The sequence below is a fragment of the Algoriphagus sp. Y33 genome (genome assembly GCF_014838715.1).
GTDB lineage: Bacteria > Bacteroidota > Bacteroidia > Cytophagales > Cyclobacteriaceae > Algoriphagus.
Genome location: NZ_CP061947.1, coordinates 1095052 through 1152722, shown reverse-complemented (window position 1 = coordinate 1152722; position 57671 = coordinate 1095052). Strand labels below are relative to the sequence as shown.

The window sequence follows — 57671 nt, the reverse complement described above, 5'->3', positions numbered from 1 at the left end:
GCATCATAAACCGTGTAGGTCAGTCCGCCAGCGGCATTCGAGATCTCAAAGGTCACATCGCTGCCTGTTCCGCATACCCCGATCTCATCGGCTACAAACTCAGGCGCATCCAGGCTGTTGGTGATCGATACGCTGACAGATTTACCTGTTTCGTTCTCACAGAATCCATCCCCGGATACAGTCACAAAATATTCTGTCGTGGAACTGGCCGCCAGACCACTGATAGTCAGCGAACCGTCGGTTCCCAACGTATAAGTCACCCCGGATACCGTCCCTTCAGCTATCGGTGAAGCCTTGGCGGCATCGAGGTACCAGGTGAATATCGGGTTGGTAATGGTGGTGGTAGGTGCAAGAACCACGTCCTCACCTTCACACTGGGTCACCGTATTGTTGATGTTGATATCGGCATCATCCGCATTTTGATCCACCGTCACCGTGATCGTTGCCTCGTCTCCGGCAGCATTCACACATACACCGTCACTTGTTACGGTCACGTAGTAAGTAGTCGTTACTGTAGGACTTACGGTAAGATCCGTGATCTCGTTGTCCAGTGCTGCATCGCTGTAGAATCTGAACACAGGGTTCGCAATGCCCGCAGAGGTGGCCACAAGTATCGTGCTCTCGCCTTCGCAGATGCTCACATCTGTTGTAGCTATATCCGCAGCCGTTGCTCTTGGGATTACAGTCACCAGTACTTCCGCAGCTTGACCCGCAGCGTTCTCGCAGACGTTGTCACCGCTCACCGTCACGTAATAGATCGTGGTGGATCCCGGGTTTACAGTCAGGTCAAAAATCTCCACCGTCAGATCCTCGTCCTCAAAGAATCTGAATTCAGGGTTGCTCACCGTGCCGCTTGTCGCGCTCAGTTCAAAAGTATCCCCGGCACAGATGGTTCCGCCGTCCGCCTGGATGTCCGCCGCAGTCGCGCCCGGATTCACCGTCACATCAACAGGAATCCTTACCGGATCCTCGCAGCCGTCCCTCAATACCGCTATGTAATAAGTCACCGTGCCAGGCACATTGAGCGCAGGGGTCGTGTAACTGTTTCCTTCCATCAGCAGGATGCCTCCAGTAGGGGCATCGTACCATCTCAGGCTGGTGCCCGCAGCGGGGGTGGTCTCAAGTGTCGCCGCTGTTCCCTGGCATACCACCTCATCTTCAGTGATGGCTGTAGGGGCCGCGAAGTTGATACTGGCCTCATAGATGTCAAGGCTGGTCACCAAGGTCAACAATCCTGTCAATCTCACTCTCACCCTGTCAAATGATCCGGTCGCCGGTACTCCGGCCTGTTGCACGCTGCCTCCTCCCAATACGGTCAGGTTGACCAGATTCTCGTTCAGATTGAACTGCGCAACCTGAGAAGCGCCGTTAAACAGTGTTATTTCTATTCTTGAAAGCAAACCTACATCTGCCAGACCGCCAGGGATTCCCAGATCAACCTTCACCGAGTCTCCTGCTGCCCCCATGGTCGGGAAATAAAGGGTCTGGGAGATTGATGACACAATGCCCAATGGCACTGTCAACCTTCCAAATGTGTTCGGGTTACCGTCAACTGCCAGCTCTGGGGATGTAGCAGAGCAAGCCACACAAAGAAGACCGGACTCAACCGTCTGCGCATTCGCCACCGTACAGTCCGAATCATCAGTTAAGGGAACTACCGTTACCGTTACCGCCGTCGTTCCTATGGAAAGACAGCCAGTATCCATGTTTCTTGTACCCGCATAATAAGTATATACTCCCGCGGAAAGTACCCCCGTGTTATAGGAGTCTCCCGTTCCGACCTCGACCATGCCTTCATTGTACCATACGATCTCAACGTCAGCCGGCTGTGGATCTACCGTGGCCGTCAACACCGTACCGAAGCCTTCAGAAATGGTAACATCAGAACTGGTAGATGGTACTGCCGGAAGTTCGTTTACTGTAATGGAAGTAGTAGCCGCAGGAGTACTGAAGCAATATCCTTCAGCTGACACAGTCACATAGTAAATGGTAGTCGCAGTAGGCGATACCGTAATTTCCGAACCTTCTTCGAAGGATCCGGTCAAGTCCTCATTGGTGTACCATCTAAATATCGGATCAGCAATCGAAACACCCGTCAATGAAGCAGTAAGCACTGCACTTTCTCCTTCACAAATAGCATCTTGGTCTGCATCCAGCTCAATGTTGCCGGCATCAAGTACTGTACAATCCGTAAGCATGGTATGCTGCGCTGTTTCAGACGCACTGTCTCCTGCCTCATCCGTATAGAATGCCTCGGCATTGTTTATAATCGGATCCGAACCTGTCACAGCATCCACTTCAACAGTGAATGTAAATTCTTCTTCGGCACCGACTGCCAGTGATGAGATATCAAAAGTCAATGTACCTACCCCGGCAGTTCCACCACCATTATCCACTACTGTGGTATTTGCCGGAATCTGATCTACCACTGAGATATCAGTAAGTGCTTTGTTCCCGGTATTGGTAACTGTCAATGTATAGGTGATAATATCTCCAACTATGGCTTTTCCATCACTCTCTGCATTATTGCTCAATCCAATTTTGGCAAAATCAATTGCATGGACAGGAGTCACATCTACTACCGTTCCAGGCTCAGCGGATGTATCAGGTTCAGTTGGATTGGTATTATCCACAGGAGGATAAGATTCAATTCCTGTAGGCAAATCAGAGGAAGTAAGGATCGCAATATTTCTGATCTCATCTATTCCTGTCAGATCAGAGTCTACGGTAGCTGTAAAAGTACCTGCAGACAAAGTCTCTCCAGCAGCCACAGCGGCTACGGAGAAGGTTACCGTATTACCGGCCAAAGTTCCGCCTGAAACGTAGCTTACACCCAGTGGAAGCTCATCACTTATTGTGAGATCAGTCAGATCTTGATTTCCTGTATTTCTTACAAAAATAGTATAGACTAAAGTCTCTCCACCACTTACAGTAGTCAATGATGCATCTCCGTCAACTGTAACTGATTTCCATATCTCTGCTGAGAAAATAGGATCTACCGGAATATCAGTTCCCGTATCACCACTTTCGTCAGGATCTGTAGGGTTTTCATTATCCAATGGGGGGTAAGTCTCTGTTCCCGGATCTTCAGGAAGAGATTTAACTAAGGCTACATTGGAAATAAATTCTACATCTGTTAGGTTTCCGTCAACCAACACACTGAAGCTGACCGTCTCGGTGGCTCCCGGAGCGATGTCAAGGTTGTCAAAAGTAACTACACCGGCATCGAACACCCCTCCACTTCCATCTACATACGCAGTATGTGCAGGAATGGCATCCGTGATTAGGTAATCGGTCATCGGAACAGTTCCGGTATTTCTCACATGGATAGTGTACTGAACAGTCTCGCCACCTGATACCGAAGTCAACACAGGATCCCCATCGATGACGTAGCTTTTCCAGCTTTGGAAAGTAGGTGTTTCGCAATCCTGCAGGATATAAAACAATCTAATAGAAGGATTCACTGAAACACCTGCCAATGACCTATAGCGAATAGCTACTTCATCTACCGCTACACCAAATGAAACTCTGATTTCATTATCGGCACCGTTGTTAAATAGATCAAACAAATTGATATTTCCGGCAACTGCATTTTCCAATGTCTCATCATAGACTTCCTCTCCATCCAAGTACCCAACTACATCTATTCTACCAAAGACACCTACATCCAACACACCTGAACCAATGCCAAGTTTGATTTTGAATGATCCATCTGCAGGAATTGTCTGTCTGAACTGAACGTTTTGCTGGATAGAACCCACAACGCTTAGCGCTCCAAGACTTATTTCCGAATAATCATCATTGTTATTATCATCAAGGACTCTTTCAGGGTTTGTTACACCATAGTTCCCTATTGAACCAAGACCAACAGTCAATCCCGATCCGTCAAAAGAAGTGGTAAATCCTGTAGCACAGGCCTCTGCTCCAGTATCGTAGCACAAGCCATAGATGTTGATGCTATTATTTTGACCAAATAAGCCTCCTGCGGTATGGTCTTCAACTCTTATACTATTGTAATCAGCATTTGGAGTGATGGCTAAGTAATATCGGCCTTGCGCATCCTGAACAATTTTCACCTGATCATTAAGTCCATTGAAAGAATTGGAGCTACTAGCGGTGAAAAGTTCGTTGCCACCTGCATCAATTGCTTTGACATCAAAGTAGTGATTTCCAAGAACAACCGTATTTAGCAGGTCACTTAAAACTCCTCCTATACTACCGCCCAAGAGCGCATTTAACAAGCCATCTTCAGCGTCTATTCTCATGTAGGAAGTAGTCCCGGCCGGCACTATTACCCCATCACCGTAACCAAGATTAACATGACCTGAGAAAGCACCTATTCCAGTTCCAAGTGCCCCACCACTTGAATTGATGGTCGCAAAGCTGTTAAAGTTACCGTCAAAAAGATTTTGAAGATTATCAACATTCTGGACACTGATCAATTCCTCAGCACATACAGGGGCCAAATAAGGAGGTTCGGCAAAATCTGGATCCGGACAATCTTCAGATATTCTGCTGATACCGTATAGCCTGATCGGAGCACTGGTATTAATCGAAACTAGGGACTGAAGCCCAAAGCTAACCCGGTCATATACCACTCCCGGCTCAATAGTCAATTCTAGAATCTCTCCTAAATTAAGCAGACCGAGCAAATCAATATTATTGATCAGCGCGTTCTGTAGCGTTTCATTATACACTTCCTGATTTCCGTTGTAAAGAATCACACGGTAGGAACCGACCAGATCCAGATTCAATATACCCGGCTGGTCCAGTTGCACGCGGATACGAAGGGCATCAGAAGTCAGCGATTTGGTTTTGAAATAAATATTCTGATAGACAGAAGCTCCCACTCCTGCTACTCCTAGGTTGATGGTAGAATAGTTTGAAGAGTTTTCGTCTATTGCATTCTGTGGGTTAAATACTCCGCCTTGGGTGATATCCACAAGATCAAGAGCTATACCGGAGCCATCAAAATCAGTAAAAGTAGCCTGCTCGCAAAGGTCAAAATCTGTTTCTCTACACATGCTGTACACCTGCATGGTAGCCGTATTTCCTAATCCAAGCAATGCTGACAAGTAATGGTCAATCCTTACAGACTGGTAAGGCTGATCAGCAGTGAAAGCAATATAGAATCTACCGGCAGCATCCTGTACTACACGTACATCCTGGCCTGCAAAACCATTTTGACTACTGGCTTCGTAAAGGTCAGTTCCACCCGCTGTCTTTGGCGTGACAGTGAAATAATGGTCTCCCAATGCCACTGTCCCCAATAGATCTGCCAAATCAGATCCCAAGCTTCCGCCAAGCAAGGCATTTAGTTGATCATCTTCGAATTCTATACGTACATAGGAAGTTTCACCGGCAGCCACTGGATCTGCATATTTCAATTCTATATGGCTGTTGTATCCCGTCCCTGCTATAAGGCCTGTACTTGCATATAAAGTGGCATACGTATCGTTATGTCCGTCAATAACATTCAATGGGAAATTGGTATTTTCCCAGCTTACTACTTCCCCGGCACAATCGGAAACATTAAACGGAGGATCCGTTTCCGCTGGAGTATCCAATTCCGGATCAGGGCAAGCTGCACTGAAGCGCTCTATACTAAATACACTTACAGGATTATCATCAAAGACATTCACACTCACAAGTGATTCAATTCCAACCGCAACTCTATCAAAAGCAAGTCCGGTCCCAAATGGTAGATTCAATGTGCCACCGCTTTGAAGCAAGCCCAGTAAGTCCAGACCGGAGATCAATCCATCCCTGAGTTCTTGGGAGAAGACTTCCGTATCTCCATTAAATGCTTTGATCACTATACTGCCAAGCACTTCGGCAGTCAGCGTATTATCTGCTTCCATTGCCAGTTTCACCCGGAAGTGATCTGCTGGTGCTGAAAGCGAATGGAAATCCACAAATTGATAGATGCTGGATCCCAGTCCTGCTGCACCAATACTAATTTGGGATGCAGTGGCAGGGTTGCCGTCAATCGCAAATCCTGCATCTTTTACTCCTGCTTCTCCAAGTTCTAGAATATCGAGGCTAATGCCTTCAGACTCAGAATAAGTTAAAAATGCCTGTTCGCATTCCTCAAAACCTGTCGAACTACACACATGATAGACATTCATGCTACGAACTTCCCCTAATCCAAGTAATCCATTGAGTGATTCTGTAATACGGATACTGGTATAAGGACTTTCAGGAGTTATTGCTACATAGTAATGGTTGTTCTTATCCTGTACAATTTTAACAGGCTGGTTGAAAAAGCCATTGTTGCTGGAACTTTCAAATACCTGTGCCCCATTGTTTTTTACCTCAACAGTAAAATAATGACTACCAAAAAGAACATTATTAACCACTCCTCCTAACAATTCTCCGACTGTGCCATCAATTAACCCCAACAATACTTCCTCGTCAAAATCAATCCTCACATACGATGTGGTACCTGCACTTCTAGCATCAAATCCCAATTCCACAAAACCATCATAATCCCCTATCCCTAAAGCAGTTCCAGAGCTGGCGCTAAGAGTTGTGAAAGTATCGTTATTTCCATCCACTGTATTGAATGGGAAATTTGCATTTTCAAAGTCGATTAGAGTTGCATCACAATCCCTATTGCTGAGCATTGGATCGGTTGGATCCGGTGTCGGCAGAGGATCAGGATCAGGGCAATTTTCTCCATAGCGCTGAACGTCATACAACCTAATCGGTGAGTTGGATAATGCACTAAGCGAAATCAATGAATTGTATCCAACAGTAATTCTATCAAAGGAAACACCGGGACCAAATGGTATAGTGACCGCTTGCCCACTTTGTAGTAATCCCAACAGATCAAGTCCTGTTATTAACCCTCCATCCAACTTGTTGATATATACCAAATCGGCACCATTATAAGCTCTCACTTCAATTCCGCCAATTAGATCGGCAGTTAAAGCGCCCCCATTGGCCACAGACAATTTTACTTTAAAGTAATCCTGAGGAGCTGAAGGCGATTTAAAATAAATGGATTGGTACATGGAAGTCCCTATTCCCAATGTGCCTATGCTGATTTCGGAGTAAGAGTCCAGATCCGCATCGATTGCGTTTTCAGCATCACTGACACCAGAACCCGCTAAATCAAGAGAAATCCCCTCTCCGTCAAAAGAAGCAAACCTATACTCACCGCAAGGATCATCTCCATCCAGATAAAAAGCATTATACACATCCAAATTAAATTCTACTCCTGCTCCTAAGAGGGAGAAGATAGACGTATTGGTGATCCGAAGACGATCATACTCTGCATTAGGTCTGATCGCCAGATAATAATTCCCGCTGCCGTCCACCTTCAATCTTACCCGGTCCGTGTCAAACCCTTGGCTGCTGGTTCGTGACAATACCGAAGTCGCACCGTTTTTAGCTTCAATTCCGATCACCTGATGGCCACCAACCACCGTTCCTAGCACATTGATAAGCAACTCACCTAAACTACCTCCCAACAATGCGTCCAAAAGTCCTGCATCACCGTCCAACCTTACATAAGACCAAGTGTCAGCCGGAAGTGCGGAAGGAAACTTCAATTCAATCACACCATCGTAATCACCAATTGTAGCCGCTGTCCCAGGGCTTGCCAATAGTCGGGCAAAGTTTTCATCATCTGTTAAGGCGTTATTTGGGTTAACTACCGTGGGCTGACATGGTCCCAATATCCCTCCACAAAGAGTTGTTTTATTCCCGCTGGTGAAGGTAATCTCATTGGCAAGGATTTTCGTCTGCCCATAGGATTCCATTCCTATGCCGGCCACCAACAGTAATAGAAAAAGCCTTTTAAAAAACCGGCTTTTCGAAGTAAGTAAACTTTTCATCATCATATAATTATGAGGCAAAATTGATAATCACGAATACTGCTTTAAAAACCCAAAGACTAACAGAAAGGGAATTCATACCCAATCAATCTTAGAATTTAAAAAGACATAAAATAAAATACCTAAAACCCAGTAATACCCTTTTGATCATTACTGCAAAATGGACAATACACTCCTATGTCAGATTAAGTCAACAAATAAAAAGGCCCCTCCCCAACCCTCAAAAATCAAAGTTCAAAGCCCCTTTTATTCCTTCTTTAAAATGCCCGTTAGAGCTGCTTAAAAATGTCCCGAAAACAAAAATAACGCATTATGCCAGCATAAAATATGAATAGCATACGTCTGTAATTGAATAGCAAAGTGGTGTTATCGAATGAAGCTTAGGTGTTATCCAAAATAAACTAGAAACTCAATATTAAAAACAACAAAGCTGTTAAGATCTCTATTGAAAAATCCTAATTTCGAGGAATACAAGAAAAGGAGAGAAAAAAACTCATAGCCAAGTTCTGGGCAGCGTGAAAATTCCATACCAAATCAATTAGAGTACTTGCCAAAATCGATCTGTTAGAATAAAGAAAATTGTTTAATGTAAATAAAATTAAGTATTTGCTATCTTAGCGTGAGAAAATATCTGTGACCAAACACTCAAAAATGAAAACAAAAATACTACTGATTGAAGACAATCATAACCTGTCAGAAAATGTGGAAGAAGTACTGGAAATGCACGGATATGAATTAATCGCAATCTTAACTGAAGCAGAATCAGCAATGCAGGTAATTAAAGAAAGTAGACCGGATTTGATCCTTGTTGATATAAAGCTAAAAGGAGAAAAAGATGGGATTGAACTATCTGAAGATATCAGAAAATCCACCTCTATACCCATAGTATTTCTGACTTCTTCAGCTGGAAAAGATATAATAAACAAAGTAGAACATATTAATCCTGAGGGATTTATAACAAAACCATTTACAATGGAAGGGTTAATTACAAGTATAGAACTGGCTCTTTCAAATTCCAAAAACAACGCAAAAACCCAACTAAATAAAATAGGTAAACCGGCCCTCCTAAAGCCGATATTATATATTAGGGAAAGTGGCTGTTTGAGGAAAATCGTAATTGACGAAATAGATTGGATTAAAGCAGAAGGAACGTATACCCATCTCTATGTAGATGGTAAACAATACACCTTGAGAAACACCGTCAAGGAATTAATCAAAAACTTGCCTGAGGGGCAATTTGCCCGTGTACACAAATCTTACATTGTAAACTTAAACAATGTGGACGCAATCAACGCTACTGCATTAAAAATAAACGACAAAGAAATCCCTGTAGGTAAAAAATATTACCATGATTTCCTTAAAAATATCAATAAAACCTCAAACTAATACAGTTAATCTATTAGAAAAACACAACCCCAATTAATTTTTCAATGTTTCAATACCTATATTTCAATATGCTTTTTTTAATGGTAGAATTGATTGAAAAAGAGTCTGATCAGCCGTAATAATTCCCTTACTCCTAATTTATTAGCCTATCGGATTGGTTGACAGAAGTCTCCTCCCATCTAACCTTTGACATCCTCCATGTTAGCCTACCTGAATAGTTATATAAAATCAAATAATCATTCAAAACAAACTCTACAACACAACACTCAAGTTAATTTAAATTTTTAATTAATAGATTCAAAAAACATAAAATTATCCTGAAAGACAATTAAGAATAGTCTTAAAAAAGCATGGATATCGGCACTTTCTCCGGAATTTCAAATCCATAGCTGAAGAAGATGCAAAGCCTAAAAGAAAAATATCTATCAAGCCCTCCCAATCCTTTTATTTCATTCCTAAAAGAACACCTGCAAGAAGAACTGTCAAGAAACTGAAAATCAATAAAATTTATTTTATACCCAATTTAATTAATTTCATAACTAATAAAATGTACTTCAATTAAACATTTGCACTTATACACATGTATACAAACAACACTAATTACAAATTGAAATACGTATTTTATTATTTTAACAACAAAATAGACTCAAATAATCAAATTCGACTTTAAGACTTCATTTTCAGTATGCTTTCTTGAGGTGCTCAATTAAACTTCCATCTATCAGACTCAGTTTTTTGAGAAAACAGTAGTTGTCCTGAAGCAAACAACGCTTCTACTTTAACGAACCGTTTTGCTTAATGACCCTGAAGGACTTATTCCCATTAAGCGTTTTCAATCTGAGGACATAAACACCTGCCGGCAAATCCCCCAGATCCCGAAACTCAATTAGTTCACCTCTAGACAGACTATCCATAGTTTGCGACAGGATTGCAGTCCCCTGAGTGCTAAGTAAGGATACTGATAGACTACCTTGCAGTTCTATGGTAGATTTGACAGCAAAATTCTCAGTAAAGGGATTTGGAAATACTTCAACTGCAGGCATCTGCAGTTCATTGATTTCAGCCATTCTCACCTCGCTGTAAAAAGTGGAACTCCCCGACTCTTTAACAATACTAAGTCTATAGTAATTACGTCCCGATAAAGGATTATAATCCGTAAACTTCATACGGATTCGCTCCCTGCCGGGAACGATAGGCAAGCTGGCCAGTACTGCAAACTCAAGACTGGCCGAAGCCCGTTGGATTGTGACAGTCCCCTGCTGCTGTTCATTACTCAGCTCCCAATCCAAATCCACCTGTCCACTTTCTCTTGAACGGGCGTTGAACGTATAAACTACAGAAGGCAGGATGATAAAACTTTCCAGAGAAAATTGCTTTATTGTTTTACAGCCGGAAGATGTTTCATAGCCGAGAAATATTTCCTGCTCCAAGGCGGGCTCATTAGTATTGCTAATAGTCAGCTCTTCATTTTCCACAGTAAAGGTGGCACCCGCAATCTCCAACCCGTCTAAATCATCCCCTTCTTCATTACTATACCATTCAAATGATCCTGACGGAAGTAGAGAATTATCAGGAGTCAGGACAACATTCACTCCTACAGGATAAATAATCTTATTACCCAATTCCAAAACGCCCCCCTGAGAATCAATAATAATATCTTCTTCATAAGGGTGGGGGTTAACTGTTACGCTAAATATAGCCGGTAAACCTTCTCCACTACAGCTTTGGTATTCTGATCGAACATAAAAATCATAATCTCCCGGAGGAAGGTCTTGCAAGGCATATTGATCAGCTTGGCCAATGAAATCCTCGCCTTCATAGTCACTATACCAATTCAGCACTCTTCCTGACTCATTCAAAGGCACAATAACCTGTTCATCTCCCTGACAGATGGTATATAAACCGGTTTCATGTTCAGGCTCAAATTCGGGCGGTGATGGCACTACAGTAACAGCCCCAATCTGAAGTCCGCCCGCAAGCAATCCCGCATCCGCTAAAGAGGATACCCTAATCCCGATTTGGTCAATTTCCGCACTTTCGTGGTTGAGTGGAAACTGAAGAAAGCTATCGGTATCTAAAAGACCAAGCAAGTCAAGCTCCACTAATGAAGAAGCAGCCACACTTTCTACTTCTGCGCCGTTTGAGTACGCTACTAAATAAACGTTATTCAACAAACCCAAATCCACTAGTGATGCGGATGTGGCCAAACTAACCAAAATATCATTTCCCGGCTGAACCGGGGAAGTGAAATAAATAAACTGCTCAGTAGTCGCTGCCACTCCCAGTACACCTAATGAAATTTGCGAATAAGTGGCAGGATCATTGTCAATAGCATGAAAAGGGTTAAGAACGAGGTCATTGAGATTCAGTAAGTCCAAAGATACTCCAGCCCCATCATAACTGGTAAAAGTTGGCATAAGTCCACATGGATCGACACCAGAATAGTAAAAAGCATTGTAAACATCCAGTGTATATTCAGTTCCTAATCCAACTAAAGTAATTGATCTATTGATCAGTCTTACCCGATCATAACTTACTGAAGGTTTGATTGCTAAAAAATAATTCCCGGATCCATCTTGCACTAACTTAACCCCATCTGTATCAAACCCCTGAGTACTTGTCCTGGATTCCACAATAACATTGGAAGAATTTCTAGCCTGGATTTCTATTTCCTGATTACCTAATAAAACGGATCCAAGTACATCACCAAGCAATTCCCCCAAGCTCCCTCCCAGCAAAGCCTGTAGGAGGCTTTCATCAGCACCTATTCTTACATAGGACCAAGTTTCAGGCGGGACAGTGGACGGAAACTGAAGTTCCAATTCTCCATCATAAGAACCCAGTGTGGCAAGCAAACCCGGGCTTGCCAAAAGTCGGGCATATTCCCCGTCATCGATCAACGCATTGCCGGGATTTTCAACTGTGGGATTATAGCAAGGATTTAAACCTAATCCTCCACACCCCAACAAAGAAACCATCTTGTCAGCCGGACTAATAAAGGTGACCGCATCTGCCAGCATCCTTGTTGTCTGCCCCAAGACCTGACCAAAAGTATCTATAAACAATAATAGGCACAGCAAAAAGATTCTCACCGAAGAAGATTTGCCCTTGGCCTTACAAAAAAACATAAACAGGAATCCATCAAGATAACCAAGGCATGGTTTGGCTCCATATTTCCTCCCTCTGTTCAGCATAGTGGCCCGTTCTTTTGTTTCGATCAGGATTTATTGGATCATTTTGATCAAGTAAGCATAGGAATATTACACAATTGTAGCTATCCAATAAGACATTATTTCGAGGCTCTGTCACACACTCAAACATGCAATATATAAATCAAAATCATGTATTCAAAAACCATAATACTATATTTGTATTGACACAATCAAGCAGATTAAAATAATTGAATAACATAAAAAACAATTACCATAACATAATCATTGTTCTTAATTACATAATTGTCATTTTCAATAAGAACACAAGCTATATATCCAATCATCAGCTCTTCAACACTGGCAGGAAAGTTTGAACAGACCTCTGAAAAGAGCTATTAAAGGTCGAAGGTTAAGGGTTAGAACAGGTGTCTGATATTAGCTCCTGAGTATGCACCTGATTACAAATCATAATCGGCTTGCGGCTTATCTTCTTGGATCTAGAATCTTGCTGCTACTTGAAGGCTGTCAGGGTTGCTTTGAGAGATGGAGGTAAAGGTTAATAGGTTAAACATTCACCTGTAAGTTTATGATGAGAATTTAAATGGTAAAAAAAACCTCCATGCCTATCAATTGACATGGAGGTTAATGTGATCAAAAAAGAGAATTCAGAATTTTACCAGGGAATGGTAGTTCCCTGATACAACCAGGATCTGGACCATTGGCTGTCCTTTCCAAATCCACCGGAGTAATCTGTCAATTCCAATCTGTCCAATGCACCGGTAATGTTTTCCGCATTATTGTTGTACTCGTCATCACCATACTGGAACCTCAAAGCAACTCTTGGCTGCGGAGACTGGGGACCTGTTTCCAACCTAGGAAATCCGGTACGTCTGTAGTCTGCAAAAGCCTCTGCAGCCGCAGTCCAGCTTGCCACCCATTTTTGCTCCATCACCTGCTCCATGGTATTGTCAAAAGCGATTCCCTCTTCAGCTATAAAGCGCTCATAATCGTCAGCTTTGCCCCATACTATCAGTGACTTCTCTATACCGTTATAATAATGCTCCTCTGCGGATCCTGTGTTCCAACCTTTCAACGCAGCTTCAGCCAGAATAAAGCTCACTTCTGAGGAAGAGATCAACCTGGCCTTAAGGATATCCCCCGCAGCTCCTGCCGACTGGTAGATGTCCGCCAACTGTGAAACATGTTGATTTTGGGTACCTTGCCCCGGCGATGGGTTTCCATTATAGGATTCAGGAACCATCAGTGAGGGAGGTAATCCTACATATTCAGCATCATTATAGCTCACCATATCAGGATTATATCTTCTGGTAAAGTTCTCTCCTGCATAGTTGTTTACAAAATCATCAAATGGATAAGTAACTACTCCCAAAGGCTCTCCCTCCTTCCTGATAAAGCCTTCAGCAGCAACATCCAGAGATTCATCAGCCACCCACTGCACTCTCACGGGCGCAAACCAGACCGGAAGCCTGGGATCATTCGTCCCCATCAATTGGCTGATGAATGTCTGACAGGCCTGATATCTCTGGAAATCATCCGGATTCAAGGCAATATGGCGGGTGATCCAGATGTCACTGGCTCCGCCGGTGTAATCTAATACAGCATCTTGGGAGGTGCTTTGAATGTAATCCCCGGAAGCATAAATCGCTTCAATCCCTGCTTTAGCCACATCGGGCTTTTGGGAAGATATTCTCAGATAGTAGCGAAGCAAAAGGGAATTTGCAAATCTCTTCCAAGCAGCTGCATCTCCTCCAAAATACAGGTCATTGGCAGCAGTCACTCCGCCGGTATTCGCCGAATTAAACAGTGTGGCGGCAGTTTGAAGATCTGCAATGATTCCGTCATAGATTACCTCCTGACTGTCGAATTTCGGAAATTGAAACTCTGTGGCCAACTCGTTCCCTTTTAGAGCATCAGTATAAGGCGCATCGCCCCAAAGGTCTGTAATATTCCCAAAAACAAAAGACTTCATAGTCAAAGACACCGCTTGAAAAAAGTCATTTTCCATCTCCACAGCTCTATTATGCAGTAGATCATTATTTCTTAGTATAGCATACCATCCTGCCCAACTCTCACTTTCCCAGCTATAATTGTTATGAGGGCCATACCAGCCATTTTTCTGTGTATGCTGCACTGCTCCTGCCATATTGTTGACGCCCAAATCCGTATAGCTTTGTGCAGCTGATGCCAAAATTGTAGGCATCAATAAGTTGGGATTTACTTCCGCAGGGTCAATTCCGTACGGATTGATGTTCATATCATCAAGCTTATCATCACAGCCTGTGAATCCCACGCAGCAAATTAAAGCCATCAAAAATCCCCGATATAATTTTGTGATATTCATGATTCGTTGATTTGAGATTAAAGATTAAAGTTCAATTTGAAACCTACAGGAAAACTCCACGGCATCACATTCTGACGCTCGATTCCCTGGCGAAACTGTGAGGAGGTATTCCCTTGTGTTCCGCTGTTTGCCCAGAAAGCGCGTTCCGGATCGATTCCTATATCTGCTTTGGTCCAGATCATCAGGTTTCTAGTATAGATAGAAAAGGTTGCATTTCTGAATCTGCCAAAAGAGGGAACTCTATAACCTATGCTCAATTCTCTCAATTTGATAAAAGAGGCATCAAAGGTCACCTGCTCATTGTAATCCCAAGGGTAGGTATTGGTAATTGGGTAAATATTGGTACCCTCTCCGCCTAGGTGCTCTACGTACACATCATCACTAAAATCATCCGGAGTATCTGCACCAGCTGTTTGGATTACTCCCGGCACAAAGGCTCCGTCGCTTCCATTTTCATCCACATAATAACCTCCTGTTGCCGCTGTATGCCCCCCTACCCGAGGGTAGTTGCCCAGGCCCGGAATAATGTATTGCTCCGGATTAGCTTTCATCATCGCGATCAACTCATCGGTTGCATATAGGCTGCCCGGGATTAAATTATCCAATTGTCTTTGAGACTTCCAGTCCGACTCACCATATCTGTAGGTAAAGGACATAAACTCTCCCCCTTGTCTCCAGTCAAAACTGGCCCCGACCACAAACCTCTTGATATTCAAAGTGGTCTGTAATCCCATTTGAAAATCAGGATTGAAATTGCCCACTTTCTTAAGATTTTCGGTACCGGATAGTTCCTGCCATTCTCCCGCACCGGAAAGAACCGGCCACTTGTAATACGGTGAATTAGGATCTTTTACCTCAGCATAGCTACTGCTGTACATGTTTCCAATCTGCTCTCCCACAAAGGTGATTGCCCCTCCACCATTCTCAGACCAAAGGGTGATTCTATCCAAGCCTTCTGTAAGCTCTACCACCGTGGTCCGGTTTCTACTCCAGTTCAAGTCTACATCCCAAGAAATATCCTTCTTTCTCAAGACTGTTCCGCCAAGGGAAAGTTCCACGCCCCGGCTTTGGATCAGACCGGCATTGATCAGACGTCCCGAGTAGCCTGAAGAAGAGGGGAGATTTACTGAGAAAATCTGATTTCTATTATCGATTTGATAAATTGTCCCTCCAAATCGAAGCCTGTTGCTGAACATGTTCAGGTCTATCCCGCCTTCATACGAAGTGGCTTGCTCAGGTTTTAGATCCGGATTTAACAAACCGGAAGGCATACTGGCAGTATTGATGGAATTGTAGAGTCCAGTAGACAGGTTTGGGAGGAGATTGTATGGCCCTGTATCATTTCCTACCTGTGCCCATCCAAACCTCAGTTTTAACAAGTCAATCTTATCGGACATGTCCAGGGTATAGTTTGCCAACCAGCTCAGGGAAGCTGATGGGTAGAAATAGGATCTGTTTTCACGTGGCAAAGTAGAAGACCAATCATTTCTGGCGGTCAAATCCAGATAAAGCTGATCTGCATAGCCAAAGGAAGCCAATCCGTAGATAGAATAAATCCCTCTTTCAGAGAATCCATTTGTCATGGATCTGTTATCAGCAGGAATATTCTGAACATTGTAGATTCCAGGAATAACCAATCCGTTGTTTCGATCTCCTCCTACACCCACATCCGTGCTTCTACCGAAACGATTCATGATATTCCCTCCAACGGAAGCGTTGATATCCAATTTCCCAAAATCATCATTCCATGAGGCCAAAAAATCTATGTTGGATTCCTGACTCAAAATATCTGACGTGTAGTATCCTCCACGGGCCATTCTGCTGTAGCTGTAAGGTATTTTGGTTTCCTGATTCTCATCGGATCTATCAAGGGAATACCTTACGCGTATATTGAAGGATTCAGAAAATTTATAGTCCAGCGACACATTTCCATAAATTCTGTCCCGTACAAATGAATTCTGCATTCCATAAGCAATAAAATAAGGATTATCACCTGCAGCGGTTCTGACTTGCTGAATACCTTCCTGTCCCGGCACCCAGATATCCCTCATCAAATTATAATCTACATAAGGGGAAGAATAAACTGCTTCCAAAGGGTTAGCTCTTCTATCCCCAGTACTAGGACGGTCGTTGGATTGGCTATTTGTATAGTTGAAATTGGAAGTAAACATCAGCTTCTCTGTAATCTTATGGCTTAGAGAAGTAGAGTAGCTATGTCTAAACAGGTCAGAGTTGGGGATCATGCCCCTATGCAGCATATTGGAATAGGAAATCCTATAAGTAGTCTGCTCACTGCCCCCGTCCACAGCAATATTGTTGGTAGAAGTGATTCCTGTCTGCATAAAATCTTTCATTGCATTCGGATAAGCAATTAATTCTGTTGGGATAGGATCTCCATTGGCATCCAACGGGCTATTCCATTGAACAGCCGTATTGCCGGCATTCAGTTCAGGACCACCCCAATAGGCAGAGCCCTCATTAAATACTCCTATGCGATTGCCATTTGCGTATTTGTAATGAAAATCCAACGTTCGGGTCGGTCTTTCAAAAACATTACTTGAGGAAAAAGAAATTCCCATAGTCTTACCTGCTTTGCCGGACTTGGTAGTAATGATCACTACCCCATTTCCTGCTCTAGTCCCATACAATGCAGCTGCACTGGGACCTTTCAGTACCGAAATGCTTTCAATATCATCCGGATTGATATCCGAAATTGCATTTCCGTAATCCACCTGGTTTCCGTCACCGTTTTGTCTCACATTGTTCAAGGAGTTGGACATAGGTACTCCATCCACCACAAACAAAGGTTGGTTGTCCGTAGTCAAAGAGGTAGCTCCTCGAATAACCATGCTCATAGAGGATCCTGGACCGCTGGTTTGGTTGATAGTAACCCCGGGCATTCTACCTGAAAGGGAGCTCAACACATTTTCCTGGGACACCTGGGTCAACTCTTCTCCTTGTACACTGGAAACGTCATACCCCAAGGAGCGTTGATCCCGCTTAATTCCCAGAGCTGTCACCACCACCTCAGACATATCCGTGGCAGTTTCACTCATGGTAATATCAATGATAGATTGGTTCCCTACTGTGATTTCCTGAGGATCAAATCCTACAAAAGAGAAAACGAGTAAAGAATTAGGGCCTGCTACATTTAGAGAATAGGTTCCATCTATCTCAGAGACCGTTCCGTTACCGGTTCCTTTTTCAAGCACAGTGACCCCGGGAATCGGAGTCCCGTCCTCACTGGAGACGATTTTACCCTGTACCTGCTGAGCCTGAAAGGCCTCTTCAATCAGGTTGGAGGGTGGCGGAGTCATGGCTGAAACCCCAAGTAGCGGGAACAGCACCAATCCAAAAATCATGGGGAGTCCCCAGCCGATTTTTGGCTTTTTGTTTTTGGAAAATTGTTTCATACGCATAATCATTTATTGGGTTAGTCTTAATTATTTTTTTGGTCTTTGATCTGAGCATTCATTTTTTCCCCGCACAGCCAATCCATCAAAAAATTCGAGAAAGGCTTGATTCCATTCACTTGATTCTTTTTCCATTTTTAATTTTTGGAGAAAAAGATCAAATTCATCCTTGGATATCTCACCGGTTGACAATTTTTCCAGTAATTCCTTGATAGTTGGATTTTTCATAGGCTGTACCTTCGCCTTTAATACCTTGCACTTTAAAAAATGGACTACCCAACCACTGATTACCAGTGTGTTAATTTGATAGCTGAAAAAATTTAAATTCCATAACAATTAGAAAATATGGGGGCATGGTCTGTCGGATGACGGGTGTCCGAGTGGTCACGGTTAAGGGATTAAAGGTTAAAAAAAGGTTAAGGGCTAAATTGGGAGGTGGATCTTGACTCTTGTTTCCTGACTCTTCATACTATTAGAAGGTTGTCAGGTTTCTCAAGGTTAAAAGGTTACTGGTTAAAAAGTTAAATTGAAAATTGGATCTTAACTCTTGGATCTTGATACTTATGTCTTGCTACTTGTTTCTTGCCTCTTGCTACCTCCCACTTCCCACAACGAATTCAGACCGTATCGCTTTCTATACTCAGCGGGGGCATAGCCCATCAATTGTTTGAATTGTCTGGCGATATTATTGCTGTCTTGGAACCCCAAATCCACGGCTATTTCAAAGATACTCTGATCTGAACTCAAAAGTTTCTGTGCCAATTTCTCCATTCTGACCTTGGTGATATACTTATATATAGGAAGTCCTGTAATCTGCAAAAAACGCTTCTCCAAGGCTCTTCGGGAAAGAGGCACTTCCTTGACTACCTGATCCACCAAAATATTTCTATCGATATTCCTGTGAATAAAAGTGAGGGCTTCCGCAACGTAAGCATCAGAGGAAGCAAACATATCAGTAGAGGATCGGGTAATTACCTTGAGGGGGGGAACAATCACATCTCGGTAGTTACTCTCGCCGGTTCTGATCATTTCATGAAGAACCTGCGCAGCCTCAAAGCCTCCCCTCTCTATATCCAGAACTATACTCGACAATGGCGGATCGGCAAGTTCGCAGAATGTCACATCATTGTCCACTCCCAATACCGCCACTTCCTGAGGCACCCTAATCTTATTGTGATTGCATGCTTCCAAAATATGCACGCCCTGATTATCATCACATGCCATTAAGGCAACAGGTTTGGGTAAGTTCTTCAGCCATTTACTAAGAGATTTGCTTTTGTAATACCAAATATCCGTGGATCGGGCTTTTTTATGCTCAAAATAATTGACCTGATATCCTGCTTTTTTGACAGCGGATTCGAATCCTTCCGCACGCTCCCGCGACCAAACAATTGTGTTGAACCCATAAAACCCAAAATTGTAATACCCCTTCCTCAGAAAGTATTCGGCTCCCATCACTCCAGTTTCCCTGTAAGAACCTGTGATATTGGGGATTTTGGAAAACCGTTCTTTAAAATCCTGAGCTATGACAGGAATCCCACCATCAATAAACTCCTCCTCCATTTCATTATACAGCTGACCGATGATTCCATCTGCCCTCCATTCCTTTGCCCATTTGAGGATGCCTTTTACTCCCATCATTTCCCGATAGTATAAAGGCATACGGCAAAATGTCCATTGTCCGTTTTTACCGGAATAGGTACTGATTCCTTTTAGCAATGATTTGCTATATTCTTCAGCAAAATCCAGCAATAATATTATACGGTGCATCTGATTAGCTAAATAATTCTTTTAGTGATTGGATACGGGAGTTGCTGACCAGAGGCTTTGCCCAAATCCCAATAAACAAAATGTAACTCAATGGGATGAACAGGAAGAACATGGCAGCCTGCAATCCAATAAAGTCTGCCATTCCACCAATTACCAAAGGGACAACGGCTCCACCCACAATACCCGAGCATAGTAATCCCGCAAAAGTGCCATGCGCAAAATCCACTGAATTCAATGCCAGGGAAATCAAGATAGACCACATTACGGAAAGGCAAAACCCCGAAAAAGCAAATGCTATCAAGACCAAATTCCCCTCTGCCAACAGACCGGCCAATAAGGAAAGGATAGCTCCGCAGGTGAATAAAACCAGAACCACTTTGCTATCCATAAATTTCAGGAGAATCAAACCCAATAGACAACCAAGCGTCAATAAACCCCAGAAATAGGAAATCACTTTGGCTCCTCCTATACCGGGATCCACGCCGTGGTAATCCTGTAAGAACTGGCTCACCCAGTTGGCAATACCTTGCTCTGTCCCTACGTAGGAAAATATTCCAAGAAAATACAACCAAACCATCCGTTTACTTAGGAGGTTTTTCAGAGTTTTTCCCAGTTCCACTTTCTCACCCTCTTTCAAGTCCACTTTCGGAAAATTCGTAAAACCAATCAATAGTAACATGATCCCGGCAAGCACGGCAAATACAAAATAGACTGAAACCCATTTCATTTCCACAGGAACCCACTCTTCCAATAGGCTGATCCAAGCAGGTGCTCCAGAAGTGAATAGGGACTGGTCCATGTAACTGTACAACATGGGGCTAAGGAATGATGCTGCCCCGAAGGCCAATTGCCCCAACACAGAATTGAATGCAAAGTGCTCTTCTCCTCCCGTAACCCTTAAGAGGGGATTAATAACCACCTGTAGCATCGCCATCCCCATCCCAATAATAAACAAGGAACCCAAAGCAGAGCTAAAGCGGGGATTGAAACCAAACAATAAAGCACCTAGGGTAGCCAGGCTAAACGCCAGCAAGAGCACGGGCTTTTCCCGCCAGCGCTCCACCAATAATCCTGAAGGGAGAGACATGACCCCATAAGCCACAAAAAAAGCAAAAGGCAAAAACCCGGCTAAACCATAGCTCAGAGAAAAACTTTCGATGATTCCCGGAATGATGGGGCCGAGAATATTGGACATCAGAGATATAACAAAAAATATCAAAAAAATAAGTAAGAGGATTTTCTTTTGTTTATTCTTTTGGGTAGCTACTTCGTGTCCATGCATTTGTTTTAGATTTTAATTCAATTCTAAAGAGAAAAACAATAGAAACTAACCTGTTAACAGTTTCTTAAAATAAAAAATAAAACCAGACAGTTAGTCCGTTTCTAAAATAACAAGGTAACACCAGTATATCAAACAAGTCTGAAGATCACTGATAAATTAAGATGGATTTCAACTACAAACAACCCTTTTTACTGATTCTCTGGACTCTCGCTACCACTTTTTCATTTGCCCAATCCCAGCTTGTACCTTCATTGGTCAATGAGTCTATATTCCCCTTGCAGGAAAAACACACCCATGCCGGTAGTATAGTGGCACTTCCCGGCGGGGATCTGCTTACAGTTTGGTTTGAAGGTTCGGGTGAACGGAAAGCTGATGATGTCCTGCTGATGGGTTCGAGGAAGAAGCAGGGAGAAACTAATTGGTCCAAACCTTTTGAGATGGCCGACACTCCCGGGATACCGGATTGTAATCCTGTACTTTTTCTCAATCAAAAAGCAGAGCTGTTCCTGGTATGGATCGCCGTAAATGCCAACGAATGGGAAAACTCCATTCTCCGCTTGAGAAGAAGTACCTCTTATGATACCGAGGGGACACCGATCTGGAACTGGCAAGACAATATTTTTCTTAAACCCGGAGATGAATTTGCGGAGGAAGTTGCCCGGAAATTCAAGGATCTTCCTCCTGCCCATGTAGGATGGTCTTCCTATGCACCAGAATACGAGAAGATGATTATTGAAGCGTCCCGGGACTCCAAAAAAACAAGTATGGGATGGATGACGCGGATCAAGCCTCTCGTCACCGCCAACAGAATACTTCTACCGCTTTATTCGGATGGTTTCAACTTTTCCCTGATGGCTATTTCGGATGATATGGGAGAAAGCTGGAGACCAAGCTTGCCTCTGGTGGGTAAGGGACCTATCCAACCCGCATTGATTCAAAAAGAAAATGGAGATATCGTAGCCATGCTTCGGGATGCAGGGGACGCTCCTTCGATGATCCAACAAAGTATTTCAAAAGATCAAGGTGAAACCTGGACGGTCGCAAAAAAAACAGAATTCCCAAATACAGCCAGTGTGGAACTGCTAAAGCTTAAAGATGGACGATGGTGGATGGTAGGCAACGATGTCCAGGATGGCAGGTATCAATTGGCACTTTGGATTTCATCTGACGAGGGAAATGCATGGAGCAATCCACAATACCTTGAACTAGACTCCACCCATCAGGGTAACTTCTCTTATCCGGCCCTGATTCAGGACCAGGAAGGCCTTGTCCATCTCACCTATTCCAAACACCTCGACGCAGGTAAAACCATCCAATATCGCTTATTGGATCCCAACCAAATTCACTAATTATGCAAACAACTTTTAATGGATTGACACTGCTCTTTGTCTGCTTGATTCAGACTATGGCATTCGGGCAATCAGGAACCGGCGGGACTTACCGGGACACTTCTTTTGTGCAGGAATATGCCATCATCAATTCCAGGCCACTCCAAAATCTATCTACGCAAAGTCTGGCAAGTAGCCAAACCGGGAATGTCCAAATTCTGGAAAACATGCAACTACTGCGGCCGGAAGCAGGTCAGTTTCAGGTTTGGGGAACTTTGGCTAACGACCAGTCCTACCTGCCTATGACTGACAAAAAAATTCGGGCAATCGACAGCTATCAAGGCGAGCTTATTTATCTGGATGACCAAGCCGTATTCAGCAATGCCTGGGCAGGCAGCTTATTTTTGAAGCATCAGTTGCCTTCGGCGCATCGCTTCGAAGGAGGAGGGCAATTTGATTTTTTGATCAGTGACGGAAAGCAATTACACTATGTAGGATCAGGCATAGATGAACCAATTATTCTGTCCGCCCCTCAAGAGGTGGTGGATATTCAATATGATCCCATCGGGGAAAAATTCTGGGTAATGAGCCCGAATAAAGTCTATCAGTTTGATCCCAAATCCCACAAACTGCATGAAGAATTGTCGGGTAAGGGATTGAAATCCCTGGCATATTTCTCTCCCAAAAACCAGTTGGTACTTGGAAGTGACGCAGGATATTTCACCTATGACATCCGATCCAAAACCAAATCTCCACTACTGACAAAAATTCCTTGGACAGACATTCTTGTAGTAGAGACAAAGGAGGATGAAATCTGGTTTGGAACTACCAAAGGTGCTTTCGTATTGCTTCCTGATGGGGAAATCAACTATTACTATTTAGAGAGATGGCTTCCGGGAGAGGAAGTTTACGACATTGCCTTTGGTAAGGACGAAATCTACCTCCTCACCAATCAGGGTCTGGCAACACTACTCCGAAAGGAGATGACCTTAGCAGAAAAAGCAGGGTATTTCGATAAATACACCCGTAAAAACCATCTGAGAAACGGGTTTAATGCCTCCCTTGAGCTGGCAGAAAGCGGAAAAATAGCCACAGGAAAACTGGATGACTCGGACAACGACGGACTTTGGACTTCCATGTATTTAGCATCACAGGGTTTTAGGTATGCTGTGACCAAGGAACCGGAAGCTCTTATTCAGATCAGACAGTCCCTATTGGCTATGGAGCGTCTATTCACCATTAATCCGGTGGACGGGTTCCCTTCCCGTTCTTTTGAAAGATCCGGCTACATAGAAAAACTGGCAGATCCGGAAAGATGGCAACATTCCACAGATCCGGAATGGGACTGGAAATCCACTACCAGTAGCGACGAAGCAATCGGACATATGTTTGTCTATGGAGTGCTTGCCGAACTTGTGGAAGATGAATGGGTAAAAAACAAATCCATTGAACTGATGGACACTTTGATGTCACACATCGTGGCGCATGACATGTATTTGTATGATTTTGACGGAAAACCTACACTTTGGGGCAAATGGAATCCGGATTATGTCAACAACTTTCCTATTCAGGTGGGAGACAGAAAGCTCAACTCCTCCAATATCATCAGTATGCTTCAGACAGCCTACCACTTTACAGGCAAGGATAAGTATAAGGAAAAGGCATTTGAGCTGATGGAGGATTATGGGTATTTGGAAAACCTGATGAGACCCATGAAAATAATAGGAGAAGCAGGAGACGGAAGTGATTCTTACAGCCAAATGCTCTCTGAGGCATGGAACCATTCGGATGACGAGATGTACTTTTTAGGATATTGGGGACTCTATAGGTATGCTTTTGATGCTGAACTGAAAGCAAAATTCAAGAAAGCAATCGTAGACCACTGGGAGGCAGAAAGACCGGAAAAAGATGCTTTGTGGAATATCGTTACCGCAATAGTTCAACCGGAAAAATTTGACTTGGAAGAATCAATTTGGTTCTTGCAGAAGCATCCTATAGATCTGATCAACTGGAATGTACAAAACAGTCATCGAAAGGACATCCGCAACCTTGAAGTCAATTTCAGAAGACAAACCACCCCCGAAGTATTACCTCCTTCTGAGACCAGAATAGCAAGACACAATGCCAACCGGTTTAATTTGGATGGAACCGGTAACGGAAGATCTATTTACAGTCCGGGAGATATTTGGTTACTGCCTTATTGGATGGGACGCTACTTAGGTGTAATCGAATAATTCCTGATAACTAAACCCCGTATAAAAAAGGCCTAAACTCATCGATGTAGTTTAGGCCTTCTTTTATACATGAATTTTTTAACAATAATTTAACAATCTGATTATTAAGCGGTAACTCATTCTAAATTTTCGCAAATTGAGGATTTAAATGCGTGATTTACGTATCTGATTGGGTTTATTTTTTCAAAATTGAGTGAGCAAATGAAGCAAGCCCTATGACAGCACCTACTATAGAAACTATTGAAGATTTCAAAATGGGGAAACAGGAGGCGATTGAGTCAGTTTATTATTCCTATAAACCTACCGTCGTCAGGTTTATTCTATCCCTAATCAAAGATGCTGAAGAAGCTGAAGCGCTTTTTCATAATGTATTTCTTAAAATTCTAAGAAAGAGAAAAGAGTTGGATACTAAAAAGGGAATCCAATCTTACATCTTTACTATCTCAAAAAACGAGGTGTTAGATTACTTTAACCATTTAAGCAGCGATAGAAAAAAAGCGGAGGATTTTTATAAAAACAGGATCGAAAGTTCGGTGGATCTGAAGATGGAAGAGGAAGCTCTTATGGTCCGATTGGAAGAGGCGATAGAAAAGCTTACAGATCAAAGGAAGCAGGTCGTTAAGCTTTCCTACTTCGAAAATCTTTCCTATCAGGAGATCGCAGATCAAATGCTTATTTCAAAAAATACTGTTAAAAACCATTTGATCAAAGCAAGATTAAGCTTGAGAAATTATTTGACGTAAGCAAGAAAATTGGGCTGGTAGTTATGGATTGTCTATGGTCGACCGGGACTGAACACTGATTACTGATTCTAAAATCTTGATACTTGAGTCAATACTAAGCATCTATCTTCTATATAATCAGAGTTTTAGATAAGAGGTTCTTCCTCCTTTTCTTTTTTGCAGGAGGACAGGATTAAGCACATGATTAAAAACCCAAATAACCATGATTTAATTGTATTCATAAAAGGATTTTCATGTAGCCAAGAGATGCAAATTTTCAATCAAAAAATACCAGAGCCTTCCTAATAGAAAGGCTCTGATTAATAAAAGGGGTTAGTTATTTGGTTAAAACATATAACCCGTCGTATTCAAAGATATTCTCTCCTCCTAAGGCTGCCATGGAAGATGAAGATGTCATTTGAAGAACCAGCTCGGAATCTGTTTGCGATACTATTTCAGCCTCTTCTGTACCAGATGCATTTTGGAAATAAATTTTATCTCCATTTAATTCGAATGTTCCCGTGTAAGCTGAGCCATTTACAGGTATTTTGAAATCTGTACCCGGAAAAAGGTCGTATTCCATACTCATCATAAAACTTCCTGATACATTCACTTTGTTTCCAGTGAATTCAAATATCATATCTATATCAGAAGCTTCACCAGAAAGCGTACCATCATCAATTAATTCCCCTTGTTGATAGGCAGAATATTCCCCGTCATATTTCATGGACTGGAGTTTCCATTCACCTTCTAAAGAAGTTGTATTTTTTGGATCATTGTCATCATCTCCGCAAGAAAATAAAAATCCTGAGCAGAGGATTAAAAAAAAGAAATGGGTAAAGGTGTTTTTCATAATGTTACTTTTATAGTTAATTATTTTTTGAATTAAATACTTAAAAAGCAAACTACAATACCTTGTTATTTTATTTACACTAAATTATTGGTTATTAGCGCAATAGATTTCATCTGACATACGATCGGAAACCAGTCTTAAAATAGATCCATCAGGTATGCAAACTTTATCCCAACTGATAGCAATTATTTATTCTCTGCCTAGGCTGCCTAGAAAGGCTGGAGAAATATTATAAAAAGTAATCTTGATGCTACTGAAAAGCTAGCTCTAAATTATGATTACATTATTATGGAAGTACTATGAGTATTTATGATATTGATTTCAGTATTTATTTACTGGAGGAATCTCAAAATCATTACAAGCCCCAACTCGAAGCTCGATCTCCCTTATAATAGTCGTGAGCCATAGAGAATATTGAAATATGCAAAATTTGTTTACTTACTCAACTCCGGCAATTCATAGAACAAGGGTAAGCGAAGTAAGCAGTCGGAATAGCGGTCGGAATTAAGCAATTCACGTTGGCATTGATTTGGAAAGTATTTTTTAGCGTATGCCGATCTATGAAGGCTTTGGTAGTGGAAAACTGCTAGAATCCCCTTTTCATTTAAGGCAGCAGTGTAAGCAGTTCTACTTGCTAAGGAAGGGAAAAGGAGATAAAAAAGGTGGTGGTTAGCAGGGAATGTAGAATGTAAAATTGATAGTGGTTCATTATTAGTGATTGCTTCGTCAGCCAAAAAGCCTCCTCGCAATGACGAATCCAAATTTTCAATTTTCAATTTTAAACTCTTGAAAACCTCAATATAATCAGAATTCAAGACATTGGGAACATCAATATCTCCGCTAAATACCCTAGCGTAATCATTCCAAATAGCCTTTCTTCTTTCCTGGATTTTATCCAAATTTTCCAATTGTGCCCAAAGATAAGCAGCATTAAGCTCGGAGGGCATAAATGAACTCCCAATATCCACCCAACCGTATTTGTCAACCTCTCCTCTAAAAAAAGCTACCCTATCGGTGCCTTTTTCCCAGATCCTCTCCGCTCTTTTAATCATCCCAGGGTCATTGATCATAAGCATCCCTCCTTCTCCGCATTGGATGTTTTTGGTTTCGTGAAAACTCATCGTCCCCAAATGTCCTATACTCCCCAGCGCCTTTCCTTTGAAGTAGCTGTCTATAGCTTGGGCAGCATCCTCCACTACAAACAAATTATGTCTTCCGGCAATATCCATAATCACATCCATTTCACAGGCAACACCGGCATAGTGTACCGCCACAATTGCCTTGGTCCTTGGAGTAATAAATTCCTCTATACGTGCTTCATCCAAATTTGGACGGTCCGAACAGCTGTCCACGAATACAATTCTTGCCCCCCGCAGGACAAAGGCGTTGGCGGTTGAGACAAAAGTGTAGCTTGGCATGATTACCTCATCTCCCGGCCTTATATCCAGAAGTATTGCGGCCATTTCCAGTGCATCAGTACAACTTGTAGTCAGTAGGCATTTCCGAAATCCGTAACGTATTTGGAAAAACTCCTGACAACGACGGGTGAATTCCCCGTTGCCGGAGATTTTACCCAGCGCAATTGCCTCCTCTATGTATCTGAGTTCATTTCCTGAAAGGTAAGGTTTGTTGAAAGGAATTTTCAAAGGGGCAGGCGGGTTGATTTTAGAGTTTGGAGCTGCTACAGTTGGCCGTGAAAGGTGTTATCGTGGGTTCTGTGGGTGAAAAAAGGTCTTTTTTATTAAAGTCGTCCGAGCTACCGCAGTTATGGAAGTTAAGGGTTAGATCGGCGATCTTGGCTCTAGAATCTTAATACTTGTGTCTTGATACTTTAACGGTTGACCTTCACTCCCTCCAGTAATGATATATATAGATCCTTTCCTTTAATCTATACCCAAGGGATTCGTATAGCTTACAGGCAGGGACATTGGATTCTTGGGTGCTCACGACAATGGTCTTAGCTCCATAAGAAAAAGCTTTTTCCTCGGCTGCTTTCATCAGCTTCTTCGCCCACCCATGTCCGCGGCTATTATCAGAAACTGCAATCAATCCTATACTGGCTGTTTCCCCCTCCAGATCATAAGACACCATCCCTTGAAGTTCATATGCCGTCAATAAGTACCCGGAATCCAGTGCTTTTTTGATCCAAAGTCCATAGAGTTTTTCAAACTCATGTTGAGTTAGCCGGCAATCCTGCTTAAATCTGGAATAAATCCCACTCTCTAATGCCAATGACAGTAAATTCTGATTCATTTCTCCAGTGTAAGAAACTATATCCGAGGGGACTTCGGCAGGTTTAGCAATTGCTTTCTGATAGGTGGTTTTAGTATCGACCAGCTGAATCGATGCATCGGAAATCAGCAGAGGCAATTCGGAAAGAACATACACCAGTTGGTACTTAGCCGAGTTCTTCAGAAACTCCTGCTCATCCCAATCGCCAGAAATGTAAATTTTACCCACGGGGTAATTAAAAAGACTTGAGTCGAAGGAAAGATGGTTGATTTCTTGTTTCAAAGTTTGGATAGAGGATTAAGTTGGTTAAAGGTTTAAAGGTTAGGGGTTAAAAGTTTAAGTGACAGTTTTGGCTCTTATGTTCCGGTTCTTTGACCTAAGGTTTTAATAGGTTCGCATTCATACTACTAGTAGGGATTAAGGTTCAAAGATTAAGGGTTAAGAGTTTAAATAGCGGTTTGGATCTTATGTCCTAGCTCTTGGATCTAAGATCTTGGTACATGCTTCTCTCAATTATATTCCCCAAATCTACCCTATTCTTTTCTCAACGATGTAAATAGGCCTATTCTTAACTCCTTCAAAGGTTTTTCCGATGTAGAGTCCCACCACCCCAAGCGTAATCAGCAGGAAACCGGCAAGCATCCATAGTGAGATAATCAAACTGGCATAACCTGCTACAACAATATCTCCGTGCAAGTACTTGTACAATGTATATAGCGCAAACAAAAATCCTGTCAGTGCTATTAAAAGGCCCAGCTTAACAGTCAGCCTAATGGGCTTGTCGCTGTAAGCTAGCATAATATCCAGTGCAAGATTGAATAAACGCTTGAAACCATAATTGCTGCTTCCCTCTCCCCTTTCGGCATGGAACACATCAAGGGTCGTTTGACGGAAACCAACCCACTTGACCATGGTAGGGAAATAGCGGATACTTTCGCGCATTCCTACTATCTCCCTGATGACCTTACGGTGGTATATACCGAAGTTGGCTATGCTTTCGTCCTGGGTGGAGCCTGTCAGCCAAGCCAGCGTTCTGTAGAATATTTTTGAAGCCAGTCTTTTGAAAAAGCCGTCTTGTCTATTGGCTCTTCTTGCGAGCACTACATCGTATCCTTCCTCCGCTTTTCTCAATAGATTGGGAATTTCTTCAGGCCTATCCTGCAAATCACAATCCATCACTATTATCCAGTCTCCCTTTGCCGTATCCAGCCCTGCTGTAATGGCATAATGCTGGCCAAAATTCCTGGAAAGTTTAATTCCCTTAACCTCCGGATGGATACCGGAAAGTCTTTCTATTTCTGTCCATGAATTATCGGGGCTATAATCATCTACCAGAATAATTTCGAATTCCGGATCAGGCATAGCAAACTTGATTCTTGTGATGAGTTCAGCTAAGACATTTTCTGCACGATAAACCGGGGAGACTATTGAGAGCAAAGGGAAGTTAAAATTTAAAATGTTCTGCTAAGAGGGTGGAAAGTAATTGAGTTGACATTGTTGGCTTATGGTTGTCGCTGTTGTCAGGGTATAGCAAATCCTACAACGGGACAACGCGAAGCAGACAACCTTACTTTATGCAACATCCGCAAATATCCGTTCCATCCTCCGAAAGTATAGCATACCGAAAATAAAGAGAATAACCGCTACGATGGAGCCGGGCCAGATCCATTCCCAAGGCATAGGGCGGTCTAGAAATGCTGCTCTAAACCCTTCGATAACCCCAACCATGGGATTTAACGTATATAATCCCCGGTATGGCTCAGGAACTGCTGTGGTACTGTAAACCACAGGAGCGGCATAGAGTAAGAGTTGGATCACAAATGTCAATGCATGCTTGACGTCCCTGTATTTTACCGCCATAGCAGACAGCATCATCCCCATTCCCAGACTGCACATCAGGAGTTGGATGATAAGTACTGGCAATACCAGTAATCCCCAGCCAGGGGTAACCTGGTAATAGATCATCATGCCCACCACCACAACAAATGCGATCAAAAAATCCAGAAGCTTCGAAAGTAATGAGGAAAGTGGCAATACCATTCTGGGGAAATAGACTTTGGTGATCATATTGGCATTTTGGATCAGGGAATTAGCTGATTCAGTGAGTGTGCCCGAAAAGTAATTCCAAGGCCAAAGTGCCAGGTATGAAAAGAGCGTGTATGGAATCCCATCTGAGTCCACTTTGGCCAGATTGCCAAATACAACAGTAAACACCAGGGTAGTAAACAAAGGTTGGATAATAGCCCAAGCCACTCCCAGTACAGACTGTGCATAGCGTGCCTTGATTCCTCTTAATGTTAAGAAATACAGAAGATCCTTGTATCTCCAGAGTTCCCTGAAGTCTATAAGCTGCCAACCCGAAGAAGGCTGGATGATTTTGATGTGTTCTTTGGGAGTCAAGTTTTGAATTGAGAATTTAAAATGATGGGATTTAGTATAAGCTGATGGTTCTGAGAAGACGGATAAATACTGGTTTGCCGGATAATTGGGATTGCCGGTTACTTTACTTTCCGTAAACCAAAATACCTTGGATGTCGCCGGGATCGTATTCCATAATAGACACTTCGACTTTTCTTTGGACTTTTTCGTAGGTTTTTTCTCTAATAAAGTCCAAATATTTTTTGTCCAACTCTTTCCCTATGAGAATCATTTGGATAGTACCGGAATCTATACCCTTCGCATAGTCTCCCACGATATAGGCCCTTTCCACATCTCCCATTCTTTTGACGATTCGTTCGATTAAATCATCCAGACCAAGGAATTTAGATACCATATTTTTGATTTCCGTAAAAAACGGGTGTGCCTCATTGGCCTTATAAAGCTTAGTTTTCCCCTCTTCTTCAGACACAAGTAATCCTGCTTCGGTCAGACGGTTTAATTCTACTCTGACGGAATTGGTAGATTCGCCAAACTCCTTGGCAAGAGCTCTCAGATAGCCTGAGTTGGTATGCGAAAAGAACTTCAGAAGAAGTTTGATTCTGGTTTTGGAAGTGACTAGAGATTCGAGCACTAATTAATTTAGATTGTAGTCATATTAAAATTCAAAAAGCTTCGCTCTTTCAGTCCCATCTCAGAAATTAGCGTCATCGAGTAATAAACTTACTCGACGAGTAACAAATTTACTCGTGTAACCGGTTTTTGCAAATTCAGGAAAATCTATACTGACAAATAGTCCATTGAAACTCTTATTTCTGACTTGAGTAACGAAAAATTGAAAGATAGCTTCCCGTCCAACTATCCTCCAAGTCATAATGATACCCCAAGAATTCCATGTAGCTAGGGAATTTGAAATCTTGATCATCATATATTCCCATCAGATAAAATTCAGAGGCATCACTTATTTTTTTAATACCAAACCTGTCCAAGGCTTTAGCCTGAAAAGGACTTTTTGAAATCCAACCCATACTGACAAATGGAACCGGATTTATCATATTGTACTGTGTTGGCAAGAAGTTTTGCTGATAACCTTCATAAATTATTAACTGGTTATAATTCAGCTGGCCATCCGTCAGCACTTTCATATCATGTGCTATACTCTCCCTTCTTTTGGCTCCCTCAAAAAATCCCACCAAATGGACTATCAGTATACCTCCTACAATCAAATAAAAAATCAAAAATATACCTGTATCTACTTCTGAAATGAGGGTTTTCCCATTGATGAAATAAAGCAAAGGAAGAAAAAACAAAATATAAACTCTTGCTTTTACTATAAAAAAATGGTTAAAAACAAGCATAAAAATCAGCCATGTACACAAAAACAACATGTATTTGGGCCATTTCCAACATGACCAAAGGCAAAGGCAAAGAATAAGCAAGCTAAATGCTAATTTGAAATTCTGAAATCCCATAACCTCTCTTAGCCTTACAAGAGATTTTCCAATCTGATCGAACGAATACAGCTTCTTATCCAATTCATGTTTTAATTCACTGAGTTTTTCTACATCAATTTGATTACCATCCATCATAAAAAGTGAAAAGAAATACCATTCGCTGGTTTGATCCAGTCGGTGATCTTTTTCCAATGTATAAAAAACCGGATGATCGAATACGTTAGCCCTAGCCTTTGTATAATGCTTGAATTCAGCATATCCGGAATTTTTAAGGTATAAAAAATCAAAAAATTGTAATAGAATAAAAACCAATCCTATTATTAGAAAGGTTTTTGTCCTAAACTTTGAAGCCCCCGAAATTCTGTCTACAGCAATAAACTGGTAGAACGCATACCCAAGTGCAGCAAGGGCAAATGACTCCCACCGGATTAAAATAGATATAATCAATAAAAACAGAACCGCGCAACGTCCTAATTTTGAACTGTTCCCAAAGGATGTATTGGCTAGTAAAAAGCCTGAAAAACCAGCTACTCCGGCAACAATTGTGAACTGTAGAATTAATGAAAAATGAATATACAGCACCAAAAATGAAAACAAGAGCAGGTTTTTCCAGCGAATAGACAAGCAACTATCTAGCACAGAAATCACTATCCCCATAAATGAAGCATAAAGAACCAAGAACCAGACAAAAGCGTACCATTGTATAAATGGCATAAAGGTGTAGAGTTTTGATAAACTCCAACTTAAGAGTGGATGAATAAAGACAGCGTAGGGTTCTGGGGTACCGGTATATGCTCCAGAGACTAACCACATCATGATCACATCATCGTTCGCTTCGAAACGCCAAGGAAGAATCCAGAGAATCAAAAACACCAATAAACCAATTACTCCCCAGTAACCAATAAGATTTTTTGACTTTACTTTTTCCAAAATACCTGAATTATTTGGTCCTCTTTTATAACGAATTCTCCTTGCTTTATCCATTCATCCCTATCAAATGGGAATTCAAAAGTATCGTTGTAAAAAATGACAGCAATAGCCTCTGCACTGGGAAAGAAGTATCTTAATTGGTAGCTTGACCATAATCCGGGAGTTTTAGGGTGTCTCTTGCCCAACATATAAACCAGACCAGGGTTTCTATAAATAGGCAAAACATATTGCTCCCCAGTTTCAGAAACTAAGTTCGACAAATCATCGTACAAATTCCTCTCAGAAATCGGCAGTCTGATAAACTTACCTTTTTGATATTCCCAAAGTACGGATTCATCTGTATAAGAATACGAATTAAAAGCGTAAATGGAAATACCATTAAATACCAGAATCAGCGAAAACAAGGGAAAGAGAATATGAAGTATAATCCTTCCTTTGACATGCTCTTCTCTTAATGAGAATAAAATCGCCAGCATCCAAAAAACCCAATAATGAATCCCCAACCTCAGAAAGTAGACATTACTTCCGAAATGAAGGATAAATGGAAATCCAATTAGAAGCAAAAGAAATCCGGTTTGTCGCCTACTCATTTTAGGAAAAGGTGAAGACCCCATAAGAAATCCCAATACTGCAAGGGTCCCCAACAGTAAATAATGATTAACCTCAGCAGTAATAGTAGTGAAATAGGAAATAACAAGGAATATGACAAATCCAATACCTACTACAATTCGATGATAAAACTTTCCTTTCCGCCTCAAATACCCTGCGAATACAAAAGGAGTAAAAACAAGAACAGACCAGAAAATGCCCACAGCAGTATATTTAACAATAGTTGGAAAATGGTAGTCAGGCCTGTATTTGAGCATTTCTTGAGCGGCAATAGCCCGTGTGACACCAGATTCACCCAACACTAACATGAAAACCAATTCCAATAGTAAAAATGGCAATAGCAGAAACAATAGCATGCTACCCACTGTCTTGCGGTGCGCTACAAATAAAATAAAAGCAACAGCAAGCAAACTGAGAATTATGCACACGGTCACTTTGCTATAAAAAAGCAAAGAAAGGGAGGTTCCAAGCAGGATTAATCTTGAAGCGGTAAGCTTACCTGATATCAATGCGAGCCACGCACATCCACACATCAGATTAATAGAATTGTAAGATAAGGTTTGGGGTAAAAATCCATAGCTAGCCAATATTCCCAATAAGGCAATTAGAAAAACAGAGGATTTCTCATTCTTATCTTGATTTAAATTTGCCCAAAAGGTCGCTAAGGAAGTAGCAGCTATTAAACAGGTAAGTAACCTGAGAACCCTAAGCCCCACTATCCCAAACTCAAACCCGGTCGCTTTATAAAAAAGTTTGAAGAATAAATCGTAGTTGAAAACACCGGCGATGTTTTCCTGATTGGGAACAGCCAACAAAGCATACACCCCTTCATCAGAAATATCAAAGCCCCTATTTATTCCCAAAAAAATCAGAATAAGAGCCAGAAGTAGTGATGCTGTAAGAAATTTGTTCAAAATAAGGGCGAAATAATATTTTTCATAAACTATACATTCAAGATTAAAAGGAGAATAAGTAAATCGACTCTTTCAAAAGTACTATTTTGTGGAAAACTTTACCCCCTTTAAACAAAAAAATACCCTGTACAGGGTATTTTTTTTCGATATGAGACTCCCTACCTTTATGTCAGGGTGATTAAGCAACTTTTCCAACATGGATTTTTTAATAAGAAAATTACTAAAGGGATTTTTTATCAAATTTTTTAATCCCTTTTATTCCTTCTTCCCACCTGTCAAATTCAAGATCATTGAAACTAATCTTTACTTTGATTTATACCAATTGTAAGCAGTCAATTTGCCATCCCCTATCCCTAAAGACAACTTATTCTGCATTACCATAAGACAGTTGAGAGAACCGACTAGTTGGTACTACTCCTGGAATGCAACACCCAAATTAGGAAAATAAAAAAATTCTTTTGAGGGGGTTGCAGAAGTAGGGAAAAAAAATCGAGGTTCAAGAAACCTCGAATATCAACAGCCAAGAAATTGAAGTGAAAAGGATCCAAGCCAGGAGACTTGGATCAAATATGCACACTCATAAATCTATGATTATGGACTTACAAATTCAGAATAGTGGAAGTAGGGCAATCGGTCTATTCAAATCATGATAGCGCCCCCTTAAATCCTTTATTCTTGACCATCCCTTAGTAATACCTTACTTCACAATCAGGGTTTGAAGATTTAAAGCGATCTACAGCTCTGCTATTTAGTCGGGTATTAAAGCAAGAGAGTTTTCTGAGATTCGGCAATCCTTCTATAGGTTTGAGAGAACGAAGGTTTGTACTCGCTACATCGAGTTCCTTTAAGTTTATATTACCCTCAAGGCCTTTCAGGGTCTTCAAGTTGGTGCCGGAAATATTCAGAATCTCCAGATTCAAAAGTCCTGACAAAGGATCCAAACCCTCGATTCCTGAATTACTGATGTCCAGTTCCTTTAATTTGGACAGGCTTATCAGAGGTGAGAAGTCAATTACAGGCACCTGGGAAATTCTGAGTTTCTCCAATAGCTTAAGTTCTTTGATTGGAGTGATATTACCGATCGGTGCATCGAAGATGACCAGAGAACGTAAATTCACAAAAGCAACTAGGGCTTGAATATCTCCTACAGGGACACGTTCGAAGGTCAATGATGACTTTTCGGTCATTGAATGAAGCTCCTCGGTGTTAGGTTCCTCAGAAAATGAAAACTGCTCACTGAGAATCTCTTTCCAGGCATCATCCAATGATTCCCACCATGATTTCAGCTCCTCCGTACGGTATATAATCGTTAAGCTAGGTTTATTGATTACCAACTCCGGTACTTCTTCGGCAAATATTTCAGAACCGTTAACGTTTAGATATTCCAATTTGGAAAGATCCGAGACACTTAGAATACTTGATACCGGGCTTCCTTCCAGATCTATTCTTACCAATTCATCGTTTGATTTGAGAGGGGAAATATCCTTAACCTCGGTATCTTTACCTATAATTTCTACCAGTGTCTTAACTTCGCTCAGGGAAATTACCTCAGTCACAGGATTATCAGAAAAATCAACTTTAGTAAGTTTCACAAATCTGGTAATCGGATTTAGACTTTCCACTCCCGCTCCACTCAAATCAAGTTCTTCCAGTCCTATAGTACTTGTCAATGTTTCTACACTGGGATGGTCGTTAGTGATTCCCGGATTGGCCTTTTTCAAAGTAGCCTTCCAAGCGTCCGATAACCCAGCCCACCAGCTTTCAAGGTCTTTTACATGATGAATCAATAAAACCTTCGGATTTTTTCGGATAAAATTATCCGAAGCCGGGACAGAAAGCTTTGTTTCATCAGCCAAAACCTTGTTCAATTCGGTTTTACCATTCAGAGCTGAGATATCAGAAATCTGAGTACCTGTGATGTCCACGACTTCAAGATTTTCAAGACCTGCCAAAGGGGAAAGATCTTGGATATTCGTCTGTGACAAATTCAAATTTTTCAGAGATGCCAAATCCGACAATTGGCTGAAATTGATCAGATAATTTTTACTAAGGTCAAGATTTTCCAAATTTGAAAGGTTCTTGATATTCTCGGTGTTGTTAAATCCACTTTGGGCTATATAGAGGCTTTTCAGGCTGTCAAACTCATTCAACACGGCAAAGCTCAAAACTGGAGTCTCCTCCATGCGAAGTGATCGGATCGATTTGAGATTGACCAGTTCACTGATATCAGTAATCTGAGTCTTAGAGATATCCAAGTGTTTAAGACGGTCTGAATACTTGATAAACTGTATATCAGAAGTAGGTGTATTAGACACATCAAGATACTCTAAGAAAGTAACGTTGGAAATAGGGCCTAGTTCAGTGATCTGTGTATTGCTAAGATTCACATATTTAAGATTCCTCATGGCTTCCATAGGGCTCAGATTCAAAAGAGAATCTGTACCCGAAATATCCAATGAATCCACTTCAACGAACTGATACAACAAGTCCACATTGATCGAGTCGTATTCACCTACAGCAAAGCGTTCTTTGAAATAAGCCTGCCAGTGAGGATCCAGTACTTCCCACCATTCAGCCAGCTCTTCATCACGACTTACTTTAGTCGTATATACACTGGCGATTTTCAGTTCTTGGGTTTTACTATCCAAGTTAACCTCAACAAAACGCGGTTTGGTATTGGTTACTTTTTCATTGTTAATACCTGTGGCAGTGATCGTCCTATCAAGGGAGGCTGTAAAATATACATCTCCGTTATCTTTCTGATTGGGTTTTACATCCCGTATTTTGAATTTGAAGTTGACATCTTTGTAAAAAAATTCAATATCCTTCAAATAGGCAGTGACATTCTTATTAGTCACAACCTTCCTGTCGAGCAAGAGATCATCTTCCACCTGAACTTCCCCATCCCTGAAGATTTTCAAATAACTTTCACGGATCACTACATCCTTATCTCGAGGCTGAGTCTCTGCAGATCCTATAGTGTTAAGGATGTATTCCAAAAAACGGATTTGATCCTCCACTTTAGCCGAATAGTCATCTATTTCAGCTTTAGTATAACCTTTTATAGTCTGAGCTATCGCTGGGATGCCCACACAGAAAAGAATTAAACTTAGATATATGGCCTTAGTCCTGATCATAAATGTATTTCTGAATAGTTTCCCTGTCTCCGGGGTTAAGTTTGACAAGGTTAGAAATCAGCCAACCTGTATTGAAACCTGGGCGGTTGAATTGATGTACTTCAAAATACCAGCCATCTATTTGGAAGAAATGAAATTTAACATCGGTCACTGTCTCATATCGGATGTTGTTTTGCTTCATTTCATACAAAAACAAGGTCAGGTAATCCGGTTTGAAACTGGATTCTGTATAAGCTTCAGGTGAATCAGAGTCCTGAAATGCTCTTCGAAGATTCATAAAACCCAGCTCATGACTCAGCGGGTGTAAGAAATCCTTCCTGTCACCCACAGGTTTATTAAATATATTCTTGAATGGGGGGAATGACACATCATCAATGACCCATTCGTACCCGAGTCCCTCGGGTTGTAATTTCAATACAAGTGTAGCGGATTCCCGTTTTCCCTTAAAGGTAAAAACTGCCTGTACCTCAGCATACCATCCTTCCTTATGGAAATTCAGGTATTGAGGGTAATTCGGCGAAAGCACAGTATTCATGAACTGTGATTTTAAATCCTGGCCTACTGAAGAAGTTTGATTGTCAAAAAGTATTTGAAGAAATCCCTTTCTCAGTGAGGTGCTGTGGTAGGATGAGTCACCCGGATAATAGCGTACATTGCCATCCGTAGGCGATTCTTCACCATTGAATCTTCTGAAGAATTGGTTTAGTTGTTTGGTAGAGGCAGCAAATTTGCCATCATCTTTGATTGTCCCGGGGCTGCCTATGCCCTGCCCCGAGACAATTGAGATGCTTGCGATCAAGATCGCAAAAATAAAGGTTACTATTCTCATGCGGAGGTTTCTGTCACTCTCACGTCACCTAGCATGACGTCCCAAAATTCGATAGTTCTACCGGCAATCTGGGTTTGCTTTTTCTCAACGTAGATAGTGATGTCTTTTTTGGTAGTGTCTTTATAATTCATCCCTGTTTCAATAGAAGTTCCTTCGAAACGCTGAAACACAGTAACTACACCCACATATCTACCGTCAGGCTGTCTCTCTAAGTCTGAGATATACTGGATATCATACCATGTGATATTTACTCTATCGTAGTTCAAAGCCATCAAACGCTCAAAATAACGTCTCACTTTGTAATAAGCGATTTCGTTGGTATTGATACTGGACACCCCCATCTCAGCTCCCGGGGAGAAAAGTTCTTCAGCACGGTCCATCACTCGGTTTGCCTCAGAGAATTGCGTCTCCTTACTTCCAATGATACTGATATACTTACTTAAATCTTTAACTTTTTCGAGTGCTAGGGAATCAATTGCTTGCTTTCTTGCAGGGCTAATTGTTTCTGACTGAGCCAATACACTTACCGAAGTAGCAAGGAATAAGCCCAAGAAAAGGATCATTTTATTTTTCATGTGTAAATTAATTTTTCGGGTGGGCGATTATTTTCTTCTAAGCTCCAATTCAGAAACCTTTCCGTTGGCATCCATTCGGATGTCGCTGATGTAATTAAGGTTCTTCTTTGTGTCTTTCAGGTATTCCAAGTATTTCTTTATGGTAGTAGGCTCATCATAATCCTTAATACCATTTTCCTCATGAATAACAATCAAAACAGGGGTTTCTTGATTAGAGAACATACCAAGAGCTTCTTGGATAGTCTGATTTGCAATGGATGCATTGCCCGCAGCAGCTACACTGTTGAAATAATTTTCCAACTTCTCGGCAGCGATTTCTTCAGCTGACGATACAGGTGCAGCCGGTGGTGCCACTTCTTCTTGAACTTGCTCCACAGGTGCAGGAGGTGCCGGTTGCGCTGCTTTCTTTTTACTCTTACACGCACCCATGGCCAGCATAGCCACCAAGGCAATCATAAGTGAGCGATTAACCGAAATTGAGAACAATTTGTGCTTCATTTGAGGGATTTGATTAAGATGATGAGGTTTTTTTAAATTTTAAAACAGGGAATTCCCCTACTTCTTGATTTGGGTGCAAAGTAAATAAAATCATACGATTAAGTGACAAATGCCATTCCAAAACAAAAATGCTTTTGTTAATATTTTCAAATATCTTCCGGGCGGCTCAGGATTCTGGAGAGTGCTACTTCTCCAACACACCTTTCCACACCGCGGGATAAGCGTTGTATTCCTTTATCAATAAGTGATCCAATGATTTCAGAAACGGTAAAAAAACACAGCAAAACTGGCTGGAAAAGCCTCAAAACCCTATAAAAATACCCTATATAGGGTATTTTTATTGTGCCATATATGGCCCAACTTTGATCCATGTTAAGTTTTAATTAGGGCAATAGCCGAACAAAAAGACCCAGAGCTTCTCTGGGTCTTTTTATTTTGGGGGATTTCCGACTCTTAATTTACTGCCAAAAAGTATGGGTTCTGTGTTCTATTTTTTACGGGTAGATGCATCTATCAAGAAAAACTTCTCGTGATTGTCCACATGATGAAAACCTGAGAGGTTTGGAAGAAATGAAGGGTAGGCCGAAACAATTTTCTCTTCTCTATAATCATCCAAAGTAAGTTCTTTTATTTCATTGATATTCACCCCATAGCCATACTTTCCGTATACATTTCTCTGACTTGGACGAAAGTACTTTCCCTCTTTTTTATATATTTTTCCAGCGTTTCTGGCTATACGTGCGTCAATAATTACCGGATTTTGCAGATGTGGATGTATTATATCCATCTTGAGTGAATCAACCTGATAAATGTAAAGGTCAGAATTAAGGTCAAACCAAAACCCTTTGCTGAAGAAAATCCAAGCCTTCCCATCGCCATCTCTCATGAAATTGACATCTGCTAACTCTTCCCCCTCAAATGCAGTAGAGTAAAGTTCCCATTCAAATGGAAACCGAACTGCTCGATAGACTTCCAGTCTCTTTTTGGCGCAAGTCTCAGGGATCATGAAAATTTCCCCTTGATCTTCAAAAACATTAGGATAAGACATGTGTGTACCATCGTTAATCACGTCATGTACATTTGAGACTTTACCGTTCTCCAGTATCCCTACGCTTATACAAGCTATTCCTAAATCAAATCTGTATCGCTCGAAAAACAGGTATTTCACCCCATCTTTTTCAAATAAAAACGGATCTGCCCAAAACTCTCCTTCAGGCAGTGGTATTTCCTTCACTCTAAAAAGCGGAGCATGGAGAAAGTCTCCCTTGCCTATGTATAATTTCCACAGGTTCTCGCCTCTGGAGGGTGTAAGCTTGAGAATAAACATCCCAAAGAGCACTTTGTAAAACTTGAAAAGGTACGCTAATGTAGCTGGCGCTCCAGGTGTACGGTACAAAGGATGGCTATAGGTAAGTGAATGGGAGGTGGAAAATTTATCGAATCTCAATTTCCTAATGTTCTTCAAAATCAGCTGAATAGATGAGAATTGGATAAACTGTCGGTTTTTACTATGTGACCAACTAATATTATAAAAACCTTTCTCAATAATTCTCCCTCCGTCCAACTCAGGGGTGAGCTGCTGCAGTGTCACTCCAATAGACTCATGTCCTTCAACCACTTCCCAGAATCCCGCAGGCCCTCCTCTATTCACAGAATTATCACCGTGATGCAAACTCCAAATCCCATATTTGGGTACATTTAATATATCTCCCTTTATAATATTGAACTCATGCCTAAGGATAATATCCAAATTCAAATATTTGATTTTTTCGCTTTCCGAATCTTCAAAAAAATCCACAAACCCTCTACGCACTGGAGACATTGTAAGCCTGGGCACATTATCAAACAATAACTTGACTCTTTCAGAAGGTACGTTGACTGGCTTGAAGAGTTTCTTCTCTATAGTTTGTTGCCATCTCCAAAGGAAATTTCCAGGCCAAAGTTTTCTCAGTCCCTTGGCTCTATTTGGCTCTGTGACCTCTGGTCTTCCATCAAAAATCAGAATGGAAATTTCTAAGAAACCCTCTTCCACTATTTTGTCAAAAAGGTCAATCTCCCAGTGATCGAGCTGGGCAAGAGGTTTTGTTAAGATCCCAATTTTTACCTTTTCAGTGTTTGGCATTATACAGTATGATTCTATAAAACAAGATTATGCAGTTTGGCTCAATTCATATTTATAGGCCACTTCTCTAGTCCATCGGTTTCCACCTTAGGTTTTGTCTGTTCAACGACTCCCCATCCTTTCAGACATGGGAGGTCTTTCATGATCTTCATTTTAATGAATCTTGGAGTGATAATTTCCAAAATAATACCTGTAATCAAAACAATAAGGCAAATAAGAGGCAATATTAGATTATCAGAAAAATCCCGCAATACAAAAACAGTAAGCAGCACGAACACCTGACCCATTGCCAAAATCAACACCACTTTAGGCTGTTTCATTCCAAAGCGGACCAATAAATGGTGGAGGTGGTTTTTATCAGCTTTCATCGGATGTTTGCCGCTGGAGATTCTTTTAGCAAATACTCTGGCCATATCAAATAAAGGAATCAGTACCATAGCTACTGCGAAACTAAAATTAGGTATGATTTTAAATATATTCTCCGCCGGTAGGTTCGAATTAATATTCATAAAAGCAACAATCAAAACCGCAAGAGCAAAGCCTACGGGCAATGAACCCGTATCCCCCATAAAAATTTTGGCTGGATGCCAGTTGAAAGTCAAAAATGCCAAGATAGCTCCCAGTAATCCAAAACAGAGAATAGAATATCCAACATAGTCAACCGAATTAAACCAAAATCCCATGATTAACAATGGTAACATCGCAATAGTCCCTGCCAGACCATCAATTCCATCAATAAGGTTGTATGCATTGGTAATAGCAAACAAAGTCACTACTGTAAATAGGAAGCTGACGAATTCAGGTAATTCATGCACTCCGAGAAATCCATAAAAATTGGTAACACGAATATTGGCGAAATAAAATATCAAGAGCAAAGCCCCAAGCTGCATCACAAGCTTGTGAATTGCGCTTAAAGGAGAGAAATCATCTCGTATTCCTATAAAAAACATAATTACAATAGATAAAAATACAAATCTCATAGATCCCGGGGACATATACCATCCCCATATTCCAAAAGATGCCAAACTTGAGAAAATAATAGCAATCCCTCCCATGGAAGGGGTAATCTTACTGTGGATTTTTCTTCCACCTGGTATATCACCAATATTTGCCTTTTTGAGAATAATTATAAGAATAGGCAATATAAGTACGCACAGCCCGAAAGCAGAGATCAAAGATAAAAGTTGGTTCATTTAGAAGTAAAATTTTCCTGCAAATACTTGATTAAGATTAATTTTAAATCACAAAATAACGTCAAATTTTAAAACAAAACAATGCATTAGATTTATTTCAAGGTAAGAACTGTGATTGACTTGAACGATTTAACCTAAAAATAATTTAAATTGACAGACGAGTTAGCAGATAAAGTTGGTTTCACAGTCATGACAAGAAATTTAATTTCTTCAGTAAACAAAGGCATATCTTATAAGCACATATGTTAATTTAACAATAAGCTTTATGAGCACTTAAGCAAAGCTGAATGCATTTCAGTAATCAAAAGCGAATTCATCAACTCTTCAATTAAAATTAGTTGGTATTATTTAAAATCCCATGCTCAGAGTACTTGAAATGGATGTTCGACTAAGGGCAATTTAGCCAAAGGATGATATTCCCCATTTAAGCCTACTGTCTCAGCATGTCTGATTTGATGTACTACCTCTATCGCAGCACGTGTATCGGTGATATTGAATCCTCCTCCATTAAGAATATCTTGATACGTTGCTGTATGCAAATCCGTAAAACCTTCGCTAAATTCAAGTTCTTCCCCTTCTATAATAATGGATCTATAGGTTCTCTTCCCTGCTTTTACAGCGGCCTCTGGCAGACATTGGTCATTGATACTTAAAAACCATCTCACTCGGGCTCTCTCCAAATCCATAACTCCACATGCCCTGTCATGAGTATGAACATTAACTGTCTGCGATTTCAATTCCCCAAATATCCAAATCAGCATGTCAAAAAAATGGACACCTATGTTAGTAGCGATGCCCCCTGATTTAGTGATATCACCTTTCCATGAAGTATAATACCACTTACCTCTCGAAGTAAGGTAGGTTAGATCTATATCATAGATTTTGTCCTTAGGACCGTTTTCAATTTTCTGTTTAAGTTCTTTTATTGAATTATGGAGCCGCAACTGCAACACCGAATAGATTGTATTACCTGTTTCTCTTTGGATTTGCTCTAGAGCATCAATATTCCAAGGATTAAGCACAATTGGCTTTTCACATATTACATCCATTCCGCTTCTCAGTCCAAACCGAATATGACTGTCATGTAAGTAATTTGGGGAGCATATGCTTACGATATCAACCGCCTTTTGCTGCCTCTTTAACTTTTCAATATGTCTGTCAAACCTTTCAAACTCTACAAAAAAAGAAGATTCCGGAAAATATGAGTCCATAATTCCCACTCCGTCATAAGGATCATAGGCAGCTGCGAGTGTGTTGCCTGTTTCCATTATTGCCTTCATATGTCTAGGAGCGATATAACCAGAAGCTCCAATCAGCGCAAAATTCTTCATTATTCAATTCATTTAGTGATACTCACAATTGCTATTAATACAAAACATTTATTTCTTCTCAAGCCTCTTAATCATTATGATTCTATACCTCTTCAAACCGACAGGTCAAAAGGCTCCGCCGTCTCAATTACCAGCCAGTTCTTCTTTCAATAAGGAAACAATGTAATCAAGCTGTTCCTGAGTCATTTCTGTATGAATAGGCAATGATAACACCCTAGAGGGAAGAGACTCAGCAACAGGAAACTGCCCCACTGAATTTCTATCACTTCGGTAAGCTTGCTGCTGATGAATAGGCAGTGGGTAATATATCATTGTGGGAACGCCTTTATCAGCCAATCTACTTCTCAATTTGTCCCTGTCAACACCACCAGTAATTAAGAGAGTATACTGATGAAATACATGGCTACCATTCCCTGCCCTCTTTGGTGTTCTCAGAAACTCAGACTCCTTCAATTCCCTGTCGTAATAATCCGCAGCTAACTGCCTTGCAATGTTGTAGCTATCCAAATAAGGGAGTTTTACCCTCAAAATAGCTGCCTGTATTGCATCCAATCTACTATTCACACCTACTACATCGTGGAAATATTGAACAGACTGCCCATGATTTGCAATCATTCTCAACTTATTGCACAGTGCCTTATCATTGGAAAACAGCGCACCCCCGTCTCCGAAACATCCCAGATTTTTGGAAGGAAAAAACGAGGTACACCCGATATCCCCCATAGTTCCAGCTTTAGCAATACTTCCATCAGTAAAATGGTATTCTGCCCCCATGGCTTGAGCCACATCTTCTATTACAAATAGCTTATGCATTGTTGCAATGGCTAGAATTCTTTCCATATCAGCGCACTGCCCAAAAAGATGTACGGGAAGAATAACCTTGGTTTTATAAGTAATAGCCGCTTCAATTAGATCTGGGTTTATAAGAAAAGTCTCAGGGTCTACATCTACCAATACAGGCACGAGTCCCAAGAGTACAATTACTTCAGCAGTGGCAGGGTAAGTAAAGGCAGCAGTGATCACCTCATCTCCTGGACTAAGATCCAGTCCCATCAAAGCGATCTGTAATGCATCGGTGCCATTTCCGCAGGTCACAACACCCTGGACATTGAGGTAATCCTGTAGTTCAGTCTGGAATGATTGAACTACAGGGCCTTTGATAAATGTACTTTGATCTATGACTTCCTGAATCGCAGTGTCAATTTTCAGTTTGATCTTTTCATATTGACCTCTCAGGTCGACCATGCTTATACCATTGATCTTTTCACTCATTTTCAGCGATTATTTTTATCACACGTTCATTTTTAAGGAGATATTTCTCGCCGCTTTCCGGGCATATTGCCTCGTGATTACCATCGAAAATAAGTTTGTGGCCGTATTCGCTCATCCATCCAGTCTGTCTAGCAGGATTACCAATGACAAGCGCATAAGGCAAAACTTCCTTAGTCACTACAGCTCCTGCTCCTATAAAAGCAAAATCTCCTATATTGTGACCACATACTATCGTGGCATTAGCCCCTATGCTGGCACCTCTACCAACATGCGTTCTTAAGTATTGCCCTCTCCTATTAACAGCCGATCGGGGATTGACTACATTGGTGAATACCATACTTGGTCCCAGAAAAACATCATCTTCACAAGTCACACCTGTGTAAACACTCACATTGTTCTGAACTTTGACTCGATTACCTAAGATTACTTCAGGGCTAATTACCACATTCTGGCCTATATTGCATTCCTCGCCTATTTGACAAGACTCCATGATATGGCTGAAATGCCAGATTTTACTGTCCTTTCCTATTTTACAATCGGGGTTTATAATTGCTGTTTCGTGAGCAAAAAACTCCTTTTTAAGATTGTCTCCCATAGTAGTTAAGTTATTATTTTTTTGCTATTGGTTTTAGGAACTTGATAATTATTTTATGCATCCATTCTGCTGGGAAAGAGACTAAAACATTATATAATTTGGCCTACAATTGAATTGGGACCACTTCGGAACCCACCACATAACAGTCAGTCAGGTGACTTGATGAATCAAAGAAATTTTGCCTATTGGTACCAGCGCAGATAATCATACTAATTAATTTATATCAAGGAGATCCTATTTCAAGGCATTACTTTAAATATTAAACGCAGTAGTAAATGAGGAAAATTCAAATTTAAGCGTTAGATCTATTTCCCCATTTATCCTTCACAAACGTTCCTTGCTTCAACAATCCTTTGAAAATTCTTTTATATTGCTCTACAACCCGAATAGGATCTACAGCTGACCACAGCCTGTTTTCATGACTTGGCTGAATGGTATTAGGAAAATCAAGAAATAGCTTTTCGAGACCATTTTCGATCTGTTTTCTATCGGTATTATCCAGCAAATAGAATCCATTTTCATTAGCAAAATAATCCGCTGTTACGCCATTTTTTGGTGAAATCGCTATGATAGGCTTCTTCAATGATGCATAATCCGATAATTTGCTCAGCATCAGAATCCCTTCAGGATATTGAGCTTCCAGTATGATCAAAAAATCAAATTCAGCCAACCGTCGTGTCATTTGAGCATATTCCAATGGCTTATGGATAACAATAAACTTCTTTAGCCCCATCGATTCAATTTCAGGCAAAAACTTCTCCTGGATTACACCAAAGACGTGAAATTCAAAATCAATCCCCTTTTGAACCAGAGATCTCAGTGACTCAAGCAAAAAGTCTAATTGAATATTATCCAACATATTACCTGCATGGGCTACTCTAGGGATAGGCCCTGGCTTATAATCCAGTGTAAAGTCAGGATAGAAGCCAATGTGGGGGACAATCTCTGTTTTGGCATAGAGTCCCTTTAAATTCGTATTGAGGAAATGGTGGTATAGTCCTTCTGAAGGAAAAGTATTCATGTGTGCCTGAGCAAATACCCTTCTAGAGATGTACTTAAAAAGAAAAGAATTTTTAGCAGAAACAGGATTTCCCAACGGTCGGATGTCATCAGTCGGATCATTCCAATTTGCAACAATAGGTATATCCCAAAACTTGGCAAGCCTAATTCCAAGCAAATGAGGAAACAGAGAGGGCATCCGACTCATAACTAAGTCAAAGGGCTTATCCTTATGTAGCTTGTGCGCCAACTTCTCAGCTTCAATTCCCCATCGAATTCCTTCTACCGGAAATTTATAGTAAAAAAGCCCCTTTACAGTTAACAGCACATCGTTTAAATAGGATCGCTTTCGAATTTCAGGATAGTGGATCTGTCCTCTTATTGAAGACCAAGTGTCAGACCATGTCGCTGCATAGTATGTACTTGCCGGTCGTGCCAGCACTTGGATATCCATTCCTTCATTTTTTAATGACACCACCAATTTGGCGTTAACGAGTGCCTCAGAAAATTCGTAGGGAGGAAAGGCAGTGGTAATAAATAGAATTCTAAGTGTATTCATTTGTAAAGTCCTAACGTACGTAGTATTTTACGGACGGGTCTGACTAAAAACAGCGGTAATAAAGGAAAATCTTCAAGAATCTCTTTTTCCAGTTTCTTGCTTTTGTTGACAGTAATAGACCGACGCTTGCCCCCCTCAATAACCCTCATGTAGTCTTTCATCATCACATCGATGGAAAATTTATCCACTATTGTACGAATCGCTTTTTCTCTCATATGCAGAATCCGTTCTTGATTATTGTAAATTTCCAAAATATTAGAGGCAAATTCTTCATAGTTAGAAGGTGAAGCCAAAAACCCATTTTCCCCATGATCTACTATTACATCCGTTTGTCCGGCAAGACGGTAAGCCAGAGGAATCAATCCACAGATCATCCCTTCTTTCATCACTAGAGCACCACTTTCAAACTTGGAAGGAAACACCAAGTATACATAATTAGAAAGTACGTCATAGACATTATTGGGATCAATTTCCCCCTTTAAGTGAATATAGTGCTCCAACTTATTCTTTTTGATTTTTTCTAACAGTAGCTCTTTATCAGGCCCTGAACCGTAGATATCAACTTCTAAATCGGGAATTTTATTTAAAACCAACTTAAATATTTCCGGAATATCTAAAACACCTTTCTCAAAATCGGTCAGCCTTCCCAGATAGACGAACTTTCTTTTTCTGGACTTAGAAGGAGCCACAGCAGGAACATCAAGACAATTAGGGATAATATGGATCATATCCCCATTGACCTTATATTCATGGATCAGGCGCTCAGCCAGCAAGGGATTTACACAAATAATGCCTTCTATTTGACTGCTGTTGAAGGAAGCATTGTACAGCATGGATTCCAAGTTGCCATGAACTATAGGGAATACCCTGGTTGTAGGGGGCAAAAGACCCAAGATACTGTGAACATATTGCACATCGTTTAAAAAAAGTAAATCATATTTCTTTAAATGGTTAAGCATCCTAAATGCATGCTCCTTTTTACTTTCCCAAAAACGCGGCAATACCTTCACCACGTGTACACCCATCATTTGGAATTTGTCACTCCACAGTCCTTTTTCGTTAACCTCTATCACAGTGGGTTCGTAACCCTCTTTTACCAGACCTTTGTATAGGGTTAAGACCACCCTCTCTATCCCTCCTATCATCAGTGCGTAAGTCACTATACCTACTTTCAATTTCTTGTTGGTTGAAGGGATAATTTTCTATAATAACTAAAATACACCCAAAACAGAATAAGTAGATAAACTATAAAAGCGATCAATCTGGCAAGAACCAGTCCCATTGAAGAAAATGACAGTAAGACGAAGGTAAGGCCTACAAAGCAAATACTCCATGCTCCAAAGATCAGCAAACTAGTCCAAAGTCTTCCACATGCTACAAGCACATTATTCAACACAACGCAGAGTGACTGTGGGATAAGTGTGAATACTGACACAAAAATCAAGAACCCTATTCCAGCATATTCTGGCCCATATATTCTTGCAATATTCTCACCAAAAAATAAAAATATTAGGCATATAGGGATAAAAATCGCAAGGATCGTAAGTGAAGCACTCTTCACTATTCTATTTACTTGATGGTATTGCTTCTTTGCCCATAGGTCTGAAAATATGGGTAAAAAGCTGCTTACTAATATATAAGTTATAAAAATAAGCACACTGAACCATTGATTTGCTACATTAAAATCAGCAAGTTCATCGTAGCCCCCTCCGCGAGTAGCCAGTAGTGACATCGTGTACCAATTGGTCGGGAATATTAAAAGTCCTGACAGCAAAGAAGGCAAACTATAATTGAATAAGATCTTGTACTCCTTCAATGCTCCCGAAAACATGATCTTCAATCGCGAACGGGTCAGAAGTTTCCTCACCAAATAGAAGGTAGCAAGATAAGTAATCAGTGGCTCCACTGTCATACCCAGCACCGCACCAAAAAAACCAAACCAATATGTCAGAGCTATTTTAACCAAAGTGAGGCAAATTCCCAGTGCAATCCCTAGGAAAGAATTTTCCTTAAAAGCCTCAAGCCCATTGATAACACCATATTGTGCTCCATTCATGGATCCGAAAAGCATACCTGTAGCCATCAATCTGAGGCTGCCTTCAAGATGTGGAGCTTCCAATGAATTCTCAGCCAATAAGCCAGCTGTAAGTTGGACTACAATAAATATCAGAAAACCCAATGTCCCTGAAAACAAAAAGGACAACCCAATAATTCTACCTGCTCTTGGTTTATCTAAATCTCTAAATTCAGCAATGTGTTTGGTGGCAGTTTGAGAAATACTGAATGTAGTAAACATTCCAAACATAGCAATGGTAGTATTAAGCATACCGAATTCCCCATAGGCCTCTTTACCTATTAATCGAATGATTATTACCGTTCCGACAAAAGACACTCCTTTACTAAAAAAATTCAAAATTGCATTCCAAAAAGACCCCCTAAGGATTCGCCTGAAAATTTCTGATGAAAAAGCTCTTAATAAAAGTGCCTGTATTTTTGGATAAGCGTGAAACTTATCAATCCAATCGTTATTCATTAATTATGGGAAATCCAAAACAGAATCCATTGCTTGCCTTGAGGATAGTTCTGATTTATTTGCAATAATTGTATATTTATCAACGCAATGATAACCAATTAGTTATGACTATATTTACTATTCCTTTTCCTTCTACTTAGGTAAAAAGCAGGCCACAATAAAATCCATCCTATTTATCCATTGATTACGAGGAGGCAGAATAACGTGAATTAATCAAGTGCATAACGAATTTGGGGCTGGAAATAAATGTTCTTTTCCACAAACGCTTAGGCTCAATTAACAACCTAGGCAACCACTCAAGTCCCATGTCAATCCAAAGTTTGCTCGGCCTCTTGATAGTACCGGCGTAAAAGTCAAATACAGCACCAATTGAACATATAATATTGACATCAATTAAATCTTTATTTTGAAGCACCCATTTCTCCTGTTTTGGAGCAGTCATCCCTACAAATAAAACATCTGGTTCTACTTCAGCAATAGTTTTTCTAATATGCACATTATCCTGTTCTTCAAGTGTCGGTTTAAATGGAGGACTATAGGAATGAAATTCTATATTAGGATATTCCTTTTCCAACCTGATTCTAATTTTGTCTAAAGTTTCATCCTTAGAACCTAAATAAAACACCTTACCTCTGCCTTGATTTAGCAATTCAAGCAAATGAAGATGTAGGTCATACCCAGCAACTTTCTTAATTTTGATGCCATACATCAACCGAACAGCCCATACTATCCCAACCCCATCCGGTAATAGCAAATCCGAAGTAGTCAGAGCCCGTTTAAAATCAGAGTCTTCTTCCGCAACACAATAGGAATGTGGATTTATAGTATTAATTACACATTGTTTGCCTCCCAAAGAGTCAGGCAAATCAGTTTGTATAATATAATCTTTAAATCTCACCTCCATTGCTTTAAACTTATAACCTCATCATTTGTTTATTAAGATCCTATTATTAATTATGTTCAAAAAGCTTTTTTCAAACTTCTCAATGGTAAATTTTTGATTGAAATCCTCCAGTGCCTTCCTGCCCAATAAAGACCTGAAATCTTTGTCTTTTAACAATTTAATAATTGCGAACGACAATTGCTCAGGGTTTTTAGAATCTATAATAAGACCATTTATATTATTCTGAATTATAGAAGGGATTCCACCCTCATTTGTAGTAACTATTGGGAGTCCAAAGGACATTGCTTCCAACAGCACTAAAGGAAAGCATTCCTTCTTATAATAGGTAGGAAATACGAAGATATCGGCGGATTGGATCAGCAATTCCTTTTCGACCCCGAATCGTTTGCCTAAATAGACAACCTTTTTTGAAATTCCCAAGGCATCAATCTTCTCCTGCAATTGAACAGCAGAAAAATCCCCTTCGCCCCCTACTATGACACATCTATATTCTATCCGCTGCTTATTAAGTAATACCAAGGCTTCAAGCAAATCAATTAGTCCTTTCTCTATCAGAAGATTTGATAGAAACAAGATAGTCAATGGATCTTCACTTTGGTTGGCAATTGGCTCTAGTGTTGAAACTGGAATTCCATTGTGACATATATGCGTACGATCCAAGGTAACGTATTTGCTAACATCCGGGTACAGCTCACTAGCCAATAAGATCACCTCTGTATTTTTGAAAAAATGTCGGTACAACCAATTATCAAAACTGAAGTCCTGAAATCTGGCACATCCCTTGTTATGAAAATGAACTATAAACTTACCTGAAAGTGATTTGCACAACATAGCAAATGGCCAATCCTTATAAAAGCCCATACCTCCAGCGGTGGGGGTCATGTAGGTAAATTCTGGACGGATACGGATCAACTGAACAAGCAGTCGAAAAAAAAGGCCTACAATTCTGATATATTTTAACAATCCTTGCCCTCCAATTTCGTCTACGGACTGAGAGATGTTCAGATTAATGTAAGTAATACTATAGGATTTATTTATTAAATCACTCTCTTTCAGATACTTACCAACCATGGATGCACCATGAATAGGAGGAGGAACTGACAATAAAAAAAGGGCATGCTTCATTCTGCTAAATCCAATTGGGGCACAAAGATAATCTTTTTCCTCTTTACAATTGAAGACAGCAATTAAACTTCCGCTACAAGTAAAATCATTCAGTTCAAAACACTGAGAAATAGAATTATTAATAATACCGCTGATAAGCTAATTAACTAAAAACAACTCCTGAAGAAGGGAAATCACCTCGTGTTCAAATCGAAAACATTGGAAATTATTTTTCAATTTTTATACAACAACGGACTAAGTTATCTTACCTTCTTAAAATAAAAACTAAGAATCTATTTTTTCGAACGATCTTTAAAATCGGCCACAGCCTTATTGTAATATTCCAAAAACTGCGGGATAATTTTTTTATCTGCAAAATTCTCCTTTACATGGCAGATAGCATTAGTTGAAATTTTAACTTTCTCCTCAGGGTCTAACTCCAATACATGTTCTATTTTTTCTGCAAGACCTACAGCATCTTTCGGAGCAACTAAAAACCCACTTTCCCCATCTACTATCAGTTCACTCATCCCACCTTCGGAACTTCCGACCACCAAAGCTCCCGAGTACATTGCTTCTAACACTACTAGCCCCATAGCCTCCCAATGTGAGGGAAATACAGCCACACTGTGGCTCTCATAAATATACGCTAGTTCTTGCTTATTGATATGGCCTGTAAATGTGCACCAGGTATTATCCTTTAAATCATGCTGAAGTTTCTTCCCAAAAGTCCCCAACTTACCGACAATAGTCAGAGTAATATTCAGGCCCTTTCTTTTTAAAACCTGACAAGCTTCTACTAACTCGCCAACTCCTTTTTCGTAAGAAACCGTTCCCACATAAAGAATTTTAGAGGAAAACAAGGAATCGTTTGATCGGCTGAACTTCCAATTTTTCAAATTTATGGGATTGTAGAGTACTTCAATTTGATTTTGGGGAATCTTAAAATAAGTGGAAGTCCAGTCCTTCAGACTGGCAGAACATGAAGTAATATAGTTAGCATTACCAAGCATCCTTTTTTCAAAATACCCTGTAAAGAAATTAGGAATTAAACCCATCCTAAATTTAAACACTCCACCATTAGTCCGGTCTAAAAGGGAGCTGGTTTGAAGGCGGTAAACCACAGGGTAATCAAACTTTCTAAAGAATACCGACTCAGCACCAAACTCTGGAACTTCCAAGACATCCACGTTCTTTAACTTCAAAACCTCTCGAAGAACTTTCATGCGATACGAAAAAAAACGAAAAAAAACCCTAAACTTCTTCATGGTTATCAATCCAGGCTCTATCTCAGGAATTATAAAATCGCCACCTTCGAGGTTTACCTTGGTAAATCTGCCATTTGCAGTAAAAGAATATTGTGTGGTATCATCAGAAGCAGTAATTAAAGTAACTTGATGCCCCTGTTCCAAAACTAAGGAAATTAGATCGTGGAGATAGGTGGCGATCCCCCCTCCTCTTTTGGAATCATGATATTCTCGTGAAACAAAAACAATATGCATTCTATATCTAATTAACTTGTAAGGCTCAATTCTTCGCTGAAATTGCTGAAGAAATTCTTTTGGCTACTTCTTTAGGAGAATAGTTACTTTCAATTTCTACCGACTCCCTTCCCATCGCAAGTAAATCTTGTGAATGGAAATATGCAAGAGCTTCAAGAATTGATTGAGGATTTAAGGAGTCAAACACTTTTCCGTTTCTGCCTTCTTTAATCAATTCAGGATAGCATCCATTATAATATGTAGTGGCTACGGGTAAACCACATGCCATAGCCTCTGGAACTACAAGACTCCAATTATCCTCCAAGGTAGGCATAATAAACACATCCGCCTCTGCATAATGTTGATAGATATCGTCGTAGTCTATCGAACCAAAAAGTCTAACTGAGGACAAATAACGAGTACTCTCTTGGACTTTTTCCCGTAACACCCCATCACCTATTATCAACAATACATCATCAGGATACCTAGTTGTATGAGTTGACCAAGCTTGGCACAATTCCAGTATTCCCTTTCTATATATTAGTTGCCCTACAAAAAGATAGGTAATTCCTTTTCGCTTCAGCCCTTTAGATTTTTTTTCCTTGGCCTCATTTACTCTTATTGAGAGATTTGCGCCGTCCGCAGACATGCAGCCTTCAACTAAGGGTTTATCATTCGCGTTTATTTCAGCTTTTAGATATTCTGTAGTCAACGAACCATTCACAAGATAGCCAGACACAAACCTATTGATAACCCTACGGTATATCTTTCTCCAAAGTGGACAATTTCTCTCTGTGTGAAATGTCCGCTCATAGGCTATCCAGAATGGAATTTCCCTTTTCCGGGCATAATATGCAGCCACTGGTGTCCATTGGAAAAACCCCTCTCCTATTATTAAGTCAGGCTTAATTTCTTTTATAGCCCGAAGTAATCCCGCTTGGAAGGGAATCTGAACTCCCTCATTAGAGAGTTCTCCCTGACGACCCAATTTTAAAAACCACTCCCCTTCCAGACCATAAGAATTTGTTCCCAAAGCCCGCTCCACTTTATCAATGACACGTTCGGGGATACGATTTTTAGAAAAAAGTACATTAAAGTCCCCATTTAAGCAATTATTCAATTCTTGATAAAGCGGAACTCTATAATCTAAAAATGAGGGATTTACCCAAAGTACTTTCATCTAAACAGGCTTATATATTTTCAAAATAATCTTCTTGGACACTTTAGCCGGCAATAAAGATACAAAAAGAAGGATTATTAATTTAAGTCGTTCCCTCGAGTGAGAGAATGCCTGAATGAATTTTCGTCTGGCATGAGTATTTTTCCCTAATTCCAAAAGTATAATCCCTTTACTTTTATACCATCTACCCAAGTATAAAGTATATCCTACTTTTCCCGCTTTTAGGGCAAGAGGTAACAACTCCAACATTTCTCTCCCAATAGGATCCGTATCTGTTTCTCTGATTACTGCAGCACCGGCGTTAGCCGTATGATAGATATAATTTCCTAACGGGCGCTGGGAGTAAGCCAAACGATGACGAACCATAAGTCTAGTCCATGTTAACAAATCTTCGCCGGATTTTATTCCTACAGGAAAACCTCCTACTTCCACCAATTCGCTTTTTTTTATAGCTATTGCTGAAGAATTGATGGGAGGATGTGAAGATGCAGCAACTTCAAAGTAATTCTCTACTACACCATGATCTTCCGAAAAATTAATAAAATTTAATTTCGCATACTCTATTTTTCCTGAAGGATAAACAAACTTGTAAGAGGTGGCCAATACCTTCTCATCGGGAAAAAGACTATGTAAATATCTGATTTCCTTTAGAAACTCAAAATCCCACTGATCATCAGCATCCAAAAAAGTAACCCAGTCGTAAGAAGCGAGTTCAACTCCCCTATTTCTTGCAGCAGAAACCCCCTGATTGGATTGACAGACCAGCTTAATAAGTGGATTATTTAATCGCTCAACTAATCTACAGGATGAATCTTGACTTCCATCATCAACTATAATGATTTCATCTGGACGTTCAATCTGATTAAATACAGATTTAAGTGTCTCAAGTATTGTCTCCTCTTTATTGTATAGAGGAATAATCAATGAAACTTTCATAATTACAGATATGCCAGCCCCCTTTTGCTAGTAGAATACGTTATACCTATCATCGCAAAAAAATAATTAGGAAAGAAAATAGTGTATTTGAGTATGTTGTCCGAGTACATAAAAAACGCAAAACCTAAGAACAGTGTTAGTGTTGCGCCCAACACTACCTTAAAGAGTGGTATAGTATCTTTAAAATAAAGCTTCATCAACTGAATAAATGTAACGGAAAAGCCACCCAAAAGGCATAATAACCCTAACCAGCCATAATTATAGCGAACAGAAAGGTAGTCATTGTGGGCCTCGGCAGATGCTTCTCCTGCAAGTTCACTTAGTACAGCATTATCAGATCTAGGACCATTTCCAAAAACAGGATTTCTTGCCAATCCGGGTTCCAAACCCAATTGCCACGCAGTTCTACCATTGGTATTAAGATCATTCCCAGCCTCATAATAGTTAATGCTCAAGTCAGAAATTTCTCCTTTCCCATCATGGAAGGTCTTTTCCTGAAAGGATTCTGAACTAAAAACTATTGCAAATAATATTAAACCCAACAAAGCATATGGGATTTTGGAGGAAATACTTTCATTGGAAAAGTGGGCTACAAAAGAAGTCACAAAAACCAAAATGGCCATTCTAGTCACCGAAAGAAAGGGCATCATAAAAAGGATCAAAAATATAATCAGGAATTTCTTATCTCGAAAAACATAAAAAACCCCCAATGAAATGATGGCCATTACATAAAGTAACATCGGGGTGGACGCCATATGGGGGGAATACCCTGTAACTATAAAATATACGACAAATAGTAGAAAAACTACAATGATTAACCTTGCGAATTGCTGATATGCCCAGAATAATTTAGGCCATGAATATGTAAATGATGAAGCAACAACGCCGACAAATATGGGTAAAACATATTGGATGGTAAGCTGTAGCCCTATAAAGGAAAAATCTACCGATAAAGCTATAATCAGGTAAACTATCCAAAATACCCAATTGAGCAATGGGAAAGCAGGTCTTTCCATCGAAAAAAGTAGATAAATGGTGACAAAAAAGCAAATTATCCACGAAATTCCAGTCCAGTTGAATCCAAAGAATAAACTCGGCAACACAGGGAATATCGAATTCAGATACGGAATCAGTGAACAGAGAAACAGCGTATTGAAGAACAGCTTAAAATTCTTGTCAGGAATTTCTGTTCTTACACTGAAAAAGGTAATTAGCTGTTCCATCCGATAATTTGGATTAACTCAGGGTGAATGGATAACAAATTGATTTTGAATTAGCGCACAATTTAGAAGGATTTTTTTTAGGAATTACACAAAAGATCGTAAAGCTTAGCTACCTTCTTTTTGTAGTCGGTATAATCAAATCTTACCTTGATAGATTTTCGGGCAGCTTGTCCCAACCTTGCTCTCAGAGAAGGATCTTTGATCAAACTTCTCAGTTTTTCCGCAAGCTCAGTGGTGTTTTCTACGGGAAACAATAGGCCTGTCTCTTGATCCGTAATTACCTCAGCTAACCCAAAAGTATCTGATGCTACCACGGGCTTACCAATGCACATAGCCTCGGCA

Annotated in this window: 38 protein-coding genes (2 of these 38 only partly in view); 4 read left to right on the top strand and 34 right to left on the bottom strand. The window is 40.6% G+C overall.

Annotated elements, in window-relative coordinates:
* A protein-coding gene (locus tag ID165_RS04730) for a gliding motility-associated C-terminal domain-containing protein (protein WP_192349229.1) crosses the window boundary here: on the bottom strand, positions 1-7841 show its 5' portion. The gene continues 6433 nt to the left of window position 1, outside the view; 7841 of the gene's 14274 nt are visible here — the first part of the coding sequence; the start codon lies at positions 7839-7841; its stop codon lies off the left edge, out of view.
* A gap of 651 nt (positions 7842-8492) precedes the next feature.
* Here ID165_RS04730 and ID165_RS04725 point away from each other — a divergent pair.
* Positions 8493-9227, top strand: coding sequence for a LytTR family DNA-binding domain-containing protein (locus tag ID165_RS04725; protein WP_192349228.1), 735 nt, complete (start codon positions 8493-8495; stop codon positions 9225-9227).
* A gap of 773 nt (positions 9228-10000) precedes the next feature.
* Here the strand turns inward: ID165_RS04725 and ID165_RS04720 are convergent.
* The 6 genes from ID165_RS04720 to ID165_RS04695 all read right to left on the bottom strand — a co-directional run bounded on the left by ID165_RS04720 (position 10001) and on the right by ID165_RS04695 (position 21206).
* Positions 10001-12319, bottom strand: a complete 2319-nt coding sequence (locus tag ID165_RS04720; protein ID WP_192349227.1) for a T9SS type A sorting domain-containing protein — start codon at positions 12317-12319, stop codon at positions 10001-10003.
* 733 nt (positions 12320-13052) lie between these two features.
* Positions 13053-14741, bottom strand: coding sequence for a SusD/RagB family nutrient-binding outer membrane lipoprotein (locus ID165_RS04715; RefSeq protein WP_225586988.1), 1689 nt, complete (start codon positions 14739-14741; stop codon positions 13053-13055).
* Between the two features lie 17 nt (positions 14742-14758).
* Complete coding sequence (locus ID165_RS04710; RefSeq protein WP_225586987.1) at positions 14759-18154, bottom strand: SusC/RagA family TonB-linked outer membrane protein; 3396 nt, start codon at positions 18152-18154, stop codon at positions 14759-14761.
* Between the two features lie 30 nt (positions 18155-18184).
* Complete coding sequence (locus tag ID165_RS04705) at positions 18185-18382, bottom strand: hypothetical protein (RefSeq protein ID WP_192349225.1); 198 nt, start codon at positions 18380-18382, stop codon at positions 18185-18187.
* A gap of 333 nt (positions 18383-18715) precedes the next feature.
* On the bottom strand, positions 18716-19924 hold the full coding sequence (locus ID165_RS04700; RefSeq protein WP_192349224.1) for a DNA-binding transcriptional regulator: 1209 nt from the start codon (positions 19922-19924) through the stop codon (positions 18716-18718).
* A gap of 4 nt (positions 19925-19928) precedes the next feature.
* The gene (locus ID165_RS04695) at positions 19929-21206 is read right to left on the bottom strand and encodes an MFS transporter (protein WP_192349223.1); all 1278 of its coding nucleotides are present in this window, start codon (positions 21204-21206) and stop codon (positions 19929-19931) included.
* Between the two features lie 161 nt (positions 21207-21367).
* On the opposite strand from ID165_RS04695, the gene ID165_RS04690 reads away from it, so the two are divergent.
* The 3 genes from ID165_RS04690 to ID165_RS04680 all read left to right on the top strand — a co-directional run bounded on the left by ID165_RS04690 (position 21368) and on the right by ID165_RS04680 (position 25511).
* Positions 21368-22555 carry an exo-alpha-sialidase gene (locus tag ID165_RS04690; RefSeq protein ID WP_192349222.1) on the top strand — a complete coding sequence of 396 codons (1188 nt, stop codon included), beginning with the start codon at positions 21368-21370 and terminating at the stop codon, positions 22553-22555.
* A 2-nt stretch (positions 22556-22557) separates the two neighbouring features.
* Complete coding sequence (locus ID165_RS04685) at positions 22558-24768, top strand: hypothetical protein (RefSeq protein ID WP_192349221.1); 2211 nt, start codon at positions 22558-22560, stop codon at positions 24766-24768.
* Between the two features lie 215 nt (positions 24769-24983).
* Positions 24984-25511 (top strand): RNA polymerase sigma factor, encoded by a 528-nt coding sequence (locus ID165_RS04680; RefSeq protein WP_192349220.1) that lies wholly within the window; start codon positions 24984-24986, stop codon positions 25509-25511.
* Positions 25512-25827: 316 nt separating this feature from the next.
* On the opposite strand, the gene ID165_RS04675 is transcribed toward ID165_RS04680, so the two are convergent.
* The 27 genes from ID165_RS04675 to ID165_RS04545 form a co-directional block, all read right to left on the bottom strand.
* Positions 25828-26343, bottom strand: a complete 516-nt coding sequence (locus tag ID165_RS04675) for a lipocalin family protein (RefSeq protein WP_192349219.1) — start codon at positions 26341-26343, stop codon at positions 25828-25830.
* Between the two features lie 434 nt (positions 26344-26777).
* On the bottom strand, positions 26778-27989 hold the full coding sequence (gene rffA / locus ID165_RS04670) for a dTDP-4-amino-4,6-dideoxygalactose transaminase (protein WP_192349218.1): 1212 nt from the start codon (positions 27987-27989) through the stop codon (positions 26778-26780).
* Between the two features lie 199 nt (positions 27990-28188).
* Positions 28189-28857, bottom strand: coding sequence for a GNAT family N-acetyltransferase (locus ID165_RS04665; RefSeq protein ID WP_192349217.1), 669 nt, complete (start codon positions 28855-28857; stop codon positions 28189-28191).
* 246 nt (positions 28858-29103) lie between these two features.
* Positions 29104-30012: a glycosyltransferase family 2 protein gene (locus tag ID165_RS04660; RefSeq protein ID WP_225586986.1), complete on the bottom strand. Its 909-nt coding sequence runs from the start codon at positions 30010-30012 to the stop codon at positions 29104-29106.
* Between the two features lie 135 nt (positions 30013-30147).
* A complete protein-coding gene (locus ID165_RS04655; RefSeq protein WP_192349216.1) occupies positions 30148-30975 on the bottom strand; it encodes an ABC transporter permease in 828 nt (275 codons plus the stop codon).
* Positions 30976-31078: 103 nt separating this feature from the next.
* On the bottom strand, positions 31079-31585 hold the full coding sequence (locus tag ID165_RS04650; RefSeq protein ID WP_192349215.1) for a winged helix-turn-helix domain-containing protein: 507 nt from the start codon (positions 31583-31585) through the stop codon (positions 31079-31081).
* A gap of 175 nt (positions 31586-31760) precedes the next feature.
* The gene (locus ID165_RS04645) at positions 31761-33335 is read right to left on the bottom strand and encodes a hypothetical protein (protein ID WP_192349214.1); all 1575 of its coding nucleotides are present in this window, start codon (positions 33333-33335) and stop codon (positions 31761-31763) included.
* Entirely contained in the window at positions 33323-34858 is a 1536-nt protein-coding gene (locus tag ID165_RS04640) for a hypothetical protein (protein WP_192349213.1), read from the bottom strand. The genes ID165_RS04645 and ID165_RS04640 overlap by 13 nt, the downstream gene beginning before the upstream one ends.
* Positions 34859-35544: 686 nt before the next feature.
* The gene (locus ID165_RS04635; RefSeq protein ID WP_225586985.1) at positions 35545-38043 is read right to left on the bottom strand and encodes a leucine-rich repeat domain-containing protein; all 2499 of its coding nucleotides are present in this window, start codon (positions 38041-38043) and stop codon (positions 35545-35547) included.
* The gene (locus ID165_RS04630) at positions 37982-38824 is read right to left on the bottom strand and encodes a hypothetical protein (protein ID WP_192349212.1); all 843 of its coding nucleotides are present in this window, start codon (positions 38822-38824) and stop codon (positions 37982-37984) included. Before ID165_RS04630 ends, ID165_RS04635 begins: the two co-directional genes overlap by 62 nt.
* Positions 38821-39399, bottom strand: a complete 579-nt coding sequence (locus ID165_RS04625) for a hypothetical protein (protein WP_057936208.1) — start codon at positions 39397-39399, stop codon at positions 38821-38823. The genes ID165_RS04630 and ID165_RS04625 overlap by 4 nt, the downstream gene beginning before the upstream one ends.
* A 27-nt stretch (positions 39400-39426) precedes the next feature.
* The gene (locus ID165_RS04620) at positions 39427-39897 is read right to left on the bottom strand and encodes a nucleoid-structuring protein H-NS (protein ID WP_192349211.1); all 471 of its coding nucleotides are present in this window, start codon (positions 39895-39897) and stop codon (positions 39427-39429) included.
* Positions 39898-40384: 487 nt separating this feature from the next.
* Positions 40385-42019, bottom strand: a complete 1635-nt coding sequence (locus tag ID165_RS04615) for a hypothetical protein (protein ID WP_192349210.1) — start codon at positions 42017-42019, stop codon at positions 40385-40387.
* 41 nt (positions 42020-42060) lie between these two features.
* Positions 42061-43212, bottom strand: coding sequence for a glycosyltransferase family 4 protein (locus tag ID165_RS04610; RefSeq protein ID WP_192349209.1), 1152 nt, complete (start codon positions 43210-43212; stop codon positions 42061-42063).
* A gap of 362 nt (positions 43213-43574) precedes the next feature.
* Positions 43575-44543 (bottom strand): Gfo/Idh/MocA family protein, encoded by a 969-nt coding sequence (locus tag ID165_RS04605; protein WP_192349208.1) that lies wholly within the window; start codon positions 44541-44543, stop codon positions 43575-43577.
* A gap of 123 nt (positions 44544-44666) precedes the next feature.
* Positions 44667-45815 carry a DegT/DnrJ/EryC1/StrS aminotransferase family protein gene (locus ID165_RS04600; RefSeq protein ID WP_225586984.1) on the bottom strand — a complete coding sequence of 383 codons (1149 nt, stop codon included), beginning with the start codon at positions 45813-45815 and terminating at the stop codon, positions 44667-44669.
* Complete coding sequence (locus ID165_RS04595) at positions 45808-46410, bottom strand: acyltransferase (protein ID WP_192349207.1); 603 nt, start codon at positions 46408-46410, stop codon at positions 45808-45810. Before ID165_RS04595 ends, ID165_RS04600 begins: the two co-directional genes overlap by 8 nt.
* 292 nt (positions 46411-46702) lie before the next feature.
* On the bottom strand, positions 46703-47968 hold the full coding sequence (locus ID165_RS04590) for a hypothetical protein (RefSeq protein ID WP_192349206.1): 1266 nt from the start codon (positions 47966-47968) through the stop codon (positions 46703-46705).
* On the bottom strand, positions 47965-49143 hold the full coding sequence (locus tag ID165_RS04585; RefSeq protein WP_192349205.1) for a glycosyltransferase family 4 protein: 1179 nt from the start codon (positions 49141-49143) through the stop codon (positions 47965-47967). The genes ID165_RS04590 and ID165_RS04585 overlap by 4 nt, the downstream gene beginning before the upstream one ends.
* Positions 49140-50501, bottom strand: a complete 1362-nt coding sequence (locus ID165_RS04580) for an oligosaccharide flippase family protein (RefSeq protein WP_192349204.1) — start codon at positions 50499-50501, stop codon at positions 49140-49142. Before ID165_RS04580 ends, ID165_RS04585 begins: the two co-directional genes overlap by 4 nt.
* A gap of 184 nt (positions 50502-50685) precedes the next feature.
* Positions 50686-51399 (bottom strand): WecB/TagA/CpsF family glycosyltransferase, encoded by a 714-nt coding sequence (locus ID165_RS04575; protein ID WP_225586983.1) that lies wholly within the window; start codon positions 51397-51399, stop codon positions 50686-50688.
* Between the two features lie 27 nt (positions 51400-51426).
* Positions 51427-52530, bottom strand: coding sequence for a glycosyltransferase family 4 protein (locus ID165_RS04570; RefSeq protein ID WP_192349202.1), 1104 nt, complete (start codon positions 52528-52530; stop codon positions 51427-51429).
* 272 nt (positions 52531-52802) lie between these two features.
* Positions 52803-54011 (bottom strand): glycosyltransferase family 4 protein, encoded by a 1209-nt coding sequence (locus ID165_RS04565; RefSeq protein WP_192349201.1) that lies wholly within the window; start codon positions 54009-54011, stop codon positions 52803-52805.
* 25 nt (positions 54012-54036) lie between these two features.
* Positions 54037-55170 carry a glycosyltransferase family 4 protein gene (locus ID165_RS04560; RefSeq protein WP_192349200.1) on the bottom strand — a complete coding sequence of 378 codons (1134 nt, stop codon included), beginning with the start codon at positions 55168-55170 and terminating at the stop codon, positions 54037-54039.
* The gene (locus ID165_RS04555; RefSeq protein ID WP_192349199.1) at positions 55171-56106 is read right to left on the bottom strand and encodes a glycosyltransferase family 2 protein; all 936 of its coding nucleotides are present in this window, start codon (positions 56104-56106) and stop codon (positions 55171-55173) included.
* 2 nt (positions 56107-56108) lie between these two features.
* Positions 56109-57329: an O-antigen ligase family protein gene (locus ID165_RS04550; RefSeq protein WP_192349198.1), complete on the bottom strand. Its 1221-nt coding sequence runs from the start codon at positions 57327-57329 to the stop codon at positions 56109-56111.
* 77 nt (positions 57330-57406) lie between these two features.
* Positions 57407-57671 carry the end of a glycosyltransferase gene (locus tag ID165_RS04545; protein ID WP_192349197.1) on the bottom strand. Its footprint extends 881 nt past the window's final position, so only the last 265 of its 1146 coding nucleotides appear in the window; its start codon lies beyond the right edge, outside the window — the gene reads right to left on this strand; the stop codon is at positions 57407-57409.

Excerpts from the sequence above, each read along its gene's own strand:
- ID165_RS04565 (WP_192349201.1), bottom strand. The coding sequence starts at position 54,011 with ATGCATATTGTTTTTGTTTCACGAGAATATCATGATTCCAAAAGAGGA.
- ID165_RS04560 (WP_192349200.1), bottom strand. The coding sequence starts at position 55,170 with ATGAAAGTACTTTGGGTAAATCCCTCATTTTTAGATTATAGAGTTCCG.
- ID165_RS04590 (WP_192349206.1), bottom strand. The coding sequence starts at position 47,968 with ATGAATACACTTAGAATTCTATTTATTACCACTGCCTTTCCTCCCTAC.
- ID165_RS04630 (WP_192349212.1), bottom strand. The coding sequence starts at position 38,824 with ATGAGAATAGTAACCTTTATTTTTGCGATCTTGATCGCAAGCATCTCA.
- ID165_RS04695 (WP_192349223.1), bottom strand. The coding sequence starts at position 21,206 with ATGCATGGACACGAAGTAGCTACCCAAAAGAATAAACAAAAGAAAATC.
- ID165_RS04550 (WP_192349198.1), bottom strand. The coding sequence starts at position 57,329 with ATGGAACAGCTAATTACCTTTTTCAGTGTAAGAACAGAAATTCCTGAC.
- ID165_RS04715 (WP_225586988.1), bottom strand. The coding sequence starts at position 14,741 with ATGAATATCACAAAATTATATCGGGGATTTTTGATGGCTTTAATTTGC.
- ID165_RS04675 (WP_192349219.1), bottom strand. The coding sequence starts at position 26,343 with ATGAAAAACACCTTTACCCATTTCTTTTTTTTAATCCTCTGCTCAGGA.
- ID165_RS04625 (WP_057936208.1), bottom strand. The coding sequence starts at position 39,399 with ATGAAAAATAAAATGATCCTTTTCTTGGGCTTATTCCTTGCTACTTCG.
- ID165_RS04615 (WP_192349210.1), bottom strand. The coding sequence starts at position 42,019 with ATGCCAAACACTGAAAAGGTAAAAATTGGGATCTTAACAAAACCTCTT.
- ID165_RS04690 (WP_192349222.1), top strand. The coding sequence starts at position 21,368 with ATGGATTTCAACTACAAACAACCCTTTTTACTGATTCTCTGGACTCTC.
- ID165_RS04700 (WP_192349224.1), bottom strand. The coding sequence starts at position 19,924 with ATGCACCGTATAATATTATTGCTGGATTTTGCTGAAGAATATAGCAAA.
- ID165_RS04610 (WP_192349209.1), bottom strand. The coding sequence starts at position 43,212 with ATGAACCAACTTTTATCTTTGATCTCTGCTTTCGGGCTGTGCGTACTT.
- ID165_RS04595 (WP_192349207.1), bottom strand. The coding sequence starts at position 46,410 with ATGGGAGACAATCTTAAAAAGGAGTTTTTTGCTCACGAAACAGCAATT.
- ID165_RS04605 (WP_192349208.1), bottom strand. The coding sequence starts at position 44,543 with ATGAAGAATTTTGCGCTGATTGGAGCTTCTGGTTATATCGCTCCTAGA.
- ID165_RS04555 (WP_192349199.1), bottom strand. The coding sequence starts at position 56,106 with ATGAAAGTTTCATTGATTATTCCTCTATACAATAAAGAGGAGACAATA.
- ID165_RS04570 (WP_192349202.1), bottom strand. The coding sequence starts at position 52,530 with ATGAAGCATGCCCTTTTTTTATTGTCAGTTCCTCCTCCTATTCATGGT.
- ID165_RS04725 (WP_192349228.1), top strand. The coding sequence starts at position 8,493 with ATGAAAACAAAAATACTACTGATTGAAGACAATCATAACCTGTCAGAA.
- ID165_RS04710 (WP_225586987.1), bottom strand. The coding sequence starts at position 18,154 with ATGAAACAATTTTCCAAAAACAAAAAGCCAAAAATCGGCTGGGGACTC.
- ID165_RS04580 (WP_192349204.1), bottom strand. The coding sequence starts at position 50,501 with ATGAATAACGATTGGATTGATAAGTTTCACGCTTATCCAAAAATACAG.
- ID165_RS04685 (WP_192349221.1), top strand. The coding sequence starts at position 22,558 with ATGCAAACAACTTTTAATGGATTGACACTGCTCTTTGTCTGCTTGATT.
- ID165_RS04620 (WP_192349211.1), bottom strand. The coding sequence starts at position 39,897 with ATGAAGCACAAATTGTTCTCAATTTCGGTTAATCGCTCACTTATGATT.
- ID165_RS04705 (WP_192349225.1), bottom strand. The coding sequence starts at position 18,382 with ATGAAAAATCCAACTATCAAGGAATTACTGGAAAAATTGTCAACCGGT.
- ID165_RS04680 (WP_192349220.1), top strand. The coding sequence starts at position 24,984 with ATGACAGCACCTACTATAGAAACTATTGAAGATTTCAAAATGGGGAAA.
- ID165_RS04600 (WP_225586984.1), bottom strand. The coding sequence starts at position 45,815 with ATGAGTGAAAAGATCAATGGTATAAGCATGGTCGACCTGAGAGGTCAA.